The 57,671-nt window shown below is 53.9% G+C and carries 52 protein-coding genes and 2 tRNA genes (1 of these 54 running past the window's edge); 24 read left to right on the forward strand and 30 right to left on the reverse strand.

What is annotated here, in order from left to right:
- Positions 1-382: 382 nt before the first annotated feature.
- From ACUN8H_RS17545 to ACUN8H_RS17570, 6 genes are all read right to left on the reverse strand, one after another.
- Complete coding sequence (locus ACUN8H_RS17545; RefSeq protein WP_445533335.1) at positions 383-1,375, reverse strand: adenosine deaminase; 993 nt, start codon at positions 1,373-1,375, stop codon at positions 383-385.
- Positions 1,376-1,421: 46 nt separating this feature from the next.
- Positions 1,422-3,131, reverse strand: a complete 1,710-nt coding sequence (cydC, locus tag ACUN8H_RS17550) for a thiol reductant ABC exporter subunit CydC (protein ID WP_445533336.1) — start codon at positions 3,129-3,131, stop codon at positions 1,422-1,424.
- Complete coding sequence (gene cydD / locus ACUN8H_RS17555) at positions 3,128-4,801, reverse strand: thiol reductant ABC exporter subunit CydD (protein ID WP_445533337.1); 1,674 nt, start codon at positions 4,799-4,801, stop codon at positions 3,128-3,130. Before cydD ends, cydC begins: the two co-directional genes overlap by 4 nt.
- Before the next feature lie 4 nt (positions 4,802-4,805).
- The gene (gene cydB / locus ACUN8H_RS17560; RefSeq protein ID WP_445533338.1) at positions 4,806-5,807 is read right to left on the reverse strand and encodes a cytochrome d ubiquinol oxidase subunit II; all 1,002 of its coding nucleotides are present in this window, start codon (positions 5,805-5,807) and stop codon (positions 4,806-4,808) included.
- A gap of 2 nt (positions 5,808-5,809) precedes the next feature.
- Entirely contained in the window at positions 5,810-7,225 is a 1,416-nt protein-coding gene (locus ACUN8H_RS17565; RefSeq protein WP_445533339.1) for a cytochrome ubiquinol oxidase subunit I, read from the reverse strand.
- A 233-nt stretch (positions 7,226-7,458) separates the two neighbouring features.
- A complete protein-coding gene (locus ACUN8H_RS17570) occupies positions 7,459-8,436 on the reverse strand; it encodes a calcium/sodium antiporter (RefSeq protein WP_445533340.1) in 978 nt (325 codons plus the stop codon).
- A gap of 364 nt (positions 8,437-8,800) precedes the next feature.
- On the opposite strand from ACUN8H_RS17570, the gene ACUN8H_RS17575 reads away from it, so the two are divergent.
- The 9 genes from ACUN8H_RS17575 to ACUN8H_RS17615 all read left to right on the forward strand — a co-directional run bounded on the left by ACUN8H_RS17575 (position 8,801) and on the right by ACUN8H_RS17615 (position 17,887).
- Entirely contained in the window at positions 8,801-10,180 is a 1,380-nt protein-coding gene (locus ACUN8H_RS17575) for a PqiA/YebS family transporter subunit (RefSeq protein WP_445533341.1), read from the forward strand.
- Entirely contained in the window at positions 10,173-11,873 is a 1,701-nt protein-coding gene (pqiB, locus tag ACUN8H_RS17580; protein WP_445533342.1) for an intermembrane transport protein PqiB, read from the forward strand. The genes ACUN8H_RS17575 and pqiB overlap by 8 nt, the downstream gene beginning before the upstream one ends.
- A gap of 49 nt (positions 11,874-11,922) precedes the next feature.
- Positions 11,923-12,507 carry a PqiC family protein gene (locus ACUN8H_RS17585; RefSeq protein WP_445533343.1) on the forward strand — a complete coding sequence of 195 codons (585 nt, stop codon included), beginning with the start codon at positions 11,923-11,925 and terminating at the stop codon, positions 12,505-12,507.
- Between the two features lie 65 nt (positions 12,508-12,572).
- On the forward strand, positions 12,573-13,070 hold the full coding sequence (locus tag ACUN8H_RS17590) for a hypothetical protein (RefSeq protein WP_445533344.1): 498 nt from the start codon (positions 12,573-12,575) through the stop codon (positions 13,068-13,070).
- 278 nt (positions 13,071-13,348) lie between these two features.
- Positions 13,349-14,605, forward strand: coding sequence for a DEAD/DEAH box helicase (locus ACUN8H_RS17595; RefSeq protein WP_445533345.1), 1,257 nt, complete (start codon positions 13,349-13,351; stop codon positions 14,603-14,605).
- Positions 14,606-14,710: 105 nt separating this feature from the next.
- The gene (locus tag ACUN8H_RS17600) at positions 14,711-15,214 is read left to right on the forward strand and encodes a hypothetical protein (RefSeq protein ID WP_008956259.1); all 504 of its coding nucleotides are present in this window, start codon (positions 14,711-14,713) and stop codon (positions 15,212-15,214) included.
- A 25-nt stretch (positions 15,215-15,239) separates the two neighbouring features.
- The gene (locus ACUN8H_RS17605; protein ID WP_445533346.1) at positions 15,240-16,451 is read left to right on the forward strand and encodes an MFS transporter; all 1,212 of its coding nucleotides are present in this window, start codon (positions 15,240-15,242) and stop codon (positions 16,449-16,451) included.
- A 36-nt stretch (positions 16,452-16,487) separates the two neighbouring features.
- Positions 16,488-17,558, forward strand: a complete 1,071-nt coding sequence (locus tag ACUN8H_RS17610) for an asparaginase (protein ID WP_445533347.1) — start codon at positions 16,488-16,490, stop codon at positions 17,556-17,558.
- Positions 17,559-17,647: 89 nt separating this feature from the next.
- Complete coding sequence (locus ACUN8H_RS17615) at positions 17,648-17,887, forward strand: DUF2789 domain-containing protein (protein WP_445533348.1); 240 nt, start codon at positions 17,648-17,650, stop codon at positions 17,885-17,887.
- A 49-nt stretch (positions 17,888-17,936) separates the two neighbouring features.
- Here the strand turns inward: ACUN8H_RS17615 and ACUN8H_RS17620 are convergent, their stop codons facing one another.
- Positions 17,937-18,353: an SRPBCC family protein gene (locus ACUN8H_RS17620; RefSeq protein WP_445533349.1), complete on the reverse strand. Its 417-nt coding sequence runs from the start codon at positions 18,351-18,353 to the stop codon at positions 17,937-17,939.
- A gap of 208 nt (positions 18,354-18,561) precedes the next feature.
- Between ACUN8H_RS17620 and queC the strand changes: the two genes are divergently transcribed.
- From queC to ACUN8H_RS17640, 4 genes are read left to right on the forward strand one after another with little or no spacing between them, the layout of a single operon-like run.
- On the forward strand, positions 18,562-19,269 hold the full coding sequence (gene queC, locus ACUN8H_RS17625) for a 7-cyano-7-deazaguanine synthase QueC (protein ID WP_445533350.1): 708 nt from the start codon (positions 18,562-18,564) through the stop codon (positions 19,267-19,269).
- Complete coding sequence (gene queE, locus ACUN8H_RS17630; protein ID WP_445533351.1) at positions 19,269-19,949, forward strand: 7-carboxy-7-deazaguanine synthase; 681 nt, start codon at positions 19,269-19,271, stop codon at positions 19,947-19,949. Before queC ends, queE begins: the two co-directional genes overlap by 1 nt.
- The gene (locus ACUN8H_RS17635; RefSeq protein ID WP_445533352.1) at positions 19,949-20,797 is read left to right on the forward strand and encodes a 6-pyruvoyl trahydropterin synthase family protein; all 849 of its coding nucleotides are present in this window, start codon (positions 19,949-19,951) and stop codon (positions 20,795-20,797) included. Before queE ends, ACUN8H_RS17635 begins: the two co-directional genes overlap by 1 nt.
- Positions 20,790-21,071, forward strand: a complete 282-nt coding sequence (locus ACUN8H_RS17640) for a YkgJ family cysteine cluster protein (RefSeq protein ID WP_445533353.1) — start codon at positions 20,790-20,792, stop codon at positions 21,069-21,071. Before ACUN8H_RS17635 ends, ACUN8H_RS17640 begins: the two co-directional genes overlap by 8 nt.
- A 19-nt stretch (positions 21,072-21,090) precedes the next feature.
- Here the strand turns inward: ACUN8H_RS17640 and ACUN8H_RS17645 are convergent, their stop codons facing one another.
- Positions 21,091-24,990 carry an AAA family ATPase gene (locus ACUN8H_RS17645; RefSeq protein WP_445533354.1) on the reverse strand — a complete coding sequence of 1,300 codons (3,900 nt, stop codon included), beginning with the start codon at positions 24,988-24,990 and terminating at the stop codon, positions 21,091-21,093.
- A gap of 27 nt (positions 24,991-25,017) precedes the next feature.
- The gene (locus ACUN8H_RS17650; RefSeq protein WP_445533355.1) at positions 25,018-25,704 is read right to left on the reverse strand and encodes a tRNA-(ms[2]io[6]A)-hydroxylase; all 687 of its coding nucleotides are present in this window, start codon (positions 25,702-25,704) and stop codon (positions 25,018-25,020) included.
- Positions 25,705-26,232: 528 nt separating this feature from the next.
- On the opposite strand from ACUN8H_RS17650, the gene acnB reads away from it, so the two are divergent.
- From acnB to ACUN8H_RS17665, 3 genes are all read left to right on the forward strand, one after another.
- Positions 26,233-28,836, forward strand: coding sequence for a bifunctional aconitate hydratase 2/2-methylisocitrate dehydratase (gene acnB / locus ACUN8H_RS17655; RefSeq protein ID WP_445533356.1), 2,604 nt, complete (start codon positions 26,233-26,235; stop codon positions 28,834-28,836).
- Between the two features lie 187 nt (positions 28,837-29,023).
- Complete coding sequence (gene rraA / locus ACUN8H_RS17660) at positions 29,024-29,518, forward strand: ribonuclease E activity regulator RraA (protein ID WP_445533357.1); 495 nt, start codon at positions 29,024-29,026, stop codon at positions 29,516-29,518.
- A gap of 39 nt (positions 29,519-29,557) precedes the next feature.
- The gene (locus ACUN8H_RS17665; protein ID WP_445533358.1) at positions 29,558-31,501 is read left to right on the forward strand and encodes a glycerophosphodiester phosphodiesterase family protein; all 1,944 of its coding nucleotides are present in this window, start codon (positions 29,558-29,560) and stop codon (positions 31,499-31,501) included.
- Positions 31,502-31,507: 6 nt separating this feature from the next.
- On the opposite strand, the gene ggt is transcribed toward ACUN8H_RS17665, so the two are convergent.
- Positions 31,508-33,298 carry a gamma-glutamyltransferase gene (gene ggt / locus ACUN8H_RS17670; protein ID WP_445533359.1) on the reverse strand — a complete coding sequence of 597 codons (1,791 nt, stop codon included), beginning with the start codon at positions 33,296-33,298 and terminating at the stop codon, positions 31,508-31,510.
- A 216-nt stretch (positions 33,299-33,514) separates the two neighbouring features.
- The gene (ppsA, locus tag ACUN8H_RS17675; protein ID WP_445533360.1) at positions 33,515-35,890 is read right to left on the reverse strand and encodes a phosphoenolpyruvate synthase; all 2,376 of its coding nucleotides are present in this window, start codon (positions 35,888-35,890) and stop codon (positions 33,515-33,517) included.
- A 272-nt stretch (positions 35,891-36,162) separates the two neighbouring features.
- Here ppsA and ppsR point away from each other — a divergent pair, with 272 nt between their 5' ends.
- The gene (gene ppsR / locus ACUN8H_RS17680; RefSeq protein WP_445533361.1) at positions 36,163-36,996 is read left to right on the forward strand and encodes a posphoenolpyruvate synthetase regulatory kinase/phosphorylase PpsR; all 834 of its coding nucleotides are present in this window, start codon (positions 36,163-36,165) and stop codon (positions 36,994-36,996) included.
- A 17-nt stretch (positions 36,997-37,013) separates the two neighbouring features.
- On the opposite strand, the gene ACUN8H_RS17685 is transcribed toward ppsR, so the two are convergent.
- From ACUN8H_RS17685 to ACUN8H_RS17700, 4 genes are all read right to left on the reverse strand, one after another.
- A complete protein-coding gene (locus tag ACUN8H_RS17685) occupies positions 37,014-37,592 on the reverse strand; it encodes a hypoxanthine-guanine phosphoribosyltransferase (RefSeq protein WP_445533362.1) in 579 nt (192 codons plus the stop codon).
- A 47-nt stretch (positions 37,593-37,639) separates the two neighbouring features.
- Positions 37,640-38,671 carry a beta-N-acetylhexosaminidase gene (nagZ, locus tag ACUN8H_RS17690; protein ID WP_445533363.1) on the reverse strand — a complete coding sequence of 344 codons (1,032 nt, stop codon included), beginning with the start codon at positions 38,669-38,671 and terminating at the stop codon, positions 37,640-37,642.
- A gap of 62 nt (positions 38,672-38,733) precedes the next feature.
- Complete coding sequence (locus ACUN8H_RS17695) at positions 38,734-39,270, reverse strand: L,D-transpeptidase family protein (protein ID WP_445533364.1); 537 nt, start codon at positions 39,268-39,270, stop codon at positions 38,734-38,736.
- Positions 39,248-39,925 carry a TetR/AcrR family transcriptional regulator gene (locus tag ACUN8H_RS17700; RefSeq protein WP_290694894.1) on the reverse strand — a complete coding sequence of 226 codons (678 nt, stop codon included), beginning with the start codon at positions 39,923-39,925 and terminating at the stop codon, positions 39,248-39,250. Before ACUN8H_RS17700 ends, ACUN8H_RS17695 begins: the two co-directional genes overlap by 23 nt.
- A gap of 266 nt (positions 39,926-40,191) precedes the next feature.
- On the opposite strand from ACUN8H_RS17700, the gene lexA reads away from it, so the two are divergent.
- Positions 40,192-40,872, forward strand: coding sequence for a transcriptional repressor LexA (lexA, locus tag ACUN8H_RS17705; RefSeq protein WP_445533365.1), 681 nt, complete (start codon positions 40,192-40,194; stop codon positions 40,870-40,872).
- 19 nt (positions 40,873-40,891) lie between these two features.
- Here lexA and ACUN8H_RS17710 read toward each other — a convergent pair whose 3' ends face one another.
- Together ACUN8H_RS17710 and purU are read right to left on the reverse strand one after the other, a co-directional pair.
- Entirely contained in the window at positions 40,892-41,563 is a 672-nt protein-coding gene (locus ACUN8H_RS17710) for an energy-coupling factor ABC transporter permease (protein WP_445533366.1), read from the reverse strand.
- 24 nt (positions 41,564-41,587) lie between these two features.
- Positions 41,588-42,442 carry a formyltetrahydrofolate deformylase gene (gene purU / locus ACUN8H_RS17715; protein ID WP_445533367.1) on the reverse strand — a complete coding sequence of 285 codons (855 nt, stop codon included), beginning with the start codon at positions 42,440-42,442 and terminating at the stop codon, positions 41,588-41,590.
- A 229-nt stretch (positions 42,443-42,671) separates the two neighbouring features.
- On the opposite strand from purU, the gene ACUN8H_RS17720 reads away from it, so the two are divergent.
- On the forward strand, positions 42,672-44,282 hold the full coding sequence (locus tag ACUN8H_RS17720; RefSeq protein WP_445533423.1) for a ribonuclease J: 1,611 nt from the start codon (positions 42,672-42,674) through the stop codon (positions 44,280-44,282).
- Between the two features lie 39 nt (positions 44,283-44,321).
- Here ACUN8H_RS17720 and moaE read toward each other — a convergent pair whose 3' ends face one another.
- The 10 genes from moaE to ACUN8H_RS17770 form a co-directional block, all read right to left on the reverse strand.
- On the reverse strand, positions 44,322-44,777 hold the full coding sequence (moaE, locus tag ACUN8H_RS17725) for a molybdopterin synthase catalytic subunit MoaE (protein ID WP_445533368.1): 456 nt from the start codon (positions 44,775-44,777) through the stop codon (positions 44,322-44,324).
- 2 nt (positions 44,778-44,779) lie between these two features.
- Entirely contained in the window at positions 44,780-45,577 is a 798-nt protein-coding gene (moaC, locus tag ACUN8H_RS17730) for a cyclic pyranopterin monophosphate synthase MoaC (RefSeq protein WP_445533369.1), read from the reverse strand.
- Positions 45,578-45,639: 62 nt separating this feature from the next.
- Entirely contained in the window at positions 45,640-46,203 is a 564-nt protein-coding gene (gene mobB / locus ACUN8H_RS17735) for a molybdopterin-guanine dinucleotide biosynthesis protein B (protein ID WP_445533370.1), read from the reverse strand.
- Positions 46,204-46,261: 58 nt separating this feature from the next.
- On the reverse strand, positions 46,262-47,494 hold the full coding sequence (locus ACUN8H_RS17740; RefSeq protein ID WP_445533371.1) for a uracil-xanthine permease family protein: 1,233 nt from the start codon (positions 47,492-47,494) through the stop codon (positions 46,262-46,264).
- 87 nt (positions 47,495-47,581) lie between these two features.
- Complete coding sequence (upp, locus tag ACUN8H_RS17745) at positions 47,582-48,211, reverse strand: uracil phosphoribosyltransferase (RefSeq protein ID WP_290694909.1); 630 nt, start codon at positions 48,209-48,211, stop codon at positions 47,582-47,584.
- Positions 48,212-48,305: 94 nt separating this feature from the next.
- A complete protein-coding gene (gene ung, locus ACUN8H_RS17750; RefSeq protein ID WP_445533372.1) occupies positions 48,306-48,989 on the reverse strand; it encodes a uracil-DNA glycosylase in 684 nt (227 codons plus the stop codon).
- A gap of 2 nt (positions 48,990-48,991) precedes the next feature.
- Positions 48,992-49,471 (reverse strand): xanthine phosphoribosyltransferase, encoded by a 480-nt coding sequence (gpt, locus tag ACUN8H_RS17755; protein ID WP_008956229.1) that lies wholly within the window; start codon positions 49,469-49,471, stop codon positions 48,992-48,994.
- A gap of 5 nt (positions 49,472-49,476) precedes the next feature.
- A complete protein-coding gene (locus ACUN8H_RS17760) occupies positions 49,477-50,022 on the reverse strand; it encodes an adenine phosphoribosyltransferase (RefSeq protein WP_290694915.1) in 546 nt (181 codons plus the stop codon).
- Positions 50,023-50,072: 50 nt separating this feature from the next.
- Positions 50,073-51,371: an NCS2 family permease gene (locus ACUN8H_RS17765; protein ID WP_445533373.1), complete on the reverse strand. Its 1,299-nt coding sequence runs from the start codon at positions 51,369-51,371 to the stop codon at positions 50,073-50,075.
- Between the two features lie 219 nt (positions 51,372-51,590).
- On the reverse strand, positions 51,591-52,217 hold the full coding sequence (locus ACUN8H_RS17770; RefSeq protein ID WP_445533424.1) for a riboflavin synthase subunit alpha: 627 nt from the start codon (positions 52,215-52,217) through the stop codon (positions 51,591-51,593).
- Between the two features lie 569 nt (positions 52,218-52,786).
- On the opposite strand from ACUN8H_RS17770, the gene ACUN8H_RS17775 reads away from it, so the two are divergent.
- The 4 genes from ACUN8H_RS17775 (at position 52,787) to ACUN8H_RS17790 (ending at position 55,954) form a co-directional block, all read left to right on the forward strand.
- Complete coding sequence (locus tag ACUN8H_RS17775) at positions 52,787-53,845, forward strand: methionine ABC transporter ATP-binding protein (RefSeq protein WP_445533374.1); 1,059 nt, start codon at positions 52,787-52,789, stop codon at positions 53,843-53,845.
- Positions 53,826-54,479 carry a methionine ABC transporter permease gene (locus ACUN8H_RS17780; protein WP_445533375.1) on the forward strand — a complete coding sequence of 218 codons (654 nt, stop codon included), beginning with the start codon at positions 53,826-53,828 and terminating at the stop codon, positions 54,477-54,479. Before ACUN8H_RS17775 ends, ACUN8H_RS17780 begins: the two co-directional genes overlap by 20 nt.
- 103 nt (positions 54,480-54,582) lie before the next feature.
- Complete coding sequence (locus ACUN8H_RS17785) at positions 54,583-55,374, forward strand: MetQ/NlpA family ABC transporter substrate-binding protein (protein ID WP_445533376.1); 792 nt, start codon at positions 54,583-54,585, stop codon at positions 55,372-55,374.
- Positions 55,375-55,474: 100 nt separating this feature from the next.
- Entirely contained in the window at positions 55,475-55,954 is a 480-nt protein-coding gene (locus ACUN8H_RS17790; RefSeq protein ID WP_445533377.1) for a GAF domain-containing protein, read from the forward strand.
- A gap of 92 nt (positions 55,955-56,046) precedes the next feature.
- On the opposite strand, the gene ACUN8H_RS17795 is transcribed toward ACUN8H_RS17790, so the two are convergent.
- Both ACUN8H_RS17795 and ACUN8H_RS17800 read right to left on the reverse strand, forming a co-directional pair.
- A tRNA-Val gene (locus tag ACUN8H_RS17795) sits at positions 56,047-56,123 on the reverse strand.
- Positions 56,124-56,145: 22 nt separating this feature from the next.
- Positions 56,146-56,222 (reverse strand) — tRNA-Val (locus tag ACUN8H_RS17800).
- 261 nt (positions 56,223-56,483) lie between these two features.
- Between ACUN8H_RS17800 and ACUN8H_RS17805 the strand changes: the two genes are divergently transcribed.
- Positions 56,484-57,554 (forward strand): endonuclease/exonuclease/phosphatase family protein, encoded by a 1,071-nt coding sequence (locus tag ACUN8H_RS17805; protein ID WP_445533378.1) that lies wholly within the window; start codon positions 56,484-56,486, stop codon positions 57,552-57,554.
- Between the two features lie 36 nt (positions 57,555-57,590).
- Here the strand turns inward: ACUN8H_RS17805 and ACUN8H_RS17810 are convergent, their stop codons facing one another.
- Positions 57,591-57,671: the end of a class II fumarate hydratase gene (locus ACUN8H_RS17810; RefSeq protein WP_445533379.1), read on the reverse strand. Its footprint extends 1,296 nt past the window's final position; 81 of the gene's 1,377 nt are visible here — the last part of the coding sequence; its start codon lies off the right edge, out of view — the gene reads right to left on this strand; it ends in the stop codon at positions 57,591-57,593.

Below are 57,671 nucleotides of genomic sequence, written 5' to 3' on the forward strand. Positions count from 1 at the left end.
GCCGCCAGCGTTCAATCTGAGCCATGATCAAACTCTTCAGTTTAAGATCGATGTGGTTCTTGCCTGTCACCGAAGCAACAGAAGCGAACCAAACTTGGCTCAAGGTTCAAACGAATTCATTCAAAACCGATTTCAAAGAACGTATCTTTAAAACCTTATTCCTTGAGTCGCTTGCCTTGATATTGGGTGATTTGTCACCAACATCAGCAAGCGCCCACATGAATTACCTGATCAAATTGTTAAAGAGCTTGTCACCGAAGCCGTGCCCCGTTGACGTGTGCGTATACTACCCGAATATCCGCCCAGGTCAACAGCGATTTAACTATTTATGAGTAAAAACCTGGCACTGCGTGAGCATACTGCCGACACTTACTGCGCAGAATTACAGGGCAGCCAGACGATTTAATAGTTCGCCGCGACGCGTTTCGGTAATAAACGCTTCATCAATGGCATTACGCGTTATCTGCCGAAATACCGCTTCGTCCCAACCAAATGCTTCCGCACAGGCAGTGTGGTTGGTCAGCATGCCGCCACCAAAGTAGGCGGGGTCGTCTGAGCTAATCGTGACCTTTAGCCCTTTTTCCAGCAGCTTTGGGAGCGGATGGTCACGAAGCTCTTCCACCACTTTTAGGCTCACGTTAGACAGTGGGCAGACCGTTAAGACTATCTGTTCACTACGCAGACGTTCAACCACCTCAGCGTTTTCCAAACAACGTACGCCATGATCTATACGCTGCACTCCGAGCAAATCGAGAGCTTCTTTAATGTAGTCGGCAGGCCCTTCTTCCCCGGCATGCGCTACACGCACTAGCCCCAGTTGCTTAGCGCGCTGAAACACATCGACAAACTTTGCAGGTGGATTATTTTGTTCAGCACTATCCAAGCCGACAGCGTCGAGCAACTTCCAGTAGGGAGCGGCCTGCTCAAGCACGTGCAGCGCCTCCTCGGCAGGACGGTCTCGCAGAAAAGCCATGATCATGCCGATGGAAAGGTCAAGCGTATCCTCAGCCTCTTGTTTGGCCTTTAAGAGCCCGGTCATTACCACTTCCAGCGGCACACCACGCTGAAGATGCGCCTGAGGGTCAAAATGCATATCGATATGGACAACCCCCTCGCCGCGTGCACGTTTGAAATAGTCCATTGCCAGGTCGTAAAAGTCTTCTTCATGACGAAGAACATTCATGCCTTGGAAATAGAGATTCAGAAATCCTTTCAGATCGCTGAAATGATAAGCGTCCTTAGCTTCCTGCACAGTAGCGTAGGGCAGCTCAATCCCGTTACGCTGCGCCAGGACGAACATCAGCTCCGGCTCAAGCGAGCCCTCAATGTGCAAATGGAGCTCTACTTTTGGAAGGGCGCGTAAAAAATCGTGCATGAAGGGCTCCTTGCTGCCGTATCAATTAATCAGTGCCGCTCATTATTTAATCGTTAAGCCGACATTGGTTAAGTTTACCGGCATCAAGATGCCAGTGGTACTCGACACCAGGTAATAGCGAAAGCGAGCTGACCTGGTGAATAAAGAAAATAGCGGTTCTGTTGGCAAGCCACTGATCGAGAGAAACGGCTATGTGTCGGGCTGTTTTTAAATCAACACCCGCAAATGGCTCGTCAAGGACGACCACCTGGGGGTCGCTTAATAGCAAGCGCGCTAGCGCCAATCGTCTGGCTTGCCCTCCAGAAAGCTGCTGACCCTTCTCACCCACAGCTGTCGCCAAGCCTTGCGGCAGTTGCTCGGCCCAATTATCAAGCGCCACTGCGCCCAACACTTGCCAAAGCGTTGCATCGCTAGCGTCAGGATCGGCAATACGCAGGTTTTCAGCTAATGAGGCGTCAAACAGATCGACTTGCTGAGTAAGCATGGCCAAATGAACGGCACGACTGTCGGACGACAGTTGCCAGGGGGTTACATCACCCACCCTCACCTCGCCTTGAGTCGCTTTTAAGCGGCCCATCAACACACCGGCCAACGATGATTTACCGGCACCAGAATTGCCGGTAATGACTGCCCGCTTACCCGCTGGCAGCTTAAAATCAATATTACTTAACGCTGGCTGCAGCGTCTGTGCGTATTGCAGGGAAAGCTGGTGCGTGCAAATGGCAAAATTCGCGTTGCCTAGAAGCTCAGCGGTTGGCGTATGGACAACAGGCTCATCGGTCAGTTGATTTAGCCGACGAACCGCTGCATAGCTTGCGCCAAATTTCACAAAGCTAGCAGGCAATGCCAAAAAAGCCTCATTCATTCCCAAAGCAATCAGCACGGCCATTACTACGATGGGCGCTGTCACCATTTGCTGGCTAAACGCCACACTGCCGAGCCATAGCACCGCCACCACTAGCAATCCACTAACACTACTGACCAGGCAATTTAACAAGGCGGCCTTGCGCCCTAAACGCCGTTGATTGCTGAACGCCTGCTCTTCTTGGCTTGCAATCAACGCTCGATGCCAGCGTAAACTTTGATAGCTCATTAATTCCGCAGAGGCCTGCACTTGATCGACAACTAAACGCCGCAAGGATTGTTGATCCAAGACCTGCTGAAAGCTTTGCGAGAAACCCCAACCAGCCGCCAGCAGTGTCACTAGCAGCCAAAGCAAGCCTAGCGTTACCGCCATCAACAAGGCGACGCTAGGCAACCAGATCGCCACAAAAAGCGACACCGCCATCACGCCAAGCAAAGCGACCACCGGCGGCACCAGGATACGCAGATAAAAATTATCCAAGGTGTCGATGTCCGCGGTTAATCGGCTCAACCAATCGCTGGCTCGCTCACCGTGTAAGCGCGCATCGCTTAGTTGCGTTAAATAGCCGAACACGCGATAACGCAGATCGGCTAGCAGCGTTAACACCGTGTTGTGGTTATAAAGACGTTCTACATAACGCGCGACCGTGCGCACCAAGGCAAAAAAACGAATACCGCCACCGGGTACATAAACATCAAGACGCGCAGGGATCCCCGAGGCTAAGGCGATACCGGTTAGGGCGCTAGCGGTAATAAACCAACCCGATAGCCCCAACAGCGCGATGCCAGCCAGCAGCGTGACCCATACCAACAATGCGCCAAGCACGAAGCGCCGCCGACGCTGAATTAAAAGCAGCAGCCAAGGGCGGAAGTCTCGGTAAATAGGACTCATGCGAGCACCTCAACCAGCTTACCCTGCTCAAACGTAAAGTGTCGACGCGCAACAGCGATCACGGCATGATGATGAGTGGCAATGACGAGCGTGCGGCCTTCATGGGCAAGCTCAAGCAAAGCCTTTATCACAAACTGCTCTGTTTCGAGATCTAGTCTCGCCGTCGGCTCATCCAAGAGCAACAGCGGTGCTTGGCTAAGATAAATCCGCGCGAGGGCTAAGCGCTGCGCTTGCCCTCCCGACAAACCTACCCCGCGTTCACCGATTAAGGTCTCCAGCCCCTGAGGCAACTGAGCCAAAAGCGGCCCAAAACCTGCACGCTTCAGGGCGCCAATCATCTCTTCATGGGTAGCTGCTGGTGCCGCCAATCGCAGGTTATCGATTAAGCTGCCGTGCAAGAGGCAAGGCTGCTGATCTAACCAAGCATACTGATGATTTACTTGCCGACGACACTCTCCCGTGCTGGGCGCAACAAAACCCGCCAGCAGGGCCAGCAGGGTCGACTTACCGCTGCCCGATGCACCGCTAAGCGCCACTACTTCACCGCATAGAATCGTTAAGCTAATAGGCCCAATCACGTGGCCACGCGAGGCATAGGCAACGCTAGCATCCACTACTTCAATTGCCGATGACGCCGATAAAACGGTCAGATCGCTCTCTTTGGCCACCACTGCGGGCTGATTCAATATATTCACCACGCTTTCTGCAGCCCCTAGCGCCGCGGCACGATCATGGTAATGCTGAGACAGGGTTCGCAACGGCTGAAAAAACTCCGGCGCCAACAATAGTACGGTCAAGCCGGAAAAAAACGTTAGTGAAGATGACGGCCCGTACTCGATATAGCCCAGCAGCCCAAAGCCTACATACATAGCCACAACGGCGATCGCTACCGAGGAAAAAAACTCCAACACTGCTGAGGAGAGAAAGGCCAAACGAAGCGTACGCATACTCAGGCGGCGGTAGTGATCCGTGGCATACCAGACATCCTGCTGCGCCGTCTTCGTGCGGCCAAACAGTTGCAGCGTGGTCATTCCGCGTACCCGGTCAATAAAGTGGGCGGACAGCCTAGAGACGGCCACGAACTGGTCGCGATTAAGACGTTCAGCCCCCATACCGACCAGCGCCATAAAGAGCGGGATTAGCGGTGCAGAAAGCAGTAAAAAAAGCGCCACTAAATAGTCCAACCATCCCGCTACCGCCAATATCAATAGCGGCAAACAGAGCGTGATACGCAACTGTGGGTAAAAGCGCGCAAAATACCCTTCCAGCGCGTCAATATGCTCGACCACTTGGTTGGCTAAAGCACCACTGTGTTGGCTGGTTAACCAGACTGGCCCTAAAGCGGATAATTTATCCAGCAGCTGAGCACGGGCCCGCTGACGTATTCGAAGGCTTGCTTCCAGGCTCAAGGTTTCATGCCCCCACTGACAGGCAGCACGTAACAATACACAACCCGCCAGCAAGGCAAATATCGGCAGTAGTGAGGAAGGTGATTGGCCGTGCACGATCAATTGGTCAATAAGCCAGGCAAGGCCAACTAATAGGATGATCGTTTGGCTGCCTGCCAGCACGCCAAAAAGCGCAGAACCTAGCAGGCGTTTGCGCTCCCCCTTAGCGAGTGCTTTCAACCAATCACGCGACGTCAGGGAGAGCGGCTCTTCAGTTACCATGTGATTAGTGATATCCCTCGCCTACACGCACCTTGCCGCGGAACACCCAGTACGTCCAGGAGGTATACGCCAGGATAATAGGAATAACGAACAGCATACCAATCAATAGGAAGAGCTGGGACTCAGGTGCTGAGGCAGCATCCCACAACGTATAGTCCGGCGGTACGATCACTGGCCATTTACTGACAATCAAGCCTAGATAGGTAAACAGATAAATACCGATAGTCGCGATAAAAGGGATACCTTCGTCACGACGCTTAACCGAACGATACACCATAAATGCTGAAAGCAATGCCAGCGCAGGGAATATCCAAATCAGCTGCAGATTACCAAACCAACGATCCCAGACCAGCGGATTAACAAAGGGTGTCCATATGCTGATAATCGCGAATACAACCAGCACCAGCGCCAATAGTAGCGGCGTTATCTTATAGGCCCAATCTTGAATATGCCCTTCTGTTTTAAGTATTAGCCAAGTGGCGCCCAGTAGCGCGTAACCTGCCATTAAACCAAGGCCGGTCAGGACAGAGAACGGCGTCAGCCAATCAAATGCCCCCCCCACGTACGCAAAATTTTCAACAGGGAAGCCTTGAATGTATGCCCCTACTACAGCCCCTTGCGCAAAGGCAGCGATCGCTGACCCCCAGCAAAAAGCGCGATTCCACCAATGCCGATTACGGCGCGATTTAAAGCGAAGCTCGAAAGCAACGCCCCGGAAAATCAAGCCTGCGAGCATCAAGAAAACGCCAATGTACAACGCGGGCAAAAATACCGAATAGACCAACGGAAATGCACCGAGTAAACCCGCCCCACTTAGTACGAGCCACGTTTCATTACCATCCCATATCGGCGCCACCGTGTTCATCATGACATCGCGGGCATCTTCATCAGGGGCAAAGGGGTAAAGAATACCCAGCCCCAAATCAAACCCGTCCATGAGCACGTACATCATAATGCCGAAGCCGATAATAAAGGCCCATATCAACGTTAAATCAAACATTTCCATGTTTAGCTCCTCACCGGTTCTACGTCATCATCAAAAGGGGTATGGGCAGCCGACATCGGCCGCATCGGACGCTTGAAGTTGTCATCGGTCGTCGCGTCCTGCTCCTCGGGTAACATACCGTTGCGCACGACCCTGGTGAGGTAATAAACCCCGGCGTAAAACACCACACCGTAGACGAGGACGTAACCAATTAACGTGAATAACGCCATGGGCCCTGTCAACGAAGGCGTTAGTCCCTCTTCGTGGGTCATCATGCCGTAAACCAACCATGGCGACCGACCAGACTCAGTAACGATCCACCCCGCCAACACAGCCACAAAAGGCATCGCGATCATGCCAGTGAGGGTTTTTAAAAACAGACGCTGCTCATAGACACGCCCCTTACGACGCAAAATCAGACCTGTGAACGCTACCGCGATCATTAATAAACCAATGCCCACCATTACCCGGAATGCCCAGAACACAATAATAACGGGCGGCTGTTCTTCCGGTGGCGCTTCACTAATACCCGGAATCTCACCGTCGATTGAGTGGGTAAGAATAAGGCTTGCCAGGTTAGGTACGCCGAGCGCCAAGCGATTGGTCTGTGCCTCCTGATCAGGAATAGCGAAGAGTAGCAATGGCACATTGGTGGATGTTTCCCAATGGCCTTCCATAGCAGCAACCTTCGTCGGTTGATGCTCTAACGTATTCAACCCATGAAAATCGCCAATGACCGCTTGTGTAGGAGCTAAAAAAAGCAGCAACCAAAGGCACATCGACAGCGCACGGCGATTGGCCTCTGGATCGCGATCACGCAACAAAAACCAGGCACTAACACCCGCAACCACAAAGCCACCCGTTAAGAAGGAAGCAACCGCCATATGCATAAATCGATAAGGGAATGACGGGTTAAAAATCGCCTCTCGCCATGAGGTAACGTGGAAACGAAAGTCGACAAGCTCCACGCCAGCCGGTGTGTGTAACCAACTGTTGGCGGAGAGAATCCAAAATGCCGAAATAAACGTCCCTATCGCCACCATAATGGAGGCAAAGAGATGCACACCTTGAGGCACCTTACCGCGGCCAAATAAAAGCACGCCTAAAAATGCAGCTTCCAAGAAGAATGCTGTTACTACCTCGTAACTCAACATAGGGCCAAGGAAGTTCGAGGATGCTTGGGAGAAATTGCTCCAGTTAGTACCAAACTGAAACGACATCACAATGCCGGAAACGACCCCCATCCCAAAGACAACGGCAAACACCTTTGTCCAGAAAAGTGAAAGACGGTCCCAAGCAGGATTATTGGTCTTGAAGAATAGGCCATGAAGCAGCGCAATGTAGGACGCCAGCCCAATAGTAAATACGGGGAAGATCGCGTGAAACGACACAACGAATGCAAATTGCAATCGCGATAATACGAGCGGATCAAGTTCCATTTTACTCTCCTAAGACCTGAATCGGTATCCCATCAATGGGTTAACACAAGCTTAGTTGAGCCTTTATGGCCATGCATTTTTAGTTATAAGCACTAAGCTTATTTCTTAACTATGTTAATTTTTAACTGACGATTATTAATAGCGTCATCATACCTTGCCAGCCCAACGCCTAAGATGAGTCTCATTGACGCACCATGCCCCATAGCGTTGGGCTATCAGGGATAACCCAAGCGCTAACGAGACATAATGACCACGCTGACCATATAGCCGGTGTAAGCGATAAACAGCGCCAACAATACGCCGCCTTCGAGACGATTAATGCGCCTCGGGCGCCCACGCCAGGAGAAGGCGAATAGAATCATCAATAGGGTCATGGCTGTCATGACGCTCCAATCACGCACCAGCACTTCCCGACCTGACTCAATAGGCGCAATTACACCGGCAAGGCCAACAACGGCAAGGCTGTTAAATAAATTAGAGCCGACTACATTGCCCAATACCATGTCATGCTCTTTACGACGCAGCGCACTGATAGAAGAAGCAAGCTCTGGCAACGAGGTGCCAATGGCAACCACGGTCAAACCAATAATCAAGTCGCTCACACCGAAGCGCACTGCAATTTCAACCGCACCCCACACCAATAAACGCGAACTAGCAATGAGAAGCACCAGCCCCACGAGCGTCCACATCACGGACTTACCTCGTGACATCGGCTTGCTATCCAGAGTCTCAGCCACTTCCGCTACCAGCGGATCGTCAGCCTGATTACGCGAGCGAACGATACTCACCACGATAAAAGCCACCAAGGCCAATAACAGACAAACAGCTTCCCAACGTGCTACAAAACCATCCAGCAACATCAAACCTGTTGCCAGCATGACGAGCATGAGTAGCGGCATTTCTTTACGAATAACGCTTGAATGCACGGCCAACGGTGCAATAAGCGCGACCAAGCCAAGAATCAAACCAATATTGGCAATATTGGAGCCGTAAGCATTACCCACCGCCAAACCGGGATTACCCTCTATGGCCGCCAGCACCGACACCATCATTTCCGGCGCCGACGTACCAAAGCCAATGACAAGCATGCCAATCAACAAGGGGGATAGCCCAAGCCAACGAGACGTTGCTGCAGCGCCGTCAATAAACTTTTCAGCACTCCAAACCAATAAGATCAATCCAAACACAACCGCTAATGTGGGAAGCAACATTTCCTTTCCTTCATAACATGATGATCGGCACGACTTTCAAAATTTTGTATTTTAGCGCTACGTCATAGCAGTGACAGTAAGCTGCTTTTACCAGCAATGTTGACTAACACATTGCGACCTCTTGCTGGAGAGCTATCCTGCAGGAAGCAAACAGTGTTTTCATTAAACATCACTGCTCACCGTTGCGCCGCAGCATCGTTGTCTAAACTGACGCTACGGTCAAGCGGCTTACCGGAGTTTTCGAGCATTATTTCAGCCACATAGGCTTGCTTTAATGCTCAATTACCAGCTTAATTCGCCACATCCTAGTAGTTTAGCTAGGGATTCGCACTGAGAGTTTTGGTTTTTGCCACCACAAAAATTAATGAAACGCCCCACATTACCGGTTAACACCCCACTCGTTGACCGCTCGCCGCCTGAGGTAAGAACTCAGAGACGGCGCCTGCGTGCTTGCCATGAGTGTGACTGGGTCTCAGCCCTACCACCACTGAGTTCTGGTGAGAAAGCCAGTTGCCCACGCTGCTCGCATGTTTTAGTGAATCGTCATCGCTATCCAGCGCAGCGCAGTATGGCACTGGCCATCGCCTCGTTAATCGCGCTGATCGTCGCAGTGTCTTTCCCGTTTATAAGCTTCACGGTTAGCGGGGTTAGTAACCGCATTGAATTGACTCAAACGGCAACCACACTGATTGGCTTTCATCAGCCTCTTGTCGCCATCGCCATCATCATGACCATTGTGGTGTTGCCTGCGGTTTACTTAATTGGCGTACTCTGGCTTCAATTTGGTCTACTGCGCGATGATCCACTACCCTTTAGCCGCGATATTGCCCGCACATTAGCGCACCTAACGCCGTGGATGATGGCGGATGTGTTTATTATTGGCGCGCTGGTAAGTCTGATAAAAATAGCGGGATTAGCCGACGTCGAACTAGGCATTTCCTTTTGGGCGTTTTGTGCCTTTGCGTTTTTACTACTGCTGACAACGCAGTCGATCGATGCTGACTGGATGTGGTTTTCACTAGAGGGAGAGCCCTTGGCGCCCGACGGAACGCAAACGGGGCTGCCAGCCTCTGGCCAAGGATTAACCGGCTGCCCAACATGCGGACTTATTAATCGCCTCTCGCCCAACGGCCGGGGGTATTGTGTGCGCTGCCATGAAAAACTTCATCAACGTTTACCTAATAGCCTGCAGCGCACTTGGGCACTGCTGGGCGCATCGGCGATTATGTATATCCCTGCCAATGTGTACCCTATTATGACGACCACCAGCTTGGGCAACTCCTCACCCTCGACCATTATAGGGGGCGTGGTTCAACTCATTCAGATGGGCTCCTGGCCTATTGCCGCCATTATTTTTATCGCCAGCGTTATCGTTCCCGTGGGCAAGCTAATGGCCTTAACCTGGCTATGCCTGGTAGTGAGACGAAGCAGTGAGATGAATGCGCAAAGTCGCACGCGGCTTTATCGCTTAACGGAATTCATCGGCCGCTGGTCGATGGTGGATGTTTTTGTGGTCGCCATTTTAGTAGCGTTGATCCGAGCGGGCTCATTAATGTCGATTACACCGGGGCCCGCGGCACTCGCTTTTGGCTCAGTCGTGGTGTTAACCATGTTGGCAGCGATGACCTTCGACCCGCGCTTGATATGGGATCCCTCTTCCCCACGTCGACGCTCTCTTCCAAACGCTCTTCGCAACCCTATTCTCCGCCGTAAAACGGCCACCAAGGAACCTGTTGATGGCTAATGAAACAACACCGCCGACTGATGACCAATCAAGCACAGAAGCAAGCAACGAACAGGACTTGAGCAAGGCGAAGACTTCGCGCCAAACGCGCCTGTCGCCTATTTGGGTGGTCCCTATCGTGGCTATTGCCATCGGTCTATGGCTGGTTTACGACAACTACACCAGCCGTGGCACCGAAGTAACGCTCACCATGGACAATGCTGAAGGTATCGAAGCAGGCAATACACTGATCCGCAGCCGCAATGTCGAGATTGGCCGGGTGCAGAGTGTACGTCTTTCCGACGACCTCTCTCATGCGGTGTTAACCGCACGCATCCAGCCGGAAGTCGAAGACATGCTGCGTGAAGACAGTCGCTTCTGGGTGGTCAAACCACGCATAGGGCGTGAAGGGATCAGTGGCTTGGGCACTGTGCTCTCGGGTGCTTATATTCAGCTTGAGCCCGGCACTGAAGAAGCGCCCAGACGCGAGTTCCCGGTGAGTGATATTCCCCCCGTCGCCCCTGCAGGCCAAGCAGGGTTACGGCTTAGCCTGACCAGTCAGTTGGGAAATTCCCTGCGTGTAGGCGACCCTGTCTCTTACCAGGGTTACACCGTTGGGCGTATCGAAGAGAATAGCTTTGAGCCAGAATCACGCACTATGCAGCACCAAGTGTTCATTGAAGAACCGTATACCGATTTAGTGACCGACAGCACACGCTTCTGGACCTCCAGTGGCGTGGATTTTCGCTTAGGCGCAGATGGCGTGCGCGTCAACGTGGAATCCATTGAAGCACTACTGGGTGGCGGCGTTACGTTTGGCGTGCCCGAAGACCTGCCCATGGGGCAACCCGTCGAGGCCAACACGCGCTTCACGCTTTATGCCGACGAGGACGCGGCACGTGAAGGCACTTTCAATCGTTACTTGGAGTATGTACTGCTGGTCGATGAAACGGTTCGCGGACTCTCAAAAGGAGCCCCGGTGGAGTTTCGTGGCGTGCGCATGGGCACCGTTGCTGCTGTCCCTTGGAATTTCACTGCTCCCCAGCCCGACTCGCGCGCACGCTTTGCCATCCCCGTGCTGATTAGGATAGAGCCGCAACGCTTGGGCATTGAAAATAGCGACATTAATCTCGATGAGTGGGAAGCGCGTTTTGAGCGCATGTTTGGGCTTGGACTGCGCGCGTCACTGAAAAGTGGCAGCCTGCTGACGGGCGCACTGTTTGTTGACTTAAATTTTCAGCGCGACCTTGCCGACGAGTATGTCGCCGAGCGATTCTCTGAGCGCACCGTATTTCCAACGGTGGCTGGAGGGTTTGCGCAGATACAGGCACAAGTCACCGACCTACTTGAGAAGCTGAATGGGCTAGAGGTTGAGCCGTTATTGACAGGCCTTGATCGCAACTTGCAAGCATCGGAAAGCGTGCTCAATGAAGTACGTGAGGTAAGCGCTTCGATTAATCAACTGCTCAATGATCCTGAAACTCGCGCCATTGGTGGCAATTTAAATGGCACGCTGGAAGAGCTACGCAGCACACTTCAGGGATTATCACCCTCTTCGCCCGCCTATCAGGAACTGACAACGGCAATCGAACGATTGGATCGTTTAATGCGTGATTTGCAACCGCTTACGCGCACACTGAACGATAATCCACGGGCGCTGCTATTCGATAACCTGGATGCTCAAGACCCCATTCCCCGTGCACCACGAGACTAAGGAGCCCACTATGTTGATTAGAAAGAAGACGCAGGCAGGGAGACGCAGGGTGACATGGATCAAGGGAACGCTGCTATTAACGCTTTGCGCTATGGTGACAGCATGCGCCAGTAGCGTTTCACCGCCTGCGCGCTATATGCTGCCAAGCGATTCGATCAGTAGCCCGGCCACCCAACCAGAGGGTACGCTCGTGGTCAGTGACCCACGACTGGCGCATTACCTGGATGTGGATGGCATCGTGATGCAGCTAGACGACATTACGCTCAATGCGGCGCGCGAACACCAGTGGGCAGAAGGATTAGACCGGCAGTTAGAGCGTCGAATGCTGGCTAATTTATCTCACGCCTTACCCACGCTCCGAGTAATGCGCGCGGAAAGCGAACCCACGGATGCATTGACCTTACGCCTCACCATTGATCAATTCCAAGGCCGTTTCGATGGGGTAGCTGTCGCGAGTGGCCAGTGGCAGTTAGTCGATAGCGCGGGTGAACTGATGGTAATGGAAAACTTTCATGCTGAAACAATGCTTGAAGCAGATGGCTACCCAGCACTCGTCCGCGCTCTAAGTAAAAGCTGGGATCAAGCCGCTGAGACAATCGCCAGTGAAATAAGCCAAGGCAATTATTTTTATTAATTCAAGGCTTTCTAAGGGCAGCTTGCTGAACTACTTTTACTATCAGCCATTTCAGGGACGTTCTTATGACAGATCAACCGAACAACACGAAAGAACTGCCCGCCGAGCAGCTGCGCGATGCCGTCAATGCGCTAATGCACACAGTGACTACCCTTTTGGAAGGTGAAGCGTCGCTCGCCACCCTTGAAACGGCCCTAAAAAGTCACGATGCGCTACTCGATCAGTTAGCCATTCACTCACTTGACGCGTCAACGCTAGCGGCGCTTGAACGTATCGAACAATTTATTACTCAGCATGCGGGCCTCTACTATCAAAGCGCTATCGCGAAGCTCGATAACAAACAAAGCAATCGCTTTATATCGCTCTTTGCGCGACGCCTACTCGCCCTTGAGGGGCTGGGGCCAGCTACCGCGCATCAGCTTTTTCAGTTAGGAATTTATACACCTGAACAATTTTTCATGTTAACGCCGGGTGAAGTAGCCCAGCTTCAACTACCACCGGCCACTCTAGCCCGATTGATCCCCCTGCATGCTCAACACCCTACGCTGACACGAGCCAGCTAAACAGGCTGGCATCCTATATTCGTGTTACACTGCTCGGCTAATTACTGATACGTAAGCTTCCTGATGTGCCCGTGCATATCGGTCTCAGTGCTTTTTAGCGCTGTTGTCTTCACGTCTCCTGTCACGGTCATCCACGGCTAACTAACGACCATCGCGGCATGTTGAGATATCTGGCACACTTCGCTGCCGCGAAGGTCAATCAACCTCGCTTTTTGAACATTACATCTAGTGAACAACCACTTATCGGTATTAACTCACTAGGTGACTGCGGAGAACGCATGAGCTTTTCTGAACTTGGCCTGCACGCCGATTTATTGCGCGCTGTTACAGCGCAAGGTTATACCGTCCCGACCCCGATACAGCGACAAGCTATCCCCGTCGTGCTAGAAGGACGTGACATGTTGGCCAGCGCCCAAACCGGCACCGGTAAAACGGCTGGTTTTACACTTCCCATGCTGCAACGCTTAAACACAGGCAAGCGACCGGGCAAACGTCAGGTTCGCGCCTTGGTATTGACACCGACCCGTGAACTCGCCGCCCAAGTAGGCGAAAGCGTCACCACCTATGGCCAACATTTAGCATTGCGCTCGCACATTATCTTTGGCGGTGTCGGCCAACAGCCGCAAATCGATGCACTAAAAGCCGGTTTAGATGTATTGGTGGCGACGCCAGGGCGCCTGCTTGATTTGCATCAGCAGGGCCATGTGGATCTCTCGTCCGTTGAGATTCTAGTGTTGGACGAAGCTGATCGCATGCTCGATATGGGTTTCATCCATGATATCAAGCGCCTTCTGCGCCTGGTGCCCAAAAAGCGTCAAAACCTGCTGTTTTCGGCAACCTTCTCAAATGAGATCCAAACGCTAGCTCAACAGTTGCTCGATAACCCAGCAATGATTGAAGTAGCTCCGCGTAACACGACCGCAGAGAAGATCGAACAGGCTATTTACCGCGTAGACCGCGAGAAAAAGCGCGAGCTACTCGCTCACTTAATTCAGCAACATGGCTGGTTTCAAGTGCTGGTATTTACCCGTACCAAGCATGGCGCCAATCGCCTTGCCGAACAGCTAAGCAAGCAAGACATTCCTTCGATGGCGATCCATGGCAACAAGAGCCAAGGGGCGCGTACGCGCGCACTAACTGCGTTCAAGAGTGGCGACCTGCAGGTACTGGTAGCTACCGATATCGCCGCCCGTGGGCTGGACATCAACGAGCTGCCCCATGTGGTCAACTTTGACCTACCCAACGTTGCAGAAGATTATGTACACCGCATTGGGCGTACCGGGCGGGCGGGTAGCAATGGCGAAGCCGTCTCGCTGGTGTGTGTCGATGAAGATGGTCTGCTAGGCAATATTGAGCGACTGATCAAACAGACCCTCCCCAAGCATATAGAGCCCGGTTTTGAGCCGGACCCGAGCATAAAACCTGAGCCCATCGAGAATGGCCGTCGCAATCAGCGCCAGCCTCGCGCCAAGCGTAAGCCCGAAGGCCAGGGCGCTAATACCGGCGGCGAGCGCAAACGTCGCGCCCGGCGCTAGCCTGGTATACAGGAATATGCGAAGGTGTCGCCTTTGCATATTCCCACCTTTATCGAGCAGTTATTTTTAGCCGTTAGGCATGAACAAATTATTCATGGAGTGATTATGGCGTCTTCTCAACTTATGGCCGATTACCGCCAATGGCTGACGTTTCAGCGTCAAGAGCAGCTCAGCCGCGAACATCAAGGAATTGTGCAGCGCTTAGAGGATGCACGAGCCTCAGCGAATCAAGTCTCCCAGGCTTATCGCAGCATGGCTGAAAAGGCGTCTGTTGAAGGCGCTTGTTACCGCACGATCTTTTTACGCCAGCGCGATGATAACCATGCACTGCCCTGCGAAGGCTGGCTATTTGTGCGTCGCGTACTGAGTGAAGGTAACAGTACCCGTGTGCGTGTCACCTTACTTGAAACGTTTACTCTGGAAGACGGCATTATGGCCCCAGGCGATAAACCTGCACGCAAGCTCACGTTAGAAATATTTGACCAGCTGCTGATGGATAAAGGCATGCGCACTAATGTCAGGGTAGATAGCCTGGACTCCTCACAGGATTATCATTTCATCACGCTACTCGATGCTGTTCGCGGAGACTTGCGCCCTCACCTTAAATAAATGTTGGCGTGAAATAAGCATCGATATGGCATCCCATCGTCCAGTTACCTTTATTCTGTTAATGGTCGTGGTAGGGCTAAATTTACGCCCCGCCATGTCCTCAGTTGCCCCATTACTGACGCGCTTACAAGAGAGCGCAGGCCTCTCAGCCACCGCTGCGGGGCTACTGACCACACTTCCCGTGCTTTTTTTAGGGCTATCTGCCCCGTTAGCCCCAGCACTGGCAAAGCGCCTAGGCAGTGAAAGAGCGTTGAGCGCGGCATTGATACTTCTCGCCGCAGGCCTTGCCGTACGAGGCTTACCGCTGCCTGGCGTGCTCTTCGTCGGCTCGGCCATGGCAGGCTGCGCAATTGGCATCAGTGGTACCCTGCTTCCCGCGCTGGTGAAACGTGAATTGCCTCAGAGCGCCGACCTACTCACCGGCCTATATACCATGGCACTCTGCCTTGGAGGCGCCTTAGGCGCTGGGCTGAGTGTGCCGCTAACGCAGTGGCTGGGCAGTTGGCAGGCCAGCTTAATGAGCTGGGCGCTGCTAGCGCTGTTTGCACTTGTTTTATGGCATTTTCAAATGCCCCGCACCATCCTACCCAACACGCCTAATTTGCCCAAAAGTGGTCTTTTACGCCTGCTGAAGCAGCCGCTTACTTGGCACGTTATGCTGTTTATGGGGATTCAGTCCTCCATGGCGTATATCGTGTTTGGTTGGTTACCCACACTGTTGGTTGACCGCGGCTATAACGAGGCCGACGCAGGCTGGACAATGGCGGTGTCGATTATGTGCCAGCTCGCCTCTGCACTGGGCGCTCCTTGGCTGGCACGCCTGGGTCGAGATCAGCGTCCCGCGCTACTGTTGGTGCTATTGAGTACCGGCGTTGGTCTGTGGATGCTACTCATCGCACCGTTGATGTGGAAATGGCCAGGCGCCGCCCTGCTCGGCATCGGCCAAGGCGGAAGCTTTAGCTTGGCGCTGAGCCTGCTCGTACTTCGCACTGCTACTTCGCGCCTTGCCGGGCAACTTTCTGGCTTGGTGCAGGGCGGCGGGTATACCTTAGCCGCGCTAGGGCCTTTCGGCGTGGGGATAATGCTGCAAACCGGTGCCAGCACGTCACATATCGCCTGGCTGTTAATTGCGTTGATCATCGTATGCGGTGGCTTTGCATTGCTGGCTGGGCGTAATCGATATCTTGACGACCAGAGCGGCAAACTGGTGGTAGAGCGCGTCAAACACGCTTATTGATTAACAGGTAGCGTAAAAATACTCCAGGAGATGGTTATGTCCCCCTACTCCCCATTAGCAAGCAGCCTCGCTCCCCAGGAGCGCATCTTGGTGATTTACACTGGGGGAACCATTGGCATGCAACAGCATGCTAATGGCCTGGCACCCGGTGGCGATTTTGCCGCTCGAATGGCTGCTGCGTTTACTCAGTTGCCGCTTACTCACCAGCAGGCACTGCCAGCTTATGACGTGGTTAGTTACGCGACCTTAATTGATTCGAGCGCCGCCACGCCGCTTACCTGGCAGCAGATAGCCCGCGATGTCAGCCGTCAATTATCGTCCTATACAGGCTTTGTCATCGTTCACGGCACGGATACCTTAAGCTGGACGGCTGCCAGTCTGGCATATCAACTGCAGGGACTTGACCGCCCTGTGATAGTGACGGGCGCCATGCAACCATTGGAAACGCCCGACGGTGACGCGTTAGATAATCTGCATGGCGCACTTCAGTTCGCTGCAAAACCAGCGCTACAGGAAGTGGCCGTTTACTTTGCCGGGCAGCTGTTCCGGGGTGCCCGCGCCACTAAACAGCACAGCGAAGCGATCGATGCTTTCGCGAGCCCCAACTACCCTTTACTCGGCGAACGAGTGGGTAATGACTTCGTCTATTACCCCAGCCGAGGGCTCGGCGTGCAACAACGGGGGGCGCCGCGTTTCGAACTGCCCGACTACCGCTTAGTCAACCAAGGAGAAGTGGTTCGCATCATCCTGTGGCCGGGCATAACAGCGTGGCAGTTGGAGGCTTGGCTGGGTGATTCACGAGTGAAAGGTGCCTTACTTCAGCTTTGGGGAGCTGGCAATCTTCCCGCCGACCCCAGCTTGCTTAACGTTCTCGCTAGCGCCAGCGGTGAAGGCAAACTGCTTGCTGCCATCAGCCAGTGTCCGCAGGGCAGTGTCCACCTGGGCGCTTATGCGGCCGGCCACGGCCTCAGCGATGCGGGCGTTCTGGAAGGCGATGCGATGACTCCCGAAGCTGCATTCACCAAACTGGTGCATTTACTTGCCCAGCCGCTCTCACTAGAGGATCAGCGTCAGCGCTTTTTAACGCCGCTTGTCGGCGAACGTTAACCTGCCAGCTGACAGGCAGTGCTGGCATCCCTTGAAATTCAAGCTATGGTTTAGATAGTCAACTTAACCGATTGAAGGAACAGCCGATTATGGAAAAACCAGTGCATCATTTCAGCGAACTGTTTGAGCAGCTTGGCCTCGCGTCTGACGCGGATTCCATTGAGCGCTTCATTGAGCGTAATGCGCCGTTGCCGGAGTCAATGCCGTTGGCAGAAGCGCCTTGTTGGAACGAAGGCCAAGCGGCATTTCTAAAAGAAGCGGTGGATGAAGATGCCGATTGGGCCGAAGTTGTGGATCATCTTGACGCTTCAATGCACAAGCCCCACTAACCTCGGCAGCCACCCGTTGGGTTGGGGTGCGCCGTTAAAAAGCGGCGCCCTAACCGTTCAAACGCGCTTCAACGCGGTCAAGAATTTGCCGGCTGACTTTTCCTACCAGCGGCTTGGCCGCTTTATTGACGGCCTTTTCCATTAAGCGGTTGCGAATTTCATAGCTTAGTGTCAGCGCCACTTCCGTCCCTTCCGGGACTTCACGAAGACGGTATCGCCCCTGGTTTTTAACGCCATCCAACGATTCCCAGGCAAGCACATGAGGCGGTTCAATGTCGGTGACCATCACATCAAACGCCCAATCCATGCCGACTGCACGCACGTGCCATCGATAGCGGTTCTCGCCCAAAATATCGATGGAGCGAATTAGATCTGAGTACTCTGCAAAATCCTCGACGCGGCGAAGTAGCTCAAACACATTTTCAGGGGGAGCGTGAACAATCTCACTGTGTTCAATGGTAGCCATTGGTTGCCCTCTAACAGCGTGGATGATTAGCGTAGCATGTTGATATTAATGCTGCCCGCCAATGCCGTGATTACCACAATACGCGCAAGCGCTGGTCAGATTAATGGCTATTGCGTAAACTGCCGTCCTTCCGGACCGGACCCCGGAATGCCGCACCAGCGAAATGCTGCTCGCGATTAATAAATTCTCCGACAACGAGTATCTTCTGATGTCATCAAACTCCCCAGTGGCAACCGACAATGCCACGACTGTCGTTATCTATTCCGGTGGAATGGACTCTTACACCGTGCTTCACCGCGCGCTGCGTGAAGGGCTTACCGTGCATGCGCTTTCCTTCGATTATGGCCAACGCCATACCCGCGAACTCGATACGGCGCGTCAGGTCTGTTCCACGCTTGGTGTGCCCCATCAAGTAGTGGATATTCGCGCCATACACGGTCTCATCGATAATTCGGCACTAACTAATTCAGAACAGCCCATGCCGCAGGCCGATTACGCTGCTGATAATTTACGCGCCACAGTGGTGCCTAATCGTAATATGATTTTACTCTCTCTGGCGATTGCCAAAGCGGTTAATATTGGCGCCGGGCGCGTCGACTACGGTGCTCACGGCGGCGATCACGTGCTATATCCAGACTGCCGCCCCGAGTTCGTCGAAGCAATGAATCATGTGGCAGGTATCGCCAACTTTGAACCCGTCACGCTACACGCCCCTTACCTCTCCTCGAGCAAGGCCGACATTCTACGAGAAGGCCTGGCGATGGGCTTGGACTACCGTCACACCTGGACGTGTTACCAAGGCAGAGAGCTTGCCTGTGGGGTTTGCGGTAGCTGCCGCGAGCGGCTGGAAGCCTTTGCCGCGAACGATGTCACTGACCCATTAGCGTATGACCCTGATCCCGCTGGAGAACGCTGATGTACCATGTTAAAGAAGCGTTTTACACCCTGCAAGGAGAAGGCGCGCAAGCCGGTAGAGCGAGCGTGTTCTGCCGTTTTAGCGGCTGCAACCTATGGTCGGGCCGCGAAGCGGATCGGGCAACCGCTAAGTGCACCTTTTGCGATACCGACTTTATTGGCACCGACGGCGTCAACGGTGGGAAATTTGCTAGCGCTGATGCCCTTGCGGCGCACATTGCCGCCTTGTGGCCGAACCATGGCAGCGCTTTACAACCCAACACAATCTCACAGACGACCTCTCAAGCAACGCCCTATGTGGTGTTTACCGGTGGCGAGCCGCTGCTGCAGCTTGACGCGGCATTGATTGCCGCGCTGCACCGGCATGGTTTTGAGGTGGCGGTCGAAACCAACGGCACGCTTGCCCCGCCGCTTGGCATCGACTGGCTCTGTGTTAGCCCCAAGGGCAATAACTCGCTGACGATCACGCAGGGCGATGAGTTAAAGCTGGTTTTCCCCCAAGCCGATGCTCCACCAGAACAGTTTTCAAGCTTGGATTTTAGCCACTTCTTTTTACAGCCGATGGACCTTGCCCCGCTAAACCTAGAAAAGACCACCGTCGCTGAAGCAACCGCCTACTGCATGGCCAACCCGCAATGGCGTCTTTCGCTGCAAATGCACAAATTAGCAGGTTTTGATTAATGGCTTTATTCGTTAAACAACTGACACATATCGACGTCTCTCTTTGGTGTTCCCAGCGTGGCTTGGTCGGCTGTAGCTGGCAGGTAGACGCAGTACTGGAGGGCGAGCTGGGTGAAGATGGCATGCTGTTCGATTTTGGTGAGGTGAAGCCGTGGATCAAGCGCACCCTGGACGGTGGGCTCGACCATACCCTGCTGGTGCCTACGAATGCCCCTGGCATCAGTGTCTCCGATTGTCCTGAAGGCGTGTGTATTAAGACCACGCTGCCCTATCCGATGGAAGTACGCGGTCCCAAAGAAGCCTTTACGCTACTGCCCTGGCACGAGATAACGCTTGATCAGATCGCGGAGCATTTAAGTCAGCAACTCACCGAGCAGCGCCCTACCAATGTTCATCAAGTCACATTGACGCTAAGTGATGAGTCTGAAGACGGTGCGGCCTATGGCTATAGCCATGGCTTGAAACGACATGCCGGTAACTGCCAGCGCATTGCTCATGGCCATCGGTCACGGCTGGCCATTTGGCAGCAAGGAAAACAGCAACCGCAGTTGGAACAGCTGTGGGCTAGCTGGCTGGATAATCGCTACCTGCTTGAGGAAGCCGACATTGCGACAAGCGATAACGACTTCCTCACCTGTCGCTATCGCGCCGCTCAGGGTGATTTCTCGATTACCTTACCCCAGTCACTCTGCGCCGTTCTACCTGGGCCTACCACGGTGGAAAATATCGCCGCATGGCTGGCAAAACAAGTGGCCACGCAAAGCGGGCACGCCACGCGCGTTCAAGCATTTGAAGGCATCAACAAAGGCGCTATGGCTGAGTTTTCACCCAGTGTGGTCTATGAGTGAAGCGTGTCGTGCCGGGTGTGGCGCCTGCTGCATCGCGCCCTCCATCAGCTCGGCCATCCCCGGCATGCCAGACGGCAAGCCGGCGGGTGTTCGCTGTGTGCAACTGGATGAGCACAACCTGTGCCGCCTGTTTGGCGACCCAAGCCGCCCCCAGGTGTGCGAACGGTTTAACTTTGATGCCAGCGTATGTCGCGATCACCGCGACGAGGCGCTCGCGACACTGACTTGGCTAGAAGAGGACACGCGTTCAAAAACGCGCGTCCTCTTTTACTGACTAGCAGCGTTTATCGCTGCTAGTTTTCGATGCTTACCGGGTGGGGCAAGCGGCGATCCAACAAGCTGATCCAGCGTGTTAGTACCGGGGCATCACTGTGACTGACCTCGCTGAGCAACTGCCGGAAGCTATCTTTGGCCTGTTGGTCGTTAGGCTCAATGCGGGTCAGCCATAGCTCAAGTGCCGCCAATTCCTGATGGCGGTTGCCATGCTCACGGGATTGATTGATCGCCATTTCTGCCAGGGCTTTGACCTCATGGGCGGGATGCCCCTGCAAGTCCCTTACCTTGGCTAGCTGCGTGGCTAATTCCGGCAAAAACAACGTTGTTCTTTCGCGGGCAATCACCAAACATTGCTCAAGGTAATCTTGCGCAGCATTTAACTCTCCCAGTTCAATGCAGGCATCCGAGTACCAAAGGACTGGTCGCTGATAGCGGTCACGCCCATTTAACTCGGCCATTTGATCCAAGCTATCACGCAGCTGGGTGAGCCCGGCGGTATCGCCTGCCATCGCTCGTTGCCAGCCGAGAATGCTCTGCGTGGAAATTTGCCAAAGCTGCAAATCGGGTGTGCCAGTCATACTGGCCGCCCGTTCGGCGTGTCGGGCAGCTAGATGAACATGCCCCAATTGACGATAAAGCGCCGCGGCAAACAGCAACGCCATGGCCAGGGTCCCCGGGTGTGCAATCTTCTCCGCCAGCCGAATCGCCGCCGAGACTTGACGCTCCGCGCGCTGATAATCGCCACGCAGGCACAGCGCCCACCCCTGGAAGCAGGCTGCCGAGACTTGCGGATGATCAGAGAATGGCAGCCATTCGATCATCATTTGCGCATTGAGCGGGTCAATTTCATCCAGGTGGTCATGCGCCTGCTGAATGCGCCCTGCCCAATACTCGCAATTAGCCCGCGCGTAGTCGGCTAAACGGCGGTAACGCGGGTCCGCAAGACGCGAAGCGATATCGGCGAGCGTCGAAGCCAAGGCAAACGCATCCGCATGGGCATAGCGCTGGCTACGCCCAACCCAGAGCCCCCATTTGACGAGGAAAATCTGCTCTAAATCTTCCGGGTCTTCGAGACTGTCACTGCCTGACTCCCTCAACAACTCTCGGGCGCGAACAAAGCTTTCGTGGGCAGTTGGCGAACCGTGACCTTCTAATGAAAAGGCCGCCTGCCCGCGCACGGTAAGCAGGCTGACTTCACGCTCGATTTCATGCTCAACGTGACGCAGACTGGCTAAGCCAAAATCAGCCATGCGCAGCGCAGTTCGGTTGGCACTTACTTTTAGCGCTTCACGGGCAGCCAGCTCAAAGTAGCGCGCCCCGCGAGCGTAATGACCGCTGCGGCGCAGGTGAGTAGCAAAATCGCCCGGATGACGGCTAATCCAAACGGGAAACCGCTCTTCTATCAACGTAACTACTTGCTGGTGTAACTGGACGCGCACGTCCCGTGGGCAAGATAGATAGGCAGCTTCCTGTAGCAATTGGTGGCTAAACTGAAACTCATGGTCGCCACTCTCTTTATCGACAGGCTCCACGATCTCCAGCGCGCGCATATGTTCGAGCGCTTGATTGAGTCGACCTTTTTCCCAACCGCTACACTCCAGTAAAAAATCCAAACGGAAGCGTTTACCTAGCACGGCGGCCACGTGGGCAATTTCCCGGTCGCCTTCCAATTGATCAATGCGGCTTGCCAATAGCCCTAACAAACCTTTTGGTAATTCATCAAATTGCACGCTGCGCCCTTCGCGGCGATCCATATCCAAACGACGGCAAATCTCCTGCATGTACAGCGGTACGCCATCACAACGCTCAATAATTTGGTTACGCAACCGCGGGCTTAAATGAATGCGGTAGCGCCGAGAAAGTTGAGACAAAAGCCGCGACGACTGCAGCGCATCCAGGTTGCCTAAACTAATTTGCTGATCCCAGTGCAGTTTCACCGGCAACTGTTCTCTGCCATGGTGACTGGCAACGAGCATAAAGGCAGTATTAATCGGCAAACGTGCCTGCAACCCGGCTAATACTTTAAACGAGGGTTCATCGAGCCACTGTAGATCATCGATCATTAGCACCAGCGTGTGGGTGGTCGCCTGACGCTCGATGAGTCGGTGTAACAGCATCACGACGAGTTCAACCGCTTCACCACTTTGGGCAAGCTGGGTAATCTCCTGCACTTCATGAACGCCAAGCGCTTGCTCTAGCAAATGTTGCCGCTCTGGGGTGAGCTGATCGAACTCCAGCGTTTCCTGAAGTTCGTGAATAGACTCAACGGCCAGCGATTGCTTGAGATACCAGCCCACCAGCGTTCGGGCGACGCCATAAGGATCTAATACCGAGAGGCGCGTAGTGGGCTGCCAGCAAATCGCCGCATCGCGGCTAAGCTCTAATTGACGAAAACCAACCATCAATGCCGACTTTCCCATGCCCGATGCACCACGTACCAGTACGCTTTGACGCAAACCAATGCCCGCTCGCGCCAGCGCATCGCGCAGCGTTCTCAGCGATGTCTCCCGGCCAACTAAACTGGGTGGCAGTGCATCCCGACCGCCTTCATTCTCACCCAGCACTAAAGCGCGCAAGCGGATGCGCCCATCGCTGGCGACCAAACGCGACACCAGCCGAGGCTGTAAATCCAACGCCGGCGGCATGTGCTGACTGGCTTCTTGGGAAATGACCAATTCACTCCCTTCGGCAGCACTCATCAACTCCAAGGAGGTTTGTGTGACTTGGCCCAGAGGGTCTGCCAGCTGGCGCTCTGGTAGGTATACGACGCGGCCACTGTGCAAGCCAGCAGCGAGCTCGAAGTGCGGGGTATCACCCTCACCGGACCAATGGCGCAGGCTCTCTTGGGGAAGCGCTTGACGGCAATGCTCATAAAGCGCCACAAGTTCGGCTAATTGATGGGCGGGGCCATGAGTGCCGAAACAGGCTAAACCCAAGCCGCCTGTTGCGCCCGGTAGCCAAAAGCCGCCTAAATGATGGCACTGCTGCTCTAGCCAACGCAGTAGCTCCAACTGGAGGGTCAAGCAGTGGCGAGTGGCTGCGCGATCTTGCCACTCCCCTTTTAGATGCAGGCGTATAGCCATCACTGAGAGCTGACGCAGCTCTATTTCGTCTTCACGCAGCGGCTTACTATCCGCGGCTAACGCACGTGAAAAAGCGCCCTGCGGGCTCATCATGCGCGGGTCATGGTGACCATCCGACCAGAAGCTTGCTAACTGCAAAAAGCTCGGTTCAGGCTGTTGGCCCGACAGGGCCAATAGCTGCAAATAGCTATTGTACTGCTCGTGGGCGGCAGCCATTTGATTCTGCTCGGCCAGCTGGCGAACCAACCGCTCGTGGAAGGGGGCGTAGCCTGAGAACCGACTAACCAATGTTTCTAAAATGGGGTCGGGTAGATCGGTGTGAGCTTCCAACACCTGCTCGGCGAAACGAATGACACGTTGACGCCACTCATTTCGCACCTGGACCAACCAACGCTGAAATTCGCTACAGTTAGCCAACTGCAGCTCTTCAATCAAGTCACCCTGGTAGCACCCCATCAAGGCATCAAGGGTATCTAAATCGCGCGGCCCTTCTAAGAGCTGCTGCAGCGTATGCAGATCAACCTGCCAGTGGTTGGGAAGTTGGAAAGCAATCGTCTGCCGAGAGACGCTCAACACTTGATCGGCGATCTCCCCTAGCGACTGACGCAAACAGTGGAGCGCATGGCGCAAGTTGGTTCTGCCTGACGACAACCCTTGATCAGGCCATAACAACTCGGCTAATGCTGCCCGATTAACCGGCTGACGATGCAGCAAAAGATAAACGAGCAGCGCTTTCACTTTGTCGTAGCTAAAGTGGGTTAATACATCCTCACCCTGAGTAAGCGAAAAGTGGCCAAATAGAGTTAACTGGTCAGTCTCTCGGGCATCGCGCATGTTGAACATCCTGCCAGGCTAAGCGGCTTATGCTGGTACGCCGCTATGAAAACGAAAAGCCGTATCGGGCGAAGTAATCAGTTCCGCTTCACGCGCAACAAAAAAAGCGATCCGCTCATTGATCGAATCTGATGTCTGTTGGCGCGCCAATAAGAGATAGTCTTCAAAATGACGGCCTTCTGACTTCACCAACGTGCGGTAAAACTTGGCAAGCTCTTCGTCTAAGTAAGGAATCAAGCAAGCGAACCGTTCACAGCTGCGCGCTTCTATCAGGGCACCGATAATGAGCACATCAATCAGCCGCTCGGGGTCATTGCTACGCAGGTGCCGCCTAAGCCCTTCAGCATAACGTGAGGCGGTTAAATGCTGATAGGCAACCCCACGAGCTTCCATGAGCGCCACCACCTGTTCAAAATGAAGCAGCTCTTCGCGGGCCAGTTGTGACATTTTGCTGAGCAGCAGCGGTTGATCCACATAGCGATATAACAAACTCATGGCTGTGGAAGCCGCTTTTTTTTCACATTGCGCATGATCGATTAATAAAGTGGCTGGATTTTCCAGCGCCCACTGCAGCCATGCCTTAGGAGTTTCACAGGCTAAAAACTGATGCAAACTTTCTGGCAGCAAATCATCCGCATTCAATGTATGACACGCCGGTGGCAGGTCGCTCGTTTGTAAAATATCGTCTTTTGAAGCACTAGGTTGTATCAACATAACACCATTACCGATCTTGTATTTCACTATTGTACAACAAATAGGCGCGCAAGGCGCTTTGTCCCTGTTGTTTCCACCTCTTCACATCGACCTTTCGCCGATGACTAAAAACGTCATACGCCCAAAAATGCTCCACACACTTTATAAGCACGCCCTAGTAGGAGGACTGTACGGTTATCAATTAAGGCCTATGGTAACGCGCTGTAACGCCAATCACACCCAAACACACCGACATTCAATTAGAATCTCGTAAAATATTTTCTGGCTTATCGCTAATGGGTTAAAAAAGCGCGCTTTTTTGATGCGTTTATGTCGCGGCATCAACATAAAGTACAAGGTATGTCTCATCTTGCCAGCTTAACATTGTCGACAGTTTGCCGTAGAATCCCAGCCAACCAACCATATGCTGTTTGTCAAGCGTATGTCATATGTGATTGGCCCACTTCCCAACACTGCGCAGCCACCAGGATGCTTATGTGTAAGCCGTCACCATAAAGTAAATGAGAACGTAGATGAGAGGGCCCCAACGTGCTTGAAGCTTACCGCCAACATGCCGAGGAACGTGCAGCTGAGGGCGTCCCGCCCAAACCCCTGACCGCCGAACAAGTCGCCTCACTGGTTGAATTGCTTAAAACGCCACCCGCCGGTGAAGAGGAGTTTATCCTCGATTTAATCACCAACCGCGTCCCCCCAGGTGTTGATGAAGCCGCCTATGTAAAAGCGGGGTTCCTAACCGCAATTGCTAAAGGTGAAGCCAGCTCTCCGCTCATCGATAAAGGCCATGCGGTCAAACTGCTCGGCACCATGCAGGGCGGCTACAACATTGTTTCAATGGTCGAACTTCTCGATAACGAGGAGCTTGCCCGTGAAGCTGGCGAGCAGCTCAAGCACACACTGCTAATGTTCGATGCTTTCCACGATGTCGAAAGCCGCGCCAAAAATGGCAACAACGTTGCTAAAGAGGTCATTCAATCCTGGGCAGAAGCAGAGTGGTTCCTTTCTAAGCCCGCACTGGCTGAAAAGATCACCCTTAGCGTGTTTAAAGTACCTGGCGAAACCAACACGGATGACTTGTCTCCGGCGCCAGATGCTTGGTCACGTCCTGATATTCCGCTGCACGCCAATGCCATGCTTAAAAATGAGCGTGATGGCATCGAGCCTGCGATCCCCGGCACAACGGGTCCGCTCCAGCAGATCGAAGACGTTAAAGCAAAAGGCTTTCCGGTCGTTTACGTCGGTGACGTCGTAGGCACAGGCTCCTCACGCAAGTCAGCCACTAACTCTGTGCTGTGGTTCTTCGGCGACGATATTCCTTACGCGCCCAACAAACGCGCTGGCGGTTTCTGCTTTGGCAGCAAAATTGCGCCTATCTTCTTTAACACTATGGAAGATTCTGGCGCCCTGCCGGTTGAGATGGACGTCACCAACCTAAACATGGGCGATGTCATCGACGTTTACCCTTATGCGGGCAAAGTGTGCAAGCACGATAGCGACGACGTCATCACTACGTTTGAACTTAAAACGCAGCTGATCCTGGATGAGGTGCGCGCTGGTGGCCGTATCCCACTTATCATTGGCCGTGGCCTAACCGGTAAGGCGCGTGAGTCTCTGGGGTTACCTACCTCTGACGTTTTCCGCCTTCCTGACCAGCCTAAAGATAACGGCAAAGGCTTTACCCTTGCGCAGAAAATGGTCGGCAAAGCATGCGGCCTGGACGGCGTTCGTCCGGGCATGTACTGCGAGCCCAAGATGACCACCGTTGGGTCACAAGACACCACCGGCCCAATGACGCGCGACGAACTAAAAGACCTTGCTTGCCTTGGCTTCCAGGCCGACCTGGTCATGCAGTCCTTTTGCCATACTGCCGCTTATCCGAAGCCGGTTGACGTGGATACGCACCACACCCTGCCCGACTTCATTATGAACCGTGGCGGCGTTTCATTGCGCCCAGGCGACGGTATCATTCACAGCTGGCTAAACCGCATGTTGCTGCCTGACACGGTGGGCACCGGCGGTGACTCGCACACCCGCTTCCCGCTCGGCATCTCGTTCCCAGCCGGTTCAGGCCTGGTTGCTTTTGCCGCCGCCACCGGCGTAATGCCACTGGATATGCCAGAGTCAGTATTGGTTCGCTTCAAAGGCAAGCGCCAGCCAGGCGTTACGTTACGCGACTTGGTTCACGCCATTCCGCTTTATGCGATCAAGCAAGGCTTGCTGACCGTAGATAAGTCCAACAAGAAAAACACCTTCTCGGGCCGCGTGTTGGAAATCGAAGGCCTGGAAGACTTAACAGTCGAACAAGCCTTTGAGCTTTCCGATGCCTCTGCTGAACGCTCAGCTGCTGGCTGTACCATTACCCTCTCGGAAGAGAGCGTAACCGAATACTTGAAGTCCAACATTACACTGCTGAAGTGGATGATGGGCAACGGCTACGGTGACGAGCGCACGATCAGTCGCCGTATTGAAGGGATGGAAGCCTGGTTGGCGAATCCTAGCCTAATGCGGGCCGACCAGGACGCCGAATATACCGAAGTGATCGAAATTGATCTGGCTGAAATTAAAGAGCCGGTCCTGTGTGCACCGAATGACCCAGACGATGCACGCCTGCTGTCTGAAGTCGCCGGTGAAAAAATCGACGAAGTCTTTATCGGTTCATGCATGACCAACATCGGCCACTTCCGTGCGGCGGGCAAGTTGCTTGAGAAGCAGCCGGCCGGCAGTTTGAAAACACGGTTGTGGCTGGCACCACCGACGAAAATGGATCAACACCAGTTGACCGAAGAGGGTTACTACGGCATTTATGGCCGTGCAGGCGCTCGAATGGAGATGCCGGGTTGTTCACTGTGTATGGGTAACCAGGCCCGCGTTGCTGCCAAGAGCACCGTGGTGTCTACGTCTACACGGAACTTCCCGAACCGCCTGGGCGATGGTGCCAATGTGTACCTTGCCTCAGCGGAACTGGCGGCCGTTGCCGCGGTAGAAGGACGCCTACCCAGCGTTGAAGAGTACCAACGTTATATGGGTGAGTTTGACGCCATGGCGGGCGAGATTTATCGTTATATGAATTTTCACGAAATCGAGGAGTACCAAAAGATCGCCTCGAACGTGATTCCGGTCGCTCAAGAAGCTTAGTTAATACTTAGCCATTGAGGCCGCCCCATCGCCGATGCTCGCACCATCGCAGAAGATGTGACCTGTTGCATTTTCTGAGTCGATGACCGAACGCCCCGCCACTGTTTTACAGGGCGGGGCGTTTTTTTAGGCTCTATCTTTCTAAACTGATCGGTAATCCAAGCGTATTTAACCTTAGGAGCGTGTGATGACGAATTCGATTGATATAGTGACACCCGATCTCTGCGATGCGTACCCAGAGGTGGCGGTGCTGGAACCCATGTTCGCCAATTATGGCGGGCTAGATGCCTTTTACGGCCCGATTCGCACCATCAAATGCTTTGAAGATAATTCCATGGTGAAACAGGCAGTCGCCGAGCCTGGCAATGGCGCGGTGCTGGTGGTCGACGCAGGCGGTTCGCATCGTTGCGCCATGCTGGGTGATATGCTTGCCGAACAGGCCGTGGCCAATGGCTGGGCGGGAGTGGTGATGTATGGCTGCGTGCGCGATGTTGATATCCTTGCCGCCCTACCCATCGGTATTCAGGCCATAGGGAGCCACCCACGACGAAGCGAAAAGCATGGCGAAGGACAACGCGACATCGCCGTCACTTTCGCCAGCGTTACGTTTCAACCAGGCCAGTGGCTCTATGCAGATAACAACGGCATCCTGGTGGCCGAGCACGAGCTGCCACTCTCCTGATCTCTCCTTTATTCACCATAAAGCGAGGTAACGATCCGCTTGCCAGGCGTGGTGCTTGCTGCCACCCTGGTGATTCATTCTTACCGTTTAGTGACGATGCAGCCTTTGACCTACCTTGGCTCCGCCTTACTGCGCACGCTGCGCGATCATCTTCGCCCATTGATCGCCTACCACCTATTTTTTACGCTGCTTGCTTCCGCCTTGCTGCTGCCCGCGATTACCTGGGTGATACGCGTTCTACTTGCCCAACTAAACCGAACCGTTGTTACCAATGATGAGCTAATTACCCTGCTGTTTAGTCCACTCGGGTTAATGGGTATGTTGGTAGGGCTTGGCTTCACTTTTTTAATTATTTATTGGCAACAGGCAGGGATGCTGCAAGTCGCGATTAGGCCCCGCGACAACCACTATCGATTAGCCCTAGAAGCACTTTGGCTCAGTACCCGCCGACTACCCGCCCTAGCAGGCCTGGTCATTCTGCAGGTAGGTACGCATCTATTGCTACTGACCCCTTTCATGGCCGGGCTCGCTTGGTTATACGACTTCTGGCTCAGCGGAATCGACCCCTACTATTTACAGCGAGTGCGCCCTCCTTCGCTATGGTATTTCATGGGCTGCGCCCTACCGCTGATTCTCTTCTGGGTATGGGCTGCATCATGGCTCTACCTGCGTTGGCTGTTGGCACTACCGTTAGTGGCGCTAGAGCACTGCAGCCCCTGGCGGGCATTAAAGCGTAGCGTGAGCCTAACGCGCGGCTGGCGGCGCTCGATTGGCGCTGCGGTGCTGCTGCTGTTGGTAATTATTATCTGCTTACCGCTACTGGTTACGCTGCTCTTCGATCGCCTCTTTACGCCGCTACTGTGGTGGCTCCCTGAGCTCAACGCCGTCCTCATACCGGCCATGCTGACGTACCTGGTGGGCTATGTACTGATCACGCTGGCCATTACCTTTTTGGGTATTGCGACCAATGCGCTTCTTTCCGCCTGCTTATATATGCAGCTGGCACACCGTGAAGATCGCCCGGCGCCTCCTCCTGAGGAGGCCAATGCTGGTAAATGGGCCTGGGCGGTAGAACTCAGCGTGCTTATTTTCGCGGGACTTCAAGCATGGTGGATCCTTAACAGCTTTGAGATTCGCGATAATATCGCCGTGATCGCCCATCGGGGCAGCTCAATGGTCGCCCCTGAAAATACGCTCTCTGCGTTGAATCAGTCGCTGATCGATGGCGCGGACTATATTGAAATCGATGTGCGCCTAAGCAAGGATCAGCAGGTCATGCTCTATCATGACCGAAGCATGGCTCGCCTAACAGGTAGCCGAGATGATTTTGGTGAGTTAACCCGCGAACAACTTAGCCAATACGATGTAGGCAGTTGGTTTGGTGATGCCTTTCAAGGCGAAGCGATTCCTGGCCTCGATCAAGCGCTCGAGCGTGTGCGAGGCAAAGCGGGATTAATGATTGATATTAAGCCGCTACCCGGGCAGGAACAGGCACTCGCCAATGCCGTAATCGATACCTTAAACGCCGAGAGCGACATTCGCTATCGTTGCTGGGCTACCCAGCAAAACGCCTTCAATGGCTATACGGCCTGCGGCTTTCCCAGTGCCTTGTTAGATATGCGCATGGCAACCATGTCGCCGCTGCTACTTGAACATATCAATACGCAGGCGCCCGAGCTGCGAGTAACGTTATTGGCACAGCTAATTCTTCCCGGCACCCTGAATCGTCGAGGCTTTGACGCACTGGGCTTGCGCCATAACCGCATCACAGAGGGAGAAATTCGCCTAGCGCGGCTGTACGGTTACGAAATACACGCCTGGACGGTTAATGACCGCGCCAGAATGTCGACGCTGATTGACCTGGGTGTCGATGCCATTATCACCGACTACCCAGATCGTTTAACCGCGCTCATTCAAGACCGTCGCGCGTTGAGTGATGGTGCGCTTATGCTGGTAAAACTACGCAACTGGCTGCGTCAGTGAAGCCGATTAATCGCCCATTACCACGCCTTCACGCCGCGGGTCGGCACCGCCAAACAGGGTGCCGTCGTTAAGCCGCATGATGGCCTGGAGGCCGCTGGTAAGCTCCCGCTCGCTGACCGTATGCCCCCGCTCGCGCAGCGCGTCCATCGTTGCCTCTGGAAAACGCCCCTCTTCAACGTAGACATCGCCGCCCAGCGTAATGGCATGCGGCAGATTGAGCGCTTCCTGAGCACTCAATCCCCAGTCACGCAGCGCCACTAGAGTACGAGCCGTGTAATGGATGATCGCTGCCCCGCCCGGCGACCCCAGGCTGGCCACTAGCTCTCCGCTTTCTTGGTCAAAGACTAACGTCGGGCTCATGCTGGAACGCGGGCGTTTACCGGGCTCTACGCGATTAGCCACAGGCTCACCGTCTACTTCAGGCACAAAAGAGAAATCAGTCAATTCATTGTTGAGCAAGAAACCACCCGCTAAACCTGTGCCCCCATCGGACAGAATCCGAGAGCCGAACGCCTGCTCAATCGTGGTGGTCATGGCCACCGCGTTACCCTCATCATCCACGATGCTGATATGGCTGGTACCGTATTCAGGCTGTTCCGGCTGACTGGCCCAACTCACGGCTAGCTCACCCGGGTTACCCGGCTCGGCATTCTCGCCCATGCTCATTTCATCGATCAGCTCGCTGCGTTTCTCAAGGTAATCAGGCGCTAACATCGATGACCAATCGCCCCCCGGCGCCTCGACAAAATCAGGATCGGCGATGTAACGACCACGGTCGGCAAACGCAAGCCGCGATGCTTCGAGGAATTGGTGTAACCACCCGCTGCTTGAAGCGCCGTTATCCAACGGGGCTTCAAGCAGCGGCTGTTGGTCAAGCATGCCCAAAATCTGCATGACAGTAAGGTGGCCCGAAGACGGGGGTGGAAACCCGCAAACTTCCCACTGCTGCCAGGGCGTGCAAAGCGGCTCACGGTTCAACGCCTCATAACCGCTCAGGTCTTCAAGCACCAAGGCCCCTGGCCGCTCAGGATGATTCTGAACACGTTCAACGATATCTTCAGCCACTTCTCCTTCATAAAAGGCTGCGCTACCTTGAGCGGCTACACGCCGAAGCACCTCTGCCAAGGCCGGATTTTTTAGCGTTTCACCGACGGCAATAGGCTCCCCCTGCGCATCATAGTAAAACTGACTAGCTAACCGGTCTTGGCGCAGGAACTCATCATTGGCCAAGCTGGTATGCAATCGGTTGCTGACAGCAAAGCCCTCTTCGGCCAAAGTGATCGCCGGGGTAAATAGTTCTGCCCAAGCCAGCTCGCCCTGTTCCGCATGGGCTTTTTCAAGCATCCGCAGCGTGCCCGGCACACCGACTGAAAGGCCGCTCACCACCGCTTGGTTAAACTCGAGTGGCTCACCATCCTGCAAAAATAGGTCGCTATTGACAGCTTGCGGTGCGGTTTCGCGACCGTCATAGGCGCGCACTTCGCCGCCATCGTAAGTCATCAGAAAAGCACCGCCCCCGATGCCGCTCGACTGGGGTTCTACCAAGTTCAACACCAGCTGCACCGCAATAGCGGCGTCAATAGCATTACCGCCTGCTTTTAACACCTGATAACCAGCATCCGTGGCGAGCGGATTGGCCGCAGCAACCGCAAATGACTCAGCGGACCAACCCGGTTTTTCTTCATAGCCAGACTCGCTTTCTGGCGAAATTGAGGGCGTTTCGTAGCTAAACCCCCAGCTATAAATCGGCAATACCAGTAAGCCTGGCAATACAAACCTAATCCGTTTTGGGGACATCTTGACGCTCTCCTGCGGCTAGTGAAACAACAAACGATCTATCAAAAACGACCTAAACACGTTCTATAACAGAGTGGCCATATGCCGCTGACCGATCAGCAATACTTGCTACAACCAGCGCCAGCCACCCTCGCTATCTACCCCAAGAGTAGCTTATAAAAATAGCAACGCCCGGCACAATGGCCGGGCGCAAGCGGTACGCTTGGAACAACACACCTATTCGATTTTTTGCCCTGCGAGCATAAACCACGTTTCCAGCACTGCATCGGGATTGAGCGATACAGAGTCGATGCCCTGTTCCATCAACCACTTGGCCAGATCGGGGTGGTCTGAGGGTCCCTGGCCACAAATGCCGACGTATTTACCCTTCGCCTTACAGGCCTGGATAGCCATGGCAAGTAGCTTTTTAACGGCGCCATTACGCTCATCAAAGAGATGTGCCACGATGCCCGAATCACGATCTAACCCCAAGGTTAACTGGGTTAGATCATTGGAACCAATAGAAAAACCGTCAAAGTATTCCAGAAACTCATCAGCCAGCAGTGCATTCGCAGGCAGCTCGCACATCATGATCACTTTTAGATCCGTCGCGCCGCCCCGCTCCAGGCCGTTCGCCGCAAGCAGCTCCACGACCTCACGTGCTTCATCGGTAGTACGGACGAAGGGCACCATGATTTCGATATTCTCAAAGCCCATCTCTTCGCGCACTCTTTTGAGCGCACGGCACTCGAGTTCAAAACAGGGCCGAAATGCTTCAGAGATGTAGCGCGATGCACCGCGGAAACCCAACATCGGGTTCTCTTCACCCGGCTCATAGAGCTTACCGCCAATCAGGTTTTCGTATTCGTTGGACTTAAAGTCTGACAGTCGCACGATTACACGCTGAGGATGGAACGCTGCCGCCAGCGTTGAAATACCCTCAACCAGCTTATCGACGTAAAAATTAACCGGGTCGGCATAGCCGGCCGTGCGCAAATCGATCACCTGCTGCAAATCCACCGGCAGCGTAGCGTATTCCAGCAGCGCTTTAGGGTGAACGCCGATCATACGGTTAATGATGAATTCCAGCCGCGCCAACCCCACGCCTGCGTGGGGCAAGCTGGCAAAGCCGAAGGCACGATCAGGGTTGCCCACATTCATCATGATCTTGAAAGGGATTTCCGGCATGGCGTCGACACTGGAAACTTTGCAGTCAAACTCGAGCAACCCTTCGTAGACATTGCCGGTATCGCCTTCCGCGCATGAAACCGTCACGTCGATACCTTCTTGCAACTGCGTCGTCGCATCGCCACAGCCAACAACGGCGGGAATACCCAGCTCACGCGCAATGATGGCGGCATGGCAGGTCCGCCCACCCCGGTTGGTGACGATGGCGGAAGCTCGCTTCATGATGGGCTCCCAATCCGGGTCCGTCATATCAGTGACCAGAATGTCGCCATCATGAATTTTGTCCATATCATCTGGGCTCAGCACAACTTTGACCGTGCCCCGGCCAATGCGCTGACCAATCGCTCGCCCGGTAATCAAGGTGCGACCTTTTTCACGCAGCTGGAAACGCTCGAGCTTGCCACCTTCCTGCTGGGAGACAACCGTTTCAGGACGAGCCTGCACGATATATAACTCACCATCGTCACCATCAAGCGCCCACTCAATATCCATCGGGCGCTGATAGTGCTGTTCGATCGTCATGGCCTGACGCGCCAGCTCCATGACTTGCTGATCGTCCAGACAGAAACGACCGCGGTCCTGGTGCGGCACATCGACGGTCTCAACCGACTTGCCAGCACTCGTATCCTGGCCGTAAACCATCTTGATCAGCTTGGAACCCAAGTTACGACGCAGCACCGCCGGGCGCCCTGCCGCCAAGGTCGGCTTATGGACGTAAAATTCGTCGGGATTTACCGCACCTTGCACGACGGTTTCGCCCAACCCCCATGAGGCGGTAACAAAAACGGCATCTTTAAAACCGGATTCGGTATCCAAGGTAAACATGACGCCGGACGCACCAATCTCGGAGCGCACCATTTTCTGAACACCGGCAGACAAGGCGACGTTTTCATGGGCGTAGCCGCGATGCACGCGATAGGAAATAGCGCGATCGTTGAACAACGAGGCAAAGACTTCATGCACCGCACGCTTGATATTGTCGAAACCTTCAATATTGAGAAAGGTTTCCTGCTGCCCAGCGAAGGAAGCATCGGGTAAATCTTCGGCGGTGGCAGAGCTACGCACCGCTACTTTTAGCTGTGGGTGTTGCTGTTGCAGTTGACCGTAAGCATCGCGGAGGGCTGTTTCAAAGTTAGGCGGCAACGGCGTATCAATAATCCATTGGCGGATGTGACGGCCCGCCTCGGCAAGTGCTTTAACATCGTCTACATCCAAGCGCGCAAGCGTTGTATTGATACGCTCGTTAAGCCCTTCGTGGGAGAGAAACTCGCGGTAGGCATGAGCAGTGGTGGCAAAACCGCCAGGCACCGTTACGCCAGCACCCGAAAGATTGGAGATCATTTCTCCTAACGAGGCGTTTTTACCACCCACGCGTTCGACGTCTGACATACCCAACTGATCGAACCACAGAATGTACTCTTCCACGTAACCCCCTCGCTCAAAGACATCGACATGATCACTAGCAATGTCATTAGCGCTAGGATCATGGATTATTCATTGAGACACCCTAGCACCGCGCCAATGTATTCTCCATTGGTCTAATAGCGAAGGGCAGGGAGGATTTTTACAACATTCAGTGTTTTGAAGACATTTGTGTAGTCAGCTTTCTGGCGCCCACCTCACCACGACCTTTCGCGAGTTGCTCTAGCTAGCGTCTCAGCACACAATGGCGCCGTTAATTACCAGTGGATGTCACTATGAAACGTACGGCTTTTTTTATCTCTGATGGTACCGGGATCACGGCGGAAAGCTTGGGGCGCAGCCTGCTGGCCCAGTTCAGCGATGTCGAAATCGACATGCAGACCAAGCCCTATATCGATACGTTGGAAAAAGCCCAGGCGCTAGCAGCGATTATCGAAGCAACCGCTAACCGTGACGGACAGCGCCCCATCATCATCGATACTATCGTTGATCAACAGATTCGTAACGTCATTCGTCAGGCGTCGGGTTTCAAAGTCGATATCTTTTCTACTTTTCTAGAGCCACTGGAACAGGAGCTCAATACTCACTCCTCCTACAGCGTGGGAAGAACGCACTCGATTGGTAGCGATGATGTCTATATGGATCGCATCCACTCGGTGCATTTTGCCCTTGATAACGATGACGGGGCGCGCACGCATCAATACGACAAAGCTGACATTATTCTGGTTGGCGTATCACGCTGCGGTAAAACACCCACTTCGCTCTATCTAGCGCTTCAGTTTGGAATTCGCGCGGCCAACTATCCACTAACGGAAGATGATTTAGACGAAGATGGCATGCTAAAGCTGCCGAAGGCACTAGCGCCCCATCGTCAAAAACTGTTTGGGTTAACCATTGATGCGCGGCGTTTATCCGCGATACGTAATGAGCGCCGACCGAATAGCCGTTACAGCTCCATTGATCAGTGTCTTCAGGAAGTCGAACAGGCAGAGTCGCTGTACCGCACCATGCATATTCCCTTTATTGATGCGACACGCTTCTCGGTGGAAGAGATATCAACGCGGATGATTGCTGAGACGGGTTTAGCGAGGCGCTTTTCGCCCCGCTAAGATTTAGTACGGCTACTTTACATTCCCTTTGGGGCAAATATGCCCGGCGCATTGCGCCAATAGCCTTTGTAGTCCATACCAAAACCAAACACGTAGCGGTCGGCGACTTCCAAGCTGCAGTAGTCGGCCTTTAATCCTGGGACAGCTTTGCGGTTGTGCTGCTTATCGACCAGCACGGCCGTGGTCACACTGGCGGCCTGAGCTTCTTCACAGTAGGCTAAAATCGCCGCAAGCGTTGCCCCTTCGTCCAAAATGTCGTCGACGATGACCACATGGCGCCCCGCCATGGGCACCTCAGGAGAAACGCGCCAAAACAGTTCACCACCGCGTAGCTCATTGCGATAGCGGGTGGCGTGTAAATAATCCACTTCCAGCGGGAAACCCAACCGGGTCAGCAGATGGCCGGTAGTGATTAAGCCGCCATTCATGACACAGTAAAAAACCGGCAGTTTGTCGCCTAAATCATGTGTGATCGCTTCCGCCATACGATCAAGCGCTTTCTCTACTTCTTGCTGAGAGATAAGGCAGTCGGCGTTATCCATCAATTCACGCATTGAATCCAATGACTCTAATGCTTCTTTATCCAACTTTGACATCTAAACTCCAGGCGGGTTGAAAGCGTTAATCGCAGTAACACGGATATTCACAACGTATTGGGTTTCGGTTTATCAGCCAGTGCTTCGAGTTTAGCGTGGGCACGCCGCCAGCGTCCCAGCGCACTTAAGGCGTCGAGGTCGGGTCGTGCGCGACTGTAGCGAAGCTTGGCGGGGCGCTTAGTTTCGATACTTCGGCAGGCTTCAACAACCTCCAGCGCGGCGGCGCGATCATTGCACACCAACAGCATATCGCAGCCCGCCGCTAGCGCAGCCTGGGCACGCTGTTTGGGCCCGCCTGCTTCGTGGGCACCCGCCATGCTCAAATCATCCGAAAAGATGCAGCCTTTAAAGCCCAACGACTCGCGTAACATCCCTAGCCAATGAGGGGAAAAGCCTGCTGGACGCGTGTCAAAAGCACTGTAGATGACGTGTGCAGGCATTACCCCGTCTAATGCTGCTGCTAACTGGGTAAAGGGTACAAGATCGCGCTGTTTGATCACGTCTAAGGGGCGATCATCCACCGGCAGTGCGACGTGAGAGTCTGCGGCAACACCGCCATGGCCGGGAAAATGTTTGCCTACAGCGGCCATACCGGCTTCGTGGAGCCCTTGAATAAAAGCGCCACCCAATTGCGCCACATGCTCAGGGTTACGGCTGAAGCTTCGGTCACCAATAACGCTCGATACGCCGCTCTCGACATCGAGCACCGGCGCAAAGCTCAAATCCAAGCCGCAGGCCGCCATTTCCATACCCAGTAGCCAGCCCGCATCTTTTGCCAGCACAAGACCGTCATTCGGGTTCGCGTGATACCACTCGCCAATGCGCGCCATGGCAGGCAAGCGCGTCATTCCCTCCTTAATGCGCTGAACGCGCCCCCCTTCTTGATCAACGGCAAGCAGTAAGTCCGCCCGCACACGGCGAATATCGCTGCATAGCTTGCGAACTTGATAACCATTCTCGACATTGCGCGCAAATAAAATGACGCCCCCTACGCTCGGCTCCCGCAGTAAGCGTTTTTCTGCAGCCGTTAATGTCGGGCCTTCAAGGTCGAGCATGACCGGGCCTAGCGGTTGAGTCATCGTGACAGGTCCATTTAAAAGGGCGATGATTCTAGACGATCGTCTAGCGGAGTCAAAACTGATCAGTCAAACGATTGACGACCGCCGTGCAACCAAACGGGAGTGCCTGGCAGCGCTAATGAAAAGATATACAGCAAATCATTGGTGCGTAAACGAATACAGCCATGAGAAGCAGCAACGCCCATAGGCTGGTCAGAAGGCGTGCTGTGCAGATAAATATAACGCCGCTGGGAATCTACCTGGCCACCGCGGTTAACGCCTTTTTCTAACCCACACAGCCACAGGATACGCGTCAAAATCCAGTCACGCTCGGGATGCGCCTTCGCTAGCGCAGGAGAAAATTCCTCGCCGGTCCAGCGACGACCACGAAATACCGCATTATCAGGCGCCCCCTCGCCGATCGCCGCCCGAATATAGTGCCAGCCATGAGGGGTTTTACCACTACCGTTACGCTCTCCGACACCGGCGACACCTGACGATATGTCACACTCATGCAACACTTTTGGCCCTCGCCAGCAGCGTAACCGCTGTTGAGTGGTATCTATGTCTAACCAAATGTTCTCTATAGGGGGTAGCTCAGCGAGCCTGGGCGTTCGCATATTTTCCTTCTTCAAGCGCTGAGGGCAACGGTGCATTCATGGCGGCAACCACGACCGGGCGCAAGCGTCTCACCAAATCGCGCACGGTCACTTGCTCGTGATAATCCTTTTCGGCGATATCGCGAAGCGCATCGAGCCCTGAAAGCGTAAAAATCACAGTGCCAAGCATAAAGTGTAGTCGCCAAAAGCGCTCAGCGTCAGGCAAGTCGGGTGTGGCTTGTCGCACTAGCTCAGTGAAGCGCGTGAACACATCCCCATACTCCTGCTGAATATGACGCCGAAGATGCCCCTGGGCTTGGCTATAGGCAAGCCCTAACAAGCGCATGAACACCTTTAAGCTATTGCGCTCCGCCGGCACCGCCAGCACGGTATTCGCCATTGTTTCGAGCAGCAATTCAAGCGGAATGACGCCCCCGGCATGCTGGGCTTCCAGCTCATCGAGTGCCGTGTGAAAGCGCTGAGTGAAGGGGTCCAGATAGCGCGAAAAAACAGCCTGGATCAAGGCTTTTTTCGAACCGAAATGGTAATTCACAGCGGCTAAATTGACCCGCGCTTTGCTAGTGATGTTGCGCAGCGAGGTTTCAGCAAAACCACGCTCTGCAAACAGCACTTCCGCAGTGTCGAGTATTCGAGTTACCGTATCAGATTGAGCCATGCTGCTCTCCGGGGAAACGGATGTTTTAAACATCGCAAAATACTATGCCATAACGCAGGTAGGCTCAACGCTTGATTTTCTGATGAAATGTGGCTGTCTAAATAAGTAGAAACTTAGTTTCAAACGATTATTAAAATTTCGCTGAGTTGATATCCACGGATTGACAAGCCATATACTGGACAGAGGAACATACTGTATACTTAACCACTTATCGATTAAGTCGTCATTTAAACAGTCACCGTCTATTCACTATTTTGGAGTCTGGTATGTCGCGTCCGCTAACCGCTCGCCAACAGCACGTTTTTGATTTTATCGTTAAAACCATGGGCGAATTTGGCTACCCTCCGACCCGCGCTGAAATTGCTAAAGCGTTGGGCTTCCGTTCACCCAACGCAGCAGAAGAGCACCTGCGCGCACTCGAGCGCAAAGGCGTTATTCGCATCATCCGCAATACATCCCGCGGTATTCGACTGCCCAACCAAGAGCCCCAAGAGGTAATCGACAACACGCTGATCGAATCACCCACTGCCACCCTTGACCCAGCGCCGACGGGGCTACCAGTGATTGGAGAAGTCGCCGCGGGGAGCCCTATCCTCGCCGCCGAACATATAGACCGCTACTGCCCTCTGCCCGCTGAATACTTCACGCCCAAGGCTGATTACCTGCTGCGCGTGCGTGGGCTATCAATGAAGGACATCGGCATCTTGGAAGGAGATCTACTCGCAGTTCACCGCACCGAGCGAGTGCGCGATGGCCAGATTGTGGTGGCACGCTTAGACGATGAAGTGACCGTCAAACGCTTCCAGCGTCAGGGACATCAGGTCACGCTATTCGCGGAAAATCCCGACTTTGCGCCCATTGAGATCGACCTGCGCTCACAGTCGCTGGACATCGAAGGTGTCGGCGTTGGCGTCATTCGCGGTGGCAGTGGCCAAGCGCTTGGCTAATGTTGGCTAGTAATAGCCGCTACTGCCTATCGATATAACGGTGGTCATTAAACGTGGCCACCCAATGGGGATGATAGACCATCAGAATACTCAGCAGCATACCGGTGATAAACGCCTCCGAAGGCATCAACAAGGGCAAGAACCGTGCATACTCTTGGGCCAAATAGATAGCGTCAGGATCGGTGCCGGCAATGGTGATCAGCAACACGGCTGATAGCCCCGCCACCAGCGTTGCCAATGCCGCGCCAAAAAAGCCGCAGGCAAATAGAAACACCATTAAATTATCCGGCAGACGACGATCTGCCAGCCGCCAAACCGTGCCCGTGATGGCCGCCGGAATGATCCCCGTCACCAGCACATTCGGCCCCAGCAGCATCCACTCATTGCGGCCAATAGCCACCATTGCCACGTTGATAAGTACATTGCTGATCAGCGCTAATGGCGCTTTAAAAACCAGCGTCATCAAAACCGTAAAGACCAGATGTAACGTTAGCCAATCTACCGCTTGAGCGCGTAGTTGCCACATCAGTACCACGGCCAGCGTTGCGCCTAACCATCGGTGCTGAAGCGCCGTATCCTCGATCAACACTTGCCAAGGCCGCCCCCAAAGCGCCCACACCACGACGCTCAGCGAGAGTAGTGAGGTGAGTATCAGCGCCCAGGGCGCCAATACATTTTGCGCAAATGACATAGCGGCCTCTCATCTTATCGGGCGTTAACTAAACACGACGGTCTTGTTGCCATGCACCAGGACGCGAGCCTCCAGATGCCAGCGTAAACCCCGAGCGAGCACGGCCTTTTCAACATCACGGCCGAAACGAACTAAATCGGTCGGCGTGTGGCAGTGGCTCACGCGATGAATATCCTGTTCGATGATCGGGCCCGCATCGAGCTCTTCCGTCACATAGTGGCACGTCGCGCCAATCAGTTTAACCCCACGTTGGTAAGCCTGATGGTAGGGTTTAGCGCCCGCAAAGGAGGGTAAAAAACTATGATGAATATTAATCACTCGGCCTGCATAGCGCGCGCACAAGTCAGGCGGAAGAATTTGCATATAACGCGCCAGCACGACGCAATCAGCCCGGGCGCTATCGATTTCGGCTTGCACTTTGGCAAACGAGGCCTGCTTGTTATCGGCGTCGACGGGCACATGCTGGTAAGGAATGCCGTACCACTCCACCAATGAACGCATATCGTCATGGTTGGAAATAACGCTAACGATATCGCAATCTAGCTCCCCCGCCTGCCAGCGATACAGCAAATCTACCAAGCAGTGAGACTCGCGGGAAACCATCAGGACCACACGGCGACGCTGCTGCGTATCCACCAACGACCACTGCATATTGAACTCATCCGCCACCGGTTCAAAGGCCGTCCGCAGTGCCTCTACCGACATACCTACCGAATCCGCCAGAATTTCGTAACGCATAAAGAAACAGCCCGTTTCTAAATCGGAGTGCTGGCTAGCTTCGGTGATAGACCCGCCTTGTTGAGCAATAAAACTCGATACCCGGGCAACAATACCCACCCGATCAGGGCAGGATACAACTAAACGGTAATAATGAGACATATGAGCGACTCTTGACCTACTTCTAAGGTATTTATGACAACCAATGGCTTGGTCTGCATAGTGTATCGGAAGGACACGGATCATTGTTAGCTGACCCCGCCTTACCGTATAGTTAAGTCACTACTTTTTAGGCTTTTCATAACTGATGCACTCTACACGCGTTCAAATTCGTCCCCGTCGCCGTCCACCGCTGCGCATGTTGCCGCTGGGGGGATGCGGTGAGATTGGCATGAATCTAACGCTCTATGGCTATGACGATCATTGGATTGCCGTCGATTGCGGCATGATGATTCGACAGGATCTTCCTAACTCACCGCTGCAGGTGCCTAACCTCGATACTCCGAAGGCACTCGGCATCGTGCCGAAAGCACTCTTTATTACCCACGGACATGAAGATCACATTGGCGCCGTCGCATGGCTGTGGCCGATGTGGAACTGCCCTATTTATGCCACCCCATTAGCGGCGGGACTGTTACGACTCAAATTCGCTGAACATCAACTGAGCAGTGCGGCGATCCACGTCATCGAACCAGGCGAAGCGCTTGAAAGCGGGCCGTTTACGCTGCGCTATCTGCCGCTGACGCATTCGATACCCGAAAGCTGCGCCATTCTCTTGATGGCCGGCGGCTATCGTGTGTTGCATACCGGTGACTGGAAACTCGATCCTGAACCACTGATTGGTACACCGGTAAGCCCGGCGCAGTTTAGAGCGCTTGCACCGGTCGATTTAGTGGTGGGCGATTCCACCAACGCGCCTATGCCAGGCCATTCCGGCAGTGAAGGCGATGTGGCGAAAGCGCTGATAAAAACGCTTAGCCAATGCCAGGGCCGTGTGGTTGTTTCCTGCTTTGCCAGCAACCTTGCGCGAGTATTGGCGATTGGGCGCGCCGCGCATCAGTGTGGCCGACGCATCAGCTTGATGGGCCGTTCAATGGAGCGAATGGTGAGCGTTGCGCGTGGGCTTGGCTATATGGATGACTTACCGCCACTGGTACCCAATCATGACCTAGGCTATTTGCCTCCGGATGAAGTGATGATCATCGCGACTGGCAGCCAAGGAGAGCCCCGTGCCGCGCTACAGCGCCTTGCACAAGGCCGGCACCCCTTCGTGGATTTGCAGCCAGGCGATAACGTTATCTTTTCAGCCAAAGCCATTCCGGGCAACGAGCGCCCTATTGAACAGCTTAAAAAGCGTTTTACACAGCTGGGCGTGCGGGTTTACGACGAAAACAACCACCCCGAACTGCATGCTACAGGTCATCCTGCGCAGGATGAGTTGGTGAAACTCTATCAATGGGTCAAACCCGCGCACTTGATTCCCGTGCATGGCGAAGCAAGGCATCAGCAGGCACATCAGGCCATTGCCAGCCAATTAGGGATTAGTGCGCCCCTCACGCCCGTTAACGGCGATTTAATTAGTTTCGATAACCAAGGACTGCGCTGCGAGGCACGCTACCCTCAGCCCCCCTGCATCGTCAGCCAAAACAGCGTGGTGCCTCATCCAGGGTTAGAAGTCAAAGATGCCAGCACGGCACGCCGCGGTAGTTTATATCTAGCCCTGCCGGTGACCGCGACCGATACCGGGTGGGCGCGCATTGGCCGATTAATGTTGGATGCCACAGGCGCAAGCCCGCTGGATGAGGATAGCTTTAGCGATTGGCTGGATGAGCAGCTCGCAGAGATTGCGGCTGAGACGCTTGCAGATCTTCGCCACGCCCTGCAGCCGCGCCTGGTACATTGGCTGGCAGAGCATATGCAGCATCTGCCTGATGTACACCTGCAAATTATGGCCGCCGAAATGCCCGAGGCCATCACCCTAGACAATACCGCCCACCGCTAGGGCGGCTGCCTTATTGCGAAGACGTAGAGACGCTGGATCTCAATTCCAGCGCGCTGCGTCCTGCTGGTCGGAGTGACGCTCTTTGACCCAATACTCGCCGTGTGTAGAGTGCTCTTTCTTCCAGAATGGCGCCTGAGTCTTTAAAAAGTCCATAATAAAATCACACGCCTCGAACGCCTCTCGGCGATGGGCGCTGGCCACCAGCACGCGAACGATGGGGTCGCCTGGCGCCAAGTAACCCACACGATGAATGATCCGCACTGCCTGTAGCGACCAGCGCCGCCAGGCCTGCTCACCGATTGCCGTTAGGGAGCGCTCGGTCATCCCCGGATAATGCTCAAGTGTTAACCCGGTGACATCGGGCGTTTCATTGAAATCACGCACCAGCCCGGTAAAACTCACCACCGCGCCAATATCGCTACGCCCGTTTAATACCTCGCTATAGCCATAGTCCATTGAAAAAGGCGCTGCTTGAACCGCCACGTTAATGTCCAACGTTAACCCCCTGTTACGGGTGGAAAGAAAGCCACTTCGTCATCATCGGTTACTAATGTGTCGTCGTTTGCCATCACTTGATTGATCGCACATAACGTACGCTGGTCGGCAAGTAGTTTAAACCGGCCATCGCGCTCGGCAAGCGCCGCTTTTAACCCGCCAATATCACGGCTGGCAAGCTGATCCAGCCCGACCGTTGCCTCGCTTTCGCCTACCCGCTCACGCAGTTCGGCCAGAAATTTCACCCGCACGCAGGGTGAAGGGCAACGCTCTCCCAGGCTGACTTCTCCTGATATGCCATCGCCGGTCACGATAGGCGACTGCCTGTTCTGACGCTGATAATCCCCCCGTTGACCGCCCTGCTTGCTGTCGAGCTGAATCGCTTCGATACACATGCCTTTATCGACCGCCTTGCACATATCGTAAAGGGTCAAGCAGGCGACTGAAACGGCCGTCAGCGCCTCCATCTCGACACCTGTGCGGCCATTTAAACGACATAGCGACGTCACATGGACACAGCACTCCATCATGTCGATCTCGAACTCAACCGATACTTTTGATAACGCCAGTGCATGGCAGAGTGGAATGAGCTCATGGGTGCGTTTTGCCGCCTGGATGCCCGCAATCCGGGCGGTAGCCAGAACATCACCTTTGGGCAAACCACCTTCGCTGAGCAGCGTCAACGTTTCAGGCAGCATCACAATGCGCCCCGAGGCGACGGCTTCGCGACGTGTTTCCTGCTTATCGCCGACATCGACCATGTTGGCTTCGCCCCGAGTGTTGAGGTGGGTTAGATGCATGTTGGTCACCTTTCCTTATTTGAAGCCACAGTTTGTGAAGGCATGTTTTGTGAAGATACGGTTTATAAAGAGATAGCATTTGGCGCGATGGTGGTTTTTTTAGCGTTTACCCAGGCCACTATCCAGCGCGAAATCGCTTCGCTGTCATCGAGATCTAACTGGTCCACGTTGCCAAGCTCGATAGGCGAAGGGCCGCTCAGCGCGACCGCTTCGACCCAAGGGCCGGTTAAAATGGCCGAATCGCCCACCCCTTCGCGATAAAGCACCAGCTTAGGGAACGGCCAAGCTTTGAAGCCTTCGACAATGACCAAATCCGGATGGTGCGGCATCATCATGGTTAAAAGCTCGGCTAAATCAGGCTCTTGCTGGTCAGGCGTCTCTTGCATTAGCGCAAAACGTTGACGGGAAGCGACTAAAACAGGGGCCGCCCCCGCCGTGCGCAACTTATAACTATCCTTGCCAGGCTGGTCGACGTCGAACGCGTGGTGTGCGTGCTTGATGACCGCCACTTGCAAGCCATGTTCCGCTAATTGGGGCAGCAGCTTTTCTAACAGCGTCGTTTTGCCGGTACCGCTCCAGGCAGCAATCCCCAACACGGGAAAGGAAGCCGTTAGTTCGTTTTCCATACTGGCAACACTCCTACTTACCATTTCCAATGGCGCACACTGTCTGATACGAAAGACGTTACTCTCCCTCTTGCTCGCGGGGTAGTAACCAGTTCAACGCAATGCCTACCAATGCGGCTAAGCTAACGCCTTGCAGCGTAAATTGACCACCCCCAAACTGCATACCGCCAATACCAAATACCAGTATGAGCGAGACCACGACTAAATTGCGAGGCGCGGTCAACGATTGTCCTGCGCGTACTAGCGTATTCATACCGACCACCGCAATAGAGCCAAACAGTAATGTCATGATGCCGCCCATCACCGGGCCGGGGATGGTCTGCAGCAACGCCCCAAGCTTGGATACGAAGGCCAGCACAATGGCAAGAATGGCAGCCACGATCATGTAGGTGGGGTTAAACGCGCGAGTCAGCGTGACGGCGCCGGTCACTTCCGAGTAGGTAGTGTTTGGCGGCCCACCAAATAGCGCCGCCACGCTGGTCGCCAAGCCATCGCCTAGCAGCGTGCGATGTAAGCCAGGCTTCTCCAGGTAGTTCTTACGTGTCACCGAACCGATGGCCACCATATCTCCAATATGTTCCACCGCCGGTGCGATAGCGACCGGAATCATAAACAGGATAGCGGCCCAATGAAAACTGGGCGTGGTAAAACTGGGCACCGAGAGCCAGGCTGCTTCGCGTACCGGCGTAAAATCCACCAGGCCCATTAATAGCGCCAAACTGTAACCGGTGACGATACCGCCCATAATAGGCACTAGGCGAAGCAAGCCACGCCCAAACACAGCCAGCACTAGCGTTACCAGCAAACTGGCCATGGAAAGAAAAATGGCCGGGCCATAGCCGATATTGTCACTGGTTTCACCGGTCGCCATACTGACCGCCACTGGCGCCAGGGCCAAACCAATGACCATGATCACCGGTCCGACCACGACGGCCGGGAGCAAACGGTGCAGCCAAGCAGTACCTTTCAATCGCACCGCTTGGGAAATTGCCACGTACACAAGCCCAGACGCCATCAACCCCCCCATGGTAGCCGACACACCAAAGCTTGCGACCGACCCCTGAATAGGCGCAATAAAGGCAAACGACGAGGCCAAAAATACCGGCACACTCCGCTTGGTCACGGCATGAAATATCAACGTGCCAGCCCCGGCAGTAAACAGCGCGACACTCGGGTCAAGCCCTGTCAAAAGCGGTACTAATACCAAGGCACCAAAAGCGACGAAGAGCATTTGTGCACCGGTTAACACGACTTTAGGCCACGACTCGGCCTGGCTGACAGCATCACGCATTAGAAATTTCCCCGTATTTATTAGAGAGTGGTTGGACAAAAAAATGCCCCCAACGCAAAGCGTAAGGGGCAATATTGTGCAGAGTGCCTAGCGCGTTCCGAAAATCTTATCGCCAGCGTCACCTAAGCCGGGGACGATATAGCCATTTTCATCGAGCCGGTCATCGACAGAGGCGGTGTAAATTTCGATGTCGGGATAGGCGTCTTGCACCCGTTTAATCCCTTCAGGGGCAGCCACGAGCACAATCACTTTCATATGTTCACAGCCACGCTCACGAAGCATGTCCAACGTCGCCACCATCGAGCCGCCCGTGGCTAGCATTGGGTCAATGACGATGGCCATCCGCTCTTCAATGTCATTGGCGAATTTGGCGAAATACGGTACTGGCTGCAGCGTCTTTTCATCGCGATAAAGACCGACCACACTGACGCGAGCACTGGGGATCAAGTCGGTTACCCCTTCTAACATGCCCAGGCCTGCACGCAGAATCGGTACAACGGTCACTTTTTTACCCTTGAGCCGACGTGTCGCAATCGGCTCGCCGTTCCATCCCTGAATTTCGTGATCTTCTAGCTCAAGACCTTTGGTTGCTTCGTAGGTCAATAGCTTAGCTACCTCTCCTGCCAGCTCACGAAAGCTCTTGGTGCTCAGATCGACTTCGCGCATCAGTCCCAGCTTATGTTGAACAAGCGGATGGTTAATGGCGTAAACACTCATGGGACTTCCTCACTGCGGGGGGATTCAAAATGGCAACCTGGATGTATCGCTAGGCGCAAAATTGCGCACATTCTACCCGCAACCGCTTATGAGGTTAAGGGGTTTCCGGTAATTGCCACTCAATGGGTGTTCGCCCCTGCGATGCTAAAAACTGATTCGCTTGGGAAAAATGGCGAGTACCAAAAAATCCCCGGTGTGCGGAGAGCGGTGAAGGGTGCGGGGCTTCCAGCACTAAGTGGCGCTGCTGGTCGATCAATGCCTTCTTCTGACGTGCATGGCTTCCCCATAAAAGAAACACGCTGGGTGACGCATGCTGGCTAATGGTTGCAATGGCACGATCAGTGAACGCCTCCCACCCTTTACCGCGATGAGAACCGGCGTTGCCCTGCTCTACGGTTAGCGAGGTGTTTAACATCAACACCCCCTGCTTTGCCCAGCTTTCCAAATAGCCATGCTTAACCGGTTTGAAACCTACATCGCTAGCCAGCTCTTTATACATATTGGCCAGCGACGGCGGTATTGGCACACCGGGCTGTACAGAAAAGGCCAGGCCATGTGCCTGGTTGGGACCGTGATACGGGTCTTGCCCCAAGATGACGACTTTCACTTCGTTGAGAGGCGTTAACTCAAAGGCGCGAAACCAGTGCGTTGAGTGGGGGTAAATGACTTTTTTAGCCGCCTTCTGCTGGGCCAAAAATTCCTTTAGCGCCAGCATGTAGTCAGCGTTAAATTCATCGCCCAGCCACTGACTCCAATCATTAGGAAGTGGGTTAACCATCATTACCTCTTCATTTGATCGACGAGTGGCTCAACGTAGGCAACGCCCATATCCCAAGGGAATTGAATCCAGCACTGCTGTGCTACTTCCGTTAGGTATTGATCAACCAACGGACGGCCATCCGGCTTGGCGTAGATCGTGACAAAGTGGGCTTTAGGCAACATTTTGCGCACCGCGCGCGCGGTTTTGCCGGTATCTACCAAGTCATCGACTAACAGCCAGCCGTCACCGTCATGATCGACACCTTTCATTATATCCAGGCCGCCTTGATCCATATGATCGTAGCTTTTGATACACACCGTATCAATCAAGCGGATATTAAGCTCGCGCGCTATGAGCGCGGCGGGGATTAAACCGCCGCGGGTAATCGCCACGATACCTTTAAAATCCCGCTCGATCATCTGGTGGCAAAGCGTGCGCACATCACGGTGAAGTTGATCCCAGGAGACAGTAAAGTGCTGGTGATAACGGTCGCTGCTCATGGGGATTACTCGTCTTCGTTGAATGAACAAACAGCGAATACGCTGTAACCCGCATCGCGGATTTTTTGTGACCCGCCCAGTTCAGGAAGATCGATAATCGTGGCCGTCTCCACTACCTGCCCGCCGCTGCGCTGGATAAGGTTAGCCGCTGCCAGCATGGTGCCGCCGGTGGCGATCAAATCATCCATCAGTAGGATACGGTCATCCTTCTGGAAAGCATCCGAGTGCAGTTCAACCTCCGAATGCCCGTACTCCAATGTATAAGTCTCGCTAATGGTTTTAAACGGCAGCTTGCCTTTCTTGCGCACCGGCACAAAGCTACACCCTAATTCGTAGGCCAGCGGTGCGCCAATAATGAAACCCCGGGCATCGATAGCCGCGATAGCATCCAGGTTCATTTCCTGATAGCGGTGCACAAAGCTATCGATTAGCTTGCGAAAGGCAGCGCTATTTTGCAGTAAAGGGGTGATATCACGAAAATTCACGCCTTTCTCGGGCCAGTCAGGAACCGTGCGAATAACGGACTTAATGTAGTCGCCGTAAATGCTCATCGCGTCTCTCATTGAGTAGTAAAAATAAATAGTAAATGCGCAAAGGCCGCTCAAACCAGGAAGAGGTACCTTGCCGCAAATAGTAGCGCCAAAATAATCACGGCCGGATTCAGGTCGCTAAATCTTCCCGATAGCGTTTTGATCGCTACATAGCTAATGAAACCGAGCGCAATCCCTTCGGCTATCGAAAACGTCAGCGGCATCGCCAGCGCAGCAATAAGCACCGGCGCAGCATCGGTAGGATCTTCCCAATTGGCATGCGCCAGGCTACCCGCCATTAAAACCGCCACATAAAGCAGCGCGCCTGCGGTCGCGTAGGCCGGAATCGAGCCTGCCAGCGGTGCAAAAAACAAGCTGACCAGGAAAAGGATACCCACGACCACAGCCGTTAAGCCGGTACGCCCGCCCGATGCAATGCCTGCGGTTGATTCAATATAGCTAGTGGTCGTGGAAGTACCCAAGGCGGCGCCCGCCATCGACGCGGTGCTGTCCGCCATCATGGCGCGGCCAAGGCGCGGAAGCTTGCCATCTTTATCCAGCAACTTGCCTCGGTGAGCAACGCCCACTAGTGTGCCTGAGGTATCAAACAGATCCACGAACAAGAACGCAAAAATGACGCTGAGCATCGCAACATCTAAAGCGCCCATTAAATCCATGGCCATAAACGTAGGCGCAATCGACGGTGGCATCGACATCAAACCGCCATACTCATTATGACCCAGTACCATGGCAATTACCGTCACGCCCAAGATACCGATCATCACCGCACCGGTAACGCGCAAGTAAGAAAGCGCGGTAATCACGAAAAAGCCCAACAGCGCATAGATGGCTGGCGGTTGAGAAAGATCACCGAGTGAAACGTAGGTAGCGGGATTAGCGACCACGATACCGGCGTTTTTCAACGCGATCATTGCCAAGAAAAGGCCGATACCGGCAGCGATTCCTAGCCGCAGCGTCATGGGGATAGAGTTAATAATCCACTCGCGAATTCTAAAGATACTCAGCAAGAAGAACGTTAGCCCCGAGAAGAACACAGCCCCTAATGCGGCTTCCCATGTGTACCCCATTCCCAAAACAACGCCGTAAGTGAAGAAGGCATTCAAGCCCATACCGGGCGCCTGAGCAATCGGGTAGTTGGCCCATAAACCCATCACGAAACAGCCGATCGCAGCGGCGACACAAGTCGCCACAAATACCGCGCCGTAATCCATGCCCGCTTCAGACAAGATGCTCGGATTAACAAAAATAATGTAGGCCATCGTCAGGAAGGTGGTAATCCCGGCGATCACTTCTGTTTTTACATTGGTTTTCTGCTCGGTGAGCTTGAAGTAGTTATCCAGACGTTTCATGAATTTTATTATCCTTAGCGATAACGGCGCACGAGTATGCGTTCTGGTGCTGAGAAAAGCCGCACATAGTACCGAAACGCTCATCGTGATGCGAGCGCCTCAGCTTGGCGACCAAGGGAAACGGAATCCGTCCCGTCGCTGAATACCAAGCAATCTTTAGGCCAGAAACTAACCGATCGGTCAACTCAGCAGACGATGACGCTAACGGTTATCTTTAAACTACCCCCGCTTTTGCGAAAGCACGCGCTCCACTGTCTCAACGATCACCTGGGTTTGCGGATCGATTTCAATGTTCACGTAGTCTCCCGGTGCACGGTCTTGGAGCGTGGTACGTGACAGCGTCTCAGGGATTAAATTGACACTAAACTCAATGCCGCCGCTATCCGCTTGTCGCACATCTCCAATGGTCAAGCTAATACCATCCACACCGATATAGCCTTTTTCGAATACGAATCGACCTAATCGTTCTGGCAGAGAAAACCACAATCGACGGTTGTTAGGCGCTTCTTCGATGGCCACGACTTCTGCCATGGAAATGATGTGCCCAGACATGGAGTGCCCGCCAATCTCATCACCAAAGCGCGCCGCACGCTCTATATTGACGCATTGCCCTGGCATGATTGCACCAAGATTAGTCAATCTTAGCGTTTCACGCATCAAGTCAAAACTAACGCTATCCCCCTCAATAGCCGTGACCGTCAAGCAGACGCCGTTATGGGCAACAGAAGCCCCCAACGCAAGCCCCTCACGCATCTCGCGCGGCATTTCAACCACATGCACCCGAAAATCATCCAGCTCACGCACTGCGACGACTTTAGCAACCCCTTGCACAATGCCAGTAAACATTTGGCTCATTCTCCTCATTGATAAAAGCTAAGTGCGTCAAACGTAGTTCAATAACATTGCTCTTCGATCGGTACAAACCTATCCCCTGACGCTCGATGTGCGCACTCTCATCGGTGGGGACATCGCTTATAGTCACCCGCCACAAAAGCGTTGTCTGTCTATTCTACGTGACTGGTAAATACTAGGTCTCAGTCAACATGGCTTTTATAGCGTCGATGGCGCTTTTGCAGGCGCCGATTAGAACTAAACACCCAAAAAATCATAAATAGTAGAAAATAAGTCTATCTTAGCCACTTAAACCATGAAATCAGACCCTTATAATTGACAAAACAGCGCTGTGTCTCTAAGCTTCTGCCGCAAATTTAATGACGCCGATTTGTACCCAGATTGCGGGCGTCCACCGAGTCATCGACCCGGCGAAGTACAGCTAAAAGGGTGTGTCCAGCGTTGATGGCCGCCCATTAGGGTGGCCTTTTTTATTTCTCATTCGATGCTGGCCCACCCTATACTGACCCGCCCAATGCTTGCACCCCGCACGCCGTCTTCGGCCTACCGTTAAGGCAGACGCTATGATTGAACTTAACAACGTCAGTAAAACCTACTACACGAACGCCAAGGGCAGCGGCTCGAATGCCATTCATGCACTTAGAGAAGCCAATCTCATCGTTCCCAAAGGGACGATTCATGGCGTCATTGGCTTGTCTGGTGCAGGCAAATCGACCCTTATTCGCTGCGTCAATCTCCTAGAGCGCCCCACCAGCGGCAGCGTTATAGTAGATGGACAAGAGATGACCCGGCTAAACAATGCCGCGCTAAACCGGGCACGCCACCGCATCGGCATGATTTTTCAGCACTTCAATTTGCTGACCACGCGGACGGTATTCGATAACGTTGCCCTACCGCTTGAACTCATGGGGCAAAAACGCCACACCGTTCGCGATCGCGTCATTCCTTTATTGGAAATGGTCGGCTTGGCAGACAAAGCCAATCAGTACCCTGCCCAGCTATCAGGGGGTCAAAAACAGCGTGTCGCCATTGCACGGGCGCTGGCAAGCAAGCCGCAGGTGCTGCTGTGCGATGAGGCAACCTCGGCATTAGATCCACAAACCACCAGCTCGATACTTGAGCTGCTGCGCGACATCAATTATCAACTGGGGATCACGATTCTGCTGATCACCCACGAAATGGAAGTGGTGAAGTCGATTTGCCATCGGGTCAGCCTGATCTCGGACGGCGAGCTGGTAGAGGACTCAGAAGTCGGCGACTTTTTCACCGCCCCCCGCACTCAGCTAGGTCGTGAGTTTCTAAATGACTTCCTTCAGCTCACACCCCCCAAAGAACTTATTGAAAGACTCGTGGATGCGCCGGGCGAAAACACCCATCCGGTCGTTCGGCTGACGTTTTCCGGTGACGCGGTCTCCACCCCGCTGATTTCTCGTCTCGCTCGGGAGTGCGGTGTCGATGTCAGCATCCTGCAAGCCAAGGTAGAGTCGATTCAGGAACGCACCCTGGGTCTGATGATCGCTGAACTGCTGGGCACCCCAGCGCAAACCCAGCAAGCCATGACCTATCTTGAATCTCATCAACTACAGGTAGAGGTACTCGGCCATGTCCAGCGCAATGATTGATCTTATTTTACAGGCCACGCTGGACACCCTTTACATGGTGGCCGTTTCCGGGCTTATCTCCACCCTCATTGGTTTACCGCTAGGCGTGATGCTGTACGTCACCCGCCCACGGCAAATACTGGCGAAGCCGGTGCTCAATCAGGCACTGAGCATCATCACCAATGTAGGTCGCTCGATTCCGTTTATTATTTTAATGGTCGCAATCATTCCCTTTACGCGCATGTTAGTGGGCACCTCGATTGGCATTAACGCCGCCTCGGTGCCACTTACCATTGCAGCCATTCCGTTTGTTGCTCGGCTAGTGGAAGGCGCGCTCAACGAAATTTCCCCAGGGTTAGTCGAAGCGGCGCAGGCCATGGGCGCAACGCCTTGGCAGATTATTTGCAAAGTGCTAATTCCCGAAGCTCGCGGCGGGATAATGACAGGCTTGACGATTACGGCTGTCACCCTGGTGAGCTACTCCGCCATGGCAGGCGCTGTTGGCGGCGGCGGACTCGGTGACCTGGGCATCCGTTATGGCTATAACCGCTTTAATCCCACCATCATGTTGATTACGGTGGTGATTCTGGTCGTGATGGTGCAGGTCTTTCAAAGCTTGGGGGACTACCTAGTACGCAAAAGTGACCGTAAATAAAAGCACCACAGCGAAACCATCAGTTATAACCAAAACGCATTAGACAACGAATTCTTATTGCCTCATCATTGCACCACTCTGTACCACGTCATTGGAGAGACACATGCAAAAATTGATTATCGGTAGCCTTACCGCTCTAGCCCTGGCCGTTAACGTCGCGAATGCTGAAACGCGTAGCATTAAGATGGGCACGGTTGCCGGCCCCGAAACAGAAGTAATGGAAGTGGCGGCGCGTATTGCCAAAGAAGAGTACGACCTGGATGTTGAAATCATCGAGTTCACCGATTACGTCACACCCAATGCCGCACTGGCTGACGGCAGCCTGGACGCCAACGCTTACCAGCACGAACCTTACTTACAGTCGATGGTAGAAGACCGCGGCTATGACCTAGCGATTGCCGGTTATACGTTCGTGTACCCGATCGGCGCTTATTCAGAAAAATACGACAGCATTGAAGACCTGCCCAACGGCGCGCAAATTGCGTTACCCAACGACCCTTCCAATGAAGGCCGTGCGCTGATCCTAATGCATAATGAAGGCTTAATAACGCTTAACGATCCAGAATTCCTCGAATCGACACCGATCGATATCGCGGAAAACCCCCATGACTTCCGCTTCCGCGAAATCGAGGCCGCCCAGCTTCCACGCGTTTTGCCTGATGTGGACATGGCTTTCATCAACAACACCTTCGCCCAGCCAGCCGGCTTGAGCTTGGATGATGCCTTGATCAAAGAAGGCCCAGAGTCGCCTTACGTCAATTTGATCGCTGTGCGCGGCGGTGACGAAGAGCGTGAAGAGATTCGCCAACTGGTCGACGCTTATCAGCGCGACGAAGTGATCGAAAAAGCGGAAGAGCTCTTCAAAGGCGCGGCAGTACCCGGCTGGATTGAATAAAACGTCAACGCCATCATCGATAGATAGCAACAGGCCGGCACGCACGGGTAATTCCCCTGCAACAGTGCCGGCCTGTTGCGTAAGCACCAAGAGAGATCTCATGCCAAACAGCGTCGACTACCCACTCCTGAATCGTCAGCTCGAAGCACTGCTCGACACACGGGACTGGCTCACCAACAGCGCCCAAACGTGCGCATTTATCAATCAGCAGATCAGTGATCTTAACTGGGTCGGCTTTTATGTTCAGCGCCAGCCCAGCGTTTTGGGTCTGGGCCCTTTCCAGGGACAGCCAGCCTGCCACCCGATTCCCTTTAGTAAGGGCGTTTGCGGCGCAGCTGCCCGCCAGCAAGCCACTCAACGAGTCGACGACGTACATGCCGTTGCCGACCACATCGCTTGCGATGCTAACTCACGCTCTGAACTGGTGGTTCCTATCGTGGCAAATGGCCACCTGTGGGGTGTCCTTGATCTCGATAGCCCGCTCAACGCTCGCTTTACTTCCCAAGATCAAGCAGGCATTGAAGCGCTAGTCGCCACATTTATACGCCAAACCGAGCTGCCCGATTTAACGACGCCCTAATTTAACGATTCGCTACCGCTTAAGGCCCATACAAATAAGGCCCATACAAAAACACCCCAAGCCGAGAGCGTTGGGGTATTTTTGAGGATAACTGGTAGGACCAGGCGGATTTGAACCGCCGACCTCCACGATGTCAACGTGGCGCTCTAACCAACTGAGCTATGGTCCTGAAAATAGGTGCTGGTAACGACTGGTAGGACCAGGCGGATTTGAACCGCCGACCTCCACGATGTCAACGTGGCGCTCTAACCAACTGAGCTATGGTCCTATTACATCAGCTTGCTATCACTTAACGTCACTAAAGCTTGCAGCTAAGCAATGACAGGGATTGACGCCCGCCAAGCAACGGATGCATATAATACGCTTTCATGGCTGAATTGCAAGCTATTTTCCCCTCACCAGCAACGCCGCTTCTCGCCTATCGGCCGGTTAAAAAGCCGCCATTTAGAGCGCATTTCTATCTTTATAATCTTTATAGCGCTAGGCTGGGTACCTTAATAAGGTTGACATTTATTAAGGGTGATAAACCATGCTGGGTATTTTGCTAGGATGCATAGCCATCGTGTTATTGATAGCGACGCTGATTGCGCGCATTGAATTGCACTGGTGGTGGGTTCGCAGTTTTGAGTTTCCACGCCTGCAGATCGCTTGCTTGGCGCTAACAACGGGGCTTTTAGCAGCCCTGTTTGGCGGAACGGGCCCCTGGCAGTGGTTAGCGCTAATCGCTTCAGGTATCACTTTTCTGGTACAAACTTTTTACATCATGCCGTTTACTCGCCTATGGCCGATACAGGTTAAAACGGCTAAGAGCAATGATGATGATAAAACCATTACCTTGCTGATCGCTAATGTGCTAACGCCTAACCGGCAAGCTCAACCGCTAATCGACATGATCAAAGAGCATCAGCCTGACGTAATACTCACCCTTGAATCCGATCAGTGGTGGCAAGACCAGCTAGATCCAGCGCTAGCAGAGCAGTGGCCGAACAGCGTTAAGATCCCCCTAGACAACCTATATGGCATGCATCTCTATTCCCATCTTGAGCTTACCGATACATCCGTCAAATGGTTGATTCAGGACGATATACCCTCTATTCACACCAGAGTGACACTGCCTAACGGCGACTCTATTCGCCTCTTTGCTCTCCACCCTCGCCCACCGGCGCCCAGCGAGAGTGAAAAATCGCTTTGGCGTGATGCCGAGCTGCTGCTGGTGGGAAAAAAGATACACGAAGACCCACAGCCAACCTTGGTCGCTGGCGACCTGAATGACGTGGCGTGGTCTCGCACTACCCGCTTGTTCTGCCGCATTGGCGGTATGCTTGACCCACGTCGGGGACGTGGGCTGTTCAGCACCTTTCACGCTAAGTACCCAATGTTGCGCTGGCCTCTGGATCACATTTTCGTGACCGAACACTTCACGCTGGTCGGTATGAAACGGCTTGATTACTTCGGCTCCGACCATTTCCCGATTTTAGCAACGTTTTGCTATCGCCCCTCGCGTAAGGACGAAGCCGAAACGCCAGAGGCAAGCGCTGAAGAGCGAAGTGAAGCAAACGACACTATTCAAGAAGGCAAAACGGAAGAACAAGAGACCTAAGCTTCTGTTAGCTACACCCATCGAAATAGCGCCGTGTTACTCAGGGATGCCTCCCTGGGTTAACACCGCTGGATCCAGCAGGCGCTCCAAGGTTTCACGATCCAGGTCGGTTCTTTC

This window comes from Vreelandella sp. V005, assembly GCF_052645115.1.

Excerpts from the sequence above, each read along its gene's own strand:
- ACUN8H_RS17545 (WP_445533335.1), bottom strand. The coding sequence starts at position 1,375 with ATGCACGATTTTTTACGCGCCCTTCCAAAAGTAGAGCTCCATTTGCAC.
- cydC (WP_445533336.1), bottom strand. The coding sequence starts at position 3,131 with ATGAGTCCTATTTACCGAGACTTCCGCCCTTGGCTGCTGCTTTTAATT.
- cydD (WP_445533337.1), bottom strand. The coding sequence starts at position 4,801 with ATGGTAACTGAAGAGCCGCTCTCCCTGACGTCGCGTGATTGGTTGAAA.
- cydB (WP_445533338.1), bottom strand. The coding sequence starts at position 5,807 with ATGGAAATGTTTGATTTAACGTTGATATGGGCCTTTATTATCGGCTTC.
- ACUN8H_RS17565 (WP_445533339.1), bottom strand. The coding sequence starts at position 7,225 with ATGGAACTTGATCCGCTCGTATTATCGCGATTGCAATTTGCATTCGTT.
- ACUN8H_RS17570 (WP_445533340.1), bottom strand. The coding sequence starts at position 8,436 with ATGTTGCTTCCCACATTAGCGGTTGTGTTTGGATTGATCTTATTGGTT.
- ACUN8H_RS17575 (WP_445533341.1), top strand. The coding sequence starts at position 8,801 with ATGAAACGCCCCACATTACCGGTTAACACCCCACTCGTTGACCGCTCG.
- pqiB (WP_445533342.1), top strand. The coding sequence starts at position 10,173 with ATGGCTAATGAAACAACACCGCCGACTGATGACCAATCAAGCACAGAA.
- ACUN8H_RS17590 (WP_445533344.1), top strand. The coding sequence starts at position 12,573 with ATGACAGATCAACCGAACAACACGAAAGAACTGCCCGCCGAGCAGCTG.
- ACUN8H_RS17595 (WP_445533345.1), top strand. The coding sequence starts at position 13,349 with ATGAGCTTTTCTGAACTTGGCCTGCACGCCGATTTATTGCGCGCTGTT.
- ACUN8H_RS17600 (WP_008956259.1), top strand. The coding sequence starts at position 14,711 with ATGGCGTCTTCTCAACTTATGGCCGATTACCGCCAATGGCTGACGTTT.
- ACUN8H_RS17605 (WP_445533346.1), top strand. The coding sequence starts at position 15,240 with ATGGCATCCCATCGTCCAGTTACCTTTATTCTGTTAATGGTCGTGGTA.
- ACUN8H_RS17610 (WP_445533347.1), top strand. The coding sequence starts at position 16,488 with ATGTCCCCCTACTCCCCATTAGCAAGCAGCCTCGCTCCCCAGGAGCGC.
- ACUN8H_RS17615 (WP_445533348.1), top strand. The coding sequence starts at position 17,648 with ATGGAAAAACCAGTGCATCATTTCAGCGAACTGTTTGAGCAGCTTGGC.
- ACUN8H_RS17620 (WP_445533349.1), bottom strand. The coding sequence starts at position 18,353 with ATGGCTACCATTGAACACAGTGAGATTGTTCACGCTCCCCCTGAAAAT.
- queC (WP_445533350.1), top strand. The coding sequence starts at position 18,562 with ATGTCATCAAACTCCCCAGTGGCAACCGACAATGCCACGACTGTCGTT.
- queE (WP_445533351.1), top strand. The coding sequence starts at position 19,269 with ATGTACCATGTTAAAGAAGCGTTTTACACCCTGCAAGGAGAAGGCGCG.
- ACUN8H_RS17635 (WP_445533352.1), top strand. The coding sequence starts at position 19,949 with ATGGCTTTATTCGTTAAACAACTGACACATATCGACGTCTCTCTTTGG.
- ACUN8H_RS17640 (WP_445533353.1), top strand. The coding sequence starts at position 20,790 with ATGAGTGAAGCGTGTCGTGCCGGGTGTGGCGCCTGCTGCATCGCGCCC.
- ACUN8H_RS17645 (WP_445533354.1), bottom strand. The coding sequence starts at position 24,990 with ATGCGCGATGCCCGAGAGACTGACCAGTTAACTCTATTTGGCCACTTT.
- ACUN8H_RS17650 (WP_445533355.1), bottom strand. The coding sequence starts at position 25,704 with ATGTTGATACAACCTAGTGCTTCAAAAGACGATATTTTACAAACGAGC.
- rraA (WP_445533357.1), top strand. The coding sequence starts at position 29,024 with ATGACGAATTCGATTGATATAGTGACACCCGATCTCTGCGATGCGTAC.
- ggt (WP_445533359.1), bottom strand. The coding sequence starts at position 33,298 with ATGTCCCCAAAACGGATTAGGTTTGTATTGCCAGGCTTACTGGTATTG.
- ppsR (WP_445533361.1), top strand. The coding sequence starts at position 36,163 with ATGAAACGTACGGCTTTTTTTATCTCTGATGGTACCGGGATCACGGCG.
- ACUN8H_RS17685 (WP_445533362.1), bottom strand. The coding sequence starts at position 37,592 with ATGTCAAAGTTGGATAAAGAAGCATTAGAGTCATTGGATTCAATGCGT.
- nagZ (WP_445533363.1), bottom strand. The coding sequence starts at position 38,671 with ATGACTCAACCGCTAGGCCCGGTCATGCTCGACCTTGAAGGCCCGACA.
- ACUN8H_RS17695 (WP_445533364.1), bottom strand. The coding sequence starts at position 39,270 with ATGCGAACGCCCAGGCTCGCTGAGCTACCCCCTATAGAGAACATTTGG.
- ACUN8H_RS17700 (WP_290694894.1), bottom strand. The coding sequence starts at position 39,925 with ATGGCTCAATCTGATACGGTAACTCGAATACTCGACACTGCGGAAGTG.
- lexA (WP_445533365.1), top strand. The coding sequence starts at position 40,192 with ATGTCGCGTCCGCTAACCGCTCGCCAACAGCACGTTTTTGATTTTATC.
- ACUN8H_RS17710 (WP_445533366.1), bottom strand. The coding sequence starts at position 41,563 with ATGTCATTTGCGCAAAATGTATTGGCGCCCTGGGCGCTGATACTCACC.
- purU (WP_445533367.1), bottom strand. The coding sequence starts at position 42,442 with ATGTCTCATTATTACCGTTTAGTTGTATCCTGCCCTGATCGGGTGGGT.
- ACUN8H_RS17720 (WP_445533423.1), top strand. The coding sequence starts at position 42,672 with ATGAATCTAACGCTCTATGGCTATGACGATCATTGGATTGCCGTCGAT.
- moaC (WP_445533369.1), bottom strand. The coding sequence starts at position 45,577 with ATGCATCTAACCCACCTCAACACTCGGGGCGAAGCCAACATGGTCGAT.
- mobB (WP_445533370.1), bottom strand. The coding sequence starts at position 46,203 with ATGGAAAACGAACTAACGGCTTCCTTTCCCGTGTTGGGGATTGCTGCC.
- ACUN8H_RS17740 (WP_445533371.1), bottom strand. The coding sequence starts at position 47,494 with ATGCGTGATGCTGTCAGCCAGGCCGAGTCGTGGCCTAAAGTCGTGTTA.
- upp (WP_290694909.1), bottom strand. The coding sequence starts at position 48,211 with ATGAGTGTTTACGCCATTAACCATCCGCTTGTTCAACATAAGCTGGGA.
- ung (WP_445533372.1), bottom strand. The coding sequence starts at position 48,989 with ATGGTTAACCCACTTCCTAATGATTGGAGTCAGTGGCTGGGCGATGAA.
- gpt (WP_008956229.1), bottom strand. The coding sequence starts at position 49,471 with ATGAGCAGCGACCGTTATCACCAGCACTTTACTGTCTCCTGGGATCAA.
- ACUN8H_RS17760 (WP_290694915.1), bottom strand. The coding sequence starts at position 50,022 with ATGAGCATTTACGGCGACTACATTAAGTCCGTTATTCGCACGGTTCCT.
- ACUN8H_RS17765 (WP_445533373.1), bottom strand. The coding sequence starts at position 51,371 with ATGAAACGTCTGGATAACTACTTCAAGCTCACCGAGCAGAAAACCAAT.
- ACUN8H_RS17770 (WP_445533424.1), bottom strand. The coding sequence starts at position 52,217 with ATGTTTACTGGCATTGTGCAAGGGGTTGCTAAAGTCGTCGCAGTGCGT.
- ACUN8H_RS17775 (WP_445533374.1), top strand. The coding sequence starts at position 52,787 with ATGATTGAACTTAACAACGTCAGTAAAACCTACTACACGAACGCCAAG.
- ACUN8H_RS17780 (WP_445533375.1), top strand. The coding sequence starts at position 53,826 with ATGTCCAGCGCAATGATTGATCTTATTTTACAGGCCACGCTGGACACC.
- ACUN8H_RS17785 (WP_445533376.1), top strand. The coding sequence starts at position 54,583 with ATGCAAAAATTGATTATCGGTAGCCTTACCGCTCTAGCCCTGGCCGTT.
- ACUN8H_RS17790 (WP_445533377.1), top strand. The coding sequence starts at position 55,475 with ATGCCAAACAGCGTCGACTACCCACTCCTGAATCGTCAGCTCGAAGCA.
- ACUN8H_RS17805 (WP_445533378.1), top strand. The coding sequence starts at position 56,484 with ATGCTGGGTATTTTGCTAGGATGCATAGCCATCGTGTTATTGATAGCG.